The organism is Janthinobacterium sp. PSPC3-1 (genome assembly GCF_049896105.1).
Taxonomy (GTDB): Bacteria; Pseudomonadota; Gammaproteobacteria; order Burkholderiales; family Burkholderiaceae_D; genus Janthinobacterium.
The window spans coordinates 1-46,916 of sequence record NZ_JAFCTQ010000038.1 but is presented as its reverse complement, the minus strand read 5'-3'; the positions used below and the strand labels follow the sequence as shown (position 1 = coordinate 46,916).

At 60.5% G+C, this 46,916-nt stretch carries 50 protein-coding genes and 2 pseudogenes; 32 read left to right on the top strand and 20 right to left on the bottom strand.

All coding sequences use genetic code 11. The annotated features are described in order from the left end of the window. Positions 1–59: 59 nt before the first annotated feature. Positions 60–239, bottom strand: a complete 180-nt coding sequence (locus ACP7B7_RS26500) for an ATP-binding protein (RefSeq protein WP_426078683.1) — start codon at positions 237–239, stop codon at positions 60–62. Then, a pseudogene (locus tag ACP7B7_RS26495) lies at positions 232–861 on the bottom strand (Mu transposase domain-containing protein); the annotation flags it as partial. The gene ACP7B7_RS26500 and the pseudogene ACP7B7_RS26495, both read right to left, overlap by 8 nt. Before the next feature lie 31 nt (positions 862–892). Between ACP7B7_RS26495 and ACP7B7_RS26490 the strand changes: the two are divergent. Beyond that, a complete protein-coding gene (locus ACP7B7_RS26490) occupies positions 893–1,159 on the top strand; it encodes a DUF4113 domain-containing protein (protein WP_426078682.1) in 267 nt (88 codons plus the stop codon). 272 nt (positions 1,160–1,431) lie between these two features. On the opposite strand, the gene ACP7B7_RS26485 is transcribed toward ACP7B7_RS26490, so the two are convergent. From ACP7B7_RS26485 to ACP7B7_RS26465, 5 genes are all read right to left on the bottom strand, one after another. After that, complete coding sequence (locus tag ACP7B7_RS26485) at positions 1,432–1,686, bottom strand: hypothetical protein (RefSeq protein ID WP_426078681.1); 255 nt, start codon at positions 1,684–1,686, stop codon at positions 1,432–1,434. Between the two features lie 26 nt (positions 1,687–1,712). After that, complete coding sequence (locus ACP7B7_RS26480) at positions 1,713–1,988, bottom strand: hypothetical protein (RefSeq protein ID WP_426078680.1); 276 nt, start codon at positions 1,986–1,988, stop codon at positions 1,713–1,715. Positions 1,989–2,422: 434 nt separating this feature from the next. Beyond that, positions 2,423–2,677, bottom strand: a complete 255-nt coding sequence (locus ACP7B7_RS26475; RefSeq protein WP_426078679.1) for a hypothetical protein — start codon at positions 2,675–2,677, stop codon at positions 2,423–2,425. Between the two features lie 45 nt (positions 2,678–2,722). After that, positions 2,723–3,001, bottom strand: a complete 279-nt coding sequence (locus ACP7B7_RS26470; protein WP_426078678.1) for a hypothetical protein — start codon at positions 2,999–3,001, stop codon at positions 2,723–2,725. A gap of 11 nt (positions 3,002–3,012) precedes the next feature. Further along, positions 3,013–3,252, bottom strand: a complete 240-nt coding sequence (locus ACP7B7_RS26465; protein ID WP_426078677.1) for a hypothetical protein — start codon at positions 3,250–3,252, stop codon at positions 3,013–3,015. On the opposite strand from ACP7B7_RS26465, the gene ACP7B7_RS26460 reads away from it, so the two are divergent. Beyond that, positions 3,247–3,645: a hypothetical protein gene (locus tag ACP7B7_RS26460; RefSeq protein WP_426078676.1), complete on the top strand. Its 399-nt coding sequence runs from the start codon at positions 3,247–3,249 to the stop codon at positions 3,643–3,645. The genes ACP7B7_RS26465 and ACP7B7_RS26460 overlap by 6 nt on opposite strands. Before the next feature lie 172 nt (positions 3,646–3,817). Here the strand turns inward: ACP7B7_RS26460 and ACP7B7_RS26455 are convergent, their stop codons facing one another. Both ACP7B7_RS26455 and ACP7B7_RS26450 read right to left on the bottom strand, forming a co-directional pair. Next, positions 3,818–4,324, bottom strand: coding sequence for a TIGR02391 family protein (locus tag ACP7B7_RS26455; RefSeq protein ID WP_426078675.1), 507 nt, complete (start codon positions 4,322–4,324; stop codon positions 3,818–3,820). 250 nt (positions 4,325–4,574) lie between these two features. Continuing rightward, a complete protein-coding gene (locus ACP7B7_RS26450; protein ID WP_426078674.1) occupies positions 4,575–5,378 on the bottom strand; it encodes a hypothetical protein in 804 nt (267 codons plus the stop codon). Between the two features lie 203 nt (positions 5,379–5,581). Here ACP7B7_RS26450 and ACP7B7_RS26445 point away from each other — a divergent pair, with 203 nt between their 5' ends. The 10 genes from ACP7B7_RS26445 (at position 5,582) to ACP7B7_RS26400 (ending at position 20,355) form a co-directional block, all read left to right on the top strand. Then, the gene (locus ACP7B7_RS26445) at positions 5,582–6,361 is read left to right on the top strand and encodes a hypothetical protein (RefSeq protein WP_426078673.1); all 780 of its coding nucleotides are present in this window, start codon (positions 5,582–5,584) and stop codon (positions 6,359–6,361) included. Positions 6,362–6,835: 474 nt separating this feature from the next. Then, a complete protein-coding gene (locus ACP7B7_RS26440; RefSeq protein ID WP_426078672.1) occupies positions 6,836–7,216 on the top strand; it encodes a hypothetical protein in 381 nt (126 codons plus the stop codon). Then, entirely contained in the window at positions 7,213–9,708 is a 2,496-nt protein-coding gene (locus ACP7B7_RS26435; RefSeq protein ID WP_426078671.1) for an Hsp70 family protein, read from the top strand. Before ACP7B7_RS26440 ends, ACP7B7_RS26435 begins: the two co-directional genes overlap by 4 nt. A 3-nt stretch (positions 9,709–9,711) precedes the next feature. After that, complete coding sequence (locus ACP7B7_RS26430) at positions 9,712–11,133, top strand: ATP-binding protein (RefSeq protein ID WP_426078670.1); 1,422 nt, start codon at positions 9,712–9,714, stop codon at positions 11,131–11,133. Positions 11,134–11,145: 12 nt separating this feature from the next. Then, entirely contained in the window at positions 11,146–12,456 is a 1,311-nt protein-coding gene (locus tag ACP7B7_RS26425; protein WP_426078669.1) for a hypothetical protein, read from the top strand. After that, entirely contained in the window at positions 12,449–14,092 is a 1,644-nt protein-coding gene (locus ACP7B7_RS26420) for a hypothetical protein (protein ID WP_426078668.1), read from the top strand. The genes ACP7B7_RS26425 and ACP7B7_RS26420 overlap by 8 nt, the downstream gene beginning before the upstream one ends. 170 nt (positions 14,093–14,262) lie before the next feature. Continuing rightward, a complete protein-coding gene (locus tag ACP7B7_RS26415) occupies positions 14,263–14,586 on the top strand; it encodes an RES domain-containing protein (protein ID WP_426078684.1) in 324 nt (107 codons plus the stop codon). A gap of 213 nt (positions 14,587–14,799) precedes the next feature. Continuing rightward, positions 14,800–16,215: a hypothetical protein gene (locus ACP7B7_RS26410; RefSeq protein ID WP_426078667.1), complete on the top strand. Its 1,416-nt coding sequence runs from the start codon at positions 14,800–14,802 to the stop codon at positions 16,213–16,215. A gap of 324 nt (positions 16,216–16,539) precedes the next feature. Continuing rightward, positions 16,540–17,835 carry a metallophosphoesterase family protein gene (locus tag ACP7B7_RS26405; RefSeq protein ID WP_426078666.1) on the top strand — a complete coding sequence of 432 codons (1,296 nt, stop codon included), beginning with the start codon at positions 16,540–16,542 and terminating at the stop codon, positions 17,833–17,835. An 87-nt stretch (positions 17,836–17,922) separates the two neighbouring features. Further along, complete coding sequence (locus ACP7B7_RS26400) at positions 17,923–20,355, top strand: DNA repair protein (RefSeq protein WP_426078665.1); 2,433 nt, start codon at positions 17,923–17,925, stop codon at positions 20,353–20,355. 691 nt (positions 20,356–21,046) lie between these two features. Here the strand turns inward: ACP7B7_RS26400 and ACP7B7_RS26395 are convergent. After that, positions 21,047–21,265, bottom strand: coding sequence for a hypothetical protein (locus ACP7B7_RS26395; RefSeq protein WP_426078664.1), 219 nt, complete (start codon positions 21,263–21,265; stop codon positions 21,047–21,049). A gap of 175 nt (positions 21,266–21,440) precedes the next feature. Here ACP7B7_RS26395 and ACP7B7_RS26390 point away from each other — a divergent pair, with 175 nt between their 5' ends. After that, positions 21,441–22,085, top strand: coding sequence for a hypothetical protein (locus ACP7B7_RS26390; RefSeq protein WP_426078663.1), 645 nt, complete (start codon positions 21,441–21,443; stop codon positions 22,083–22,085). 502 nt (positions 22,086–22,587) lie between these two features. Here the strand turns inward: ACP7B7_RS26390 and ACP7B7_RS26385 are convergent. The 3 genes from ACP7B7_RS26385 to ACP7B7_RS26375 form a co-directional block, all read right to left on the bottom strand. Next, the gene (locus ACP7B7_RS26385; RefSeq protein WP_426078662.1) at positions 22,588–23,106 is read right to left on the bottom strand and encodes a hypothetical protein; all 519 of its coding nucleotides are present in this window, start codon (positions 23,104–23,106) and stop codon (positions 22,588–22,590) included. Continuing rightward, positions 23,093–23,386 (bottom strand): hypothetical protein, encoded by a 294-nt coding sequence (locus ACP7B7_RS26380; RefSeq protein ID WP_426078661.1) that lies wholly within the window; start codon positions 23,384–23,386, stop codon positions 23,093–23,095. Before ACP7B7_RS26380 ends, ACP7B7_RS26385 begins: the two co-directional genes overlap by 14 nt. 112 nt (positions 23,387–23,498) lie before the next feature. After that, entirely contained in the window at positions 23,499–24,080 is a 582-nt protein-coding gene (locus ACP7B7_RS26375; RefSeq protein ID WP_426078660.1) for a JAB domain-containing protein, read from the bottom strand. A 510-nt stretch (positions 24,081–24,590) separates the two neighbouring features. Here ACP7B7_RS26375 and ACP7B7_RS26370 point away from each other — a divergent pair. The 6 genes from ACP7B7_RS26370 to ACP7B7_RS26345 are packed head-to-tail and all read left to right on the top strand — an operon-like array spanning position 24,591 to position 28,814. After that, entirely contained in the window at positions 24,591–25,082 is a 492-nt protein-coding gene (locus tag ACP7B7_RS26370) for a PRTRC system protein E (RefSeq protein WP_426078659.1), read from the top strand. 14 nt (positions 25,083–25,096) lie between these two features. Continuing rightward, a complete protein-coding gene (locus ACP7B7_RS26365) occupies positions 25,097–25,513 on the top strand; it encodes a PRTRC system protein C (protein WP_426078658.1) in 417 nt (138 codons plus the stop codon). Continuing rightward, positions 25,510–26,526 carry a PRTRC system protein F gene (locus tag ACP7B7_RS26360; RefSeq protein WP_426078657.1) on the top strand — a complete coding sequence of 339 codons (1,017 nt, stop codon included), beginning with the start codon at positions 25,510–25,512 and terminating at the stop codon, positions 26,524–26,526. The genes ACP7B7_RS26365 and ACP7B7_RS26360 overlap by 4 nt, the downstream gene beginning before the upstream one ends. Positions 26,527–26,557: 31 nt before the next feature. Beyond that, positions 26,558–27,301 (top strand): PRTRC system protein B, encoded by a 744-nt coding sequence (locus ACP7B7_RS26355; RefSeq protein WP_426078656.1) that lies wholly within the window; start codon positions 26,558–26,560, stop codon positions 27,299–27,301. Then, entirely contained in the window at positions 27,288–27,938 is a 651-nt protein-coding gene (locus ACP7B7_RS26350) for a PRTRC system protein A (protein WP_426078655.1), read from the top strand. Before ACP7B7_RS26355 ends, ACP7B7_RS26350 begins: the two co-directional genes overlap by 14 nt. 24 nt (positions 27,939–27,962) lie before the next feature. Further along, positions 27,963–28,814, top strand: a complete 852-nt coding sequence (locus tag ACP7B7_RS26345; RefSeq protein WP_426078654.1) for a PRTRC system ThiF family protein — start codon at positions 27,963–27,965, stop codon at positions 28,812–28,814. A gap of 218 nt (positions 28,815–29,032) precedes the next feature. On the opposite strand, the gene ACP7B7_RS26340 is transcribed toward ACP7B7_RS26345, so the two are convergent. Then, entirely contained in the window at positions 29,033–29,293 is a 261-nt protein-coding gene (locus ACP7B7_RS26340; protein WP_426078653.1) for a hypothetical protein, read from the bottom strand. A 225-nt stretch (positions 29,294–29,518) separates the two neighbouring features. Here ACP7B7_RS26340 and ACP7B7_RS26335 point away from each other — a divergent pair, with 225 nt between their 5' ends. Continuing rightward, positions 29,519–29,734, top strand: coding sequence for a hypothetical protein (locus ACP7B7_RS26335; protein ID WP_426078652.1), 216 nt, complete (start codon positions 29,519–29,521; stop codon positions 29,732–29,734). 72 nt (positions 29,735–29,806) lie between these two features. On the opposite strand, the gene ACP7B7_RS26330 is transcribed toward ACP7B7_RS26335, so the two are convergent. Continuing rightward, a complete protein-coding gene (locus tag ACP7B7_RS26330) occupies positions 29,807–30,355 on the bottom strand; it encodes a hypothetical protein (protein WP_426078651.1) in 549 nt (182 codons plus the stop codon). A 1,114-nt stretch (positions 30,356–31,469) separates the two neighbouring features. Here ACP7B7_RS26330 and ACP7B7_RS26325 point away from each other — a divergent pair. Next, complete coding sequence (locus ACP7B7_RS26325) at positions 31,470–32,252, top strand: FxDxF family PEP-CTERM protein (protein WP_426078650.1); 783 nt, start codon at positions 31,470–31,472, stop codon at positions 32,250–32,252. Between the two features lie 33 nt (positions 32,253–32,285). Here the strand turns inward: ACP7B7_RS26325 and ACP7B7_RS26320 are convergent, their stop codons facing one another. Next, on the bottom strand, positions 32,286–32,657 hold the full coding sequence (locus ACP7B7_RS26320) for a hypothetical protein (protein WP_426078649.1): 372 nt from the start codon (positions 32,655–32,657) through the stop codon (positions 32,286–32,288). Positions 32,658–32,681: 24 nt separating this feature from the next. Here ACP7B7_RS26320 and ACP7B7_RS26315 point away from each other — a divergent pair. After that, a pseudogene (locus ACP7B7_RS26315) lies at positions 32,682–33,158 on the top strand (ATP-dependent DNA helicase); the annotation flags it as partial. A 130-nt stretch (positions 33,159–33,288) separates the two neighbouring features. Beyond that, complete coding sequence (locus ACP7B7_RS26310) at positions 33,289–33,612, top strand: hypothetical protein (RefSeq protein WP_426078648.1); 324 nt, start codon at positions 33,289–33,291, stop codon at positions 33,610–33,612. A 117-nt stretch (positions 33,613–33,729) separates the two neighbouring features. Here the strand turns inward: ACP7B7_RS26310 and ACP7B7_RS26305 are convergent, their stop codons facing one another. Next, entirely contained in the window at positions 33,730–34,365 is a 636-nt protein-coding gene (locus ACP7B7_RS26305; protein ID WP_426078647.1) for a hypothetical protein, read from the bottom strand. Positions 34,366–34,506: 141 nt separating this feature from the next. Here ACP7B7_RS26305 and ACP7B7_RS26300 point away from each other — a divergent pair, with 141 nt between their 5' ends. From ACP7B7_RS26300 to ACP7B7_RS26290, 3 genes are all read left to right on the top strand, one after another. Then, the gene (locus ACP7B7_RS26300) at positions 34,507–34,767 is read left to right on the top strand and encodes a hypothetical protein (RefSeq protein ID WP_426078646.1); all 261 of its coding nucleotides are present in this window, start codon (positions 34,507–34,509) and stop codon (positions 34,765–34,767) included. 57 nt (positions 34,768–34,824) lie between these two features. Beyond that, the gene (locus ACP7B7_RS26295) at positions 34,825–35,772 is read left to right on the top strand and encodes a hypothetical protein (protein ID WP_426078645.1); all 948 of its coding nucleotides are present in this window, start codon (positions 34,825–34,827) and stop codon (positions 35,770–35,772) included. 524 nt (positions 35,773–36,296) lie between these two features. Beyond that, positions 36,297–37,235 (top strand): hypothetical protein, encoded by a 939-nt coding sequence (locus ACP7B7_RS26290; protein WP_426078644.1) that lies wholly within the window; start codon positions 36,297–36,299, stop codon positions 37,233–37,235. 31 nt (positions 37,236–37,266) lie between these two features. Here ACP7B7_RS26290 and ACP7B7_RS26285 read toward each other — a convergent pair whose 3' ends face one another. Next, positions 37,267–37,830, bottom strand: a complete 564-nt coding sequence (locus ACP7B7_RS26285; RefSeq protein ID WP_426078643.1) for a restriction endonuclease — start codon at positions 37,828–37,830, stop codon at positions 37,267–37,269. Positions 37,831–37,891: 61 nt separating this feature from the next. Then, a complete protein-coding gene (locus tag ACP7B7_RS26280) occupies positions 37,892–38,965 on the bottom strand; it encodes an integrase domain-containing protein (RefSeq protein WP_426078642.1) in 1,074 nt (357 codons plus the stop codon). A gap of 1,261 nt (positions 38,966–40,226) precedes the next feature. Here ACP7B7_RS26280 and ACP7B7_RS26275 point away from each other — a divergent pair. The 3 genes from ACP7B7_RS26275 to ACP7B7_RS26265 all read left to right on the top strand — a co-directional run bounded on the left by ACP7B7_RS26275 (position 40,227) and on the right by ACP7B7_RS26265 (position 42,181). Beyond that, positions 40,227–41,297, top strand: a complete 1,071-nt coding sequence (locus tag ACP7B7_RS26275; RefSeq protein WP_426078641.1) for a PRTRC system protein D — start codon at positions 40,227–40,229, stop codon at positions 41,295–41,297. Next, positions 41,294–41,557 (top strand): hypothetical protein, encoded by a 264-nt coding sequence (locus ACP7B7_RS26270; protein WP_426078640.1) that lies wholly within the window; start codon positions 41,294–41,296, stop codon positions 41,555–41,557. The genes ACP7B7_RS26275 and ACP7B7_RS26270 overlap by 4 nt, the downstream gene beginning before the upstream one ends. A gap of 309 nt (positions 41,558–41,866) precedes the next feature. Then, on the top strand, positions 41,867–42,181 hold the full coding sequence (locus tag ACP7B7_RS26265; protein ID WP_426078639.1) for an H-NS family nucleoid-associated regulatory protein: 315 nt from the start codon (positions 41,867–41,869) through the stop codon (positions 42,179–42,181). A gap of 176 nt (positions 42,182–42,357) precedes the next feature. Here ACP7B7_RS26265 and ACP7B7_RS26260 read toward each other — a convergent pair whose 3' ends face one another. After that, complete coding sequence (locus ACP7B7_RS26260) at positions 42,358–42,573, bottom strand: hypothetical protein (protein ID WP_426078638.1); 216 nt, start codon at positions 42,571–42,573, stop codon at positions 42,358–42,360. 1,177 nt (positions 42,574–43,750) lie between these two features. Here ACP7B7_RS26260 and ACP7B7_RS26255 point away from each other — a divergent pair. From ACP7B7_RS26255 to ACP7B7_RS26245, 3 genes are all read left to right on the top strand, one after another. Then, the gene (locus tag ACP7B7_RS26255) at positions 43,751–44,497 is read left to right on the top strand and encodes an autoinducer binding domain-containing protein (protein WP_426078637.1); all 747 of its coding nucleotides are present in this window, start codon (positions 43,751–43,753) and stop codon (positions 44,495–44,497) included. Positions 44,498–44,511: 14 nt separating this feature from the next. Further along, a complete protein-coding gene (locus ACP7B7_RS26250; protein WP_426078636.1) occupies positions 44,512–45,681 on the top strand; it encodes a fatty acid desaturase in 1,170 nt (389 codons plus the stop codon). Between the two features lie 326 nt (positions 45,682–46,007). After that, positions 46,008–46,502, top strand: a complete 495-nt coding sequence (locus tag ACP7B7_RS26245) for a hypothetical protein (protein ID WP_426078635.1) — start codon at positions 46,008–46,010, stop codon at positions 46,500–46,502. The last annotated feature ends 414 nt before the right edge of the window (positions 46,503–46,916 follow it).

The window sequence follows — 46,916 nt, the reverse complement described above, 5'->3', positions numbered from 1 at the left end:
GTCATCGTAAAATCCATCGCCCCAGGGCAGATTAGAACTCCAATTGTTGGAGGCGACAACTATTTTGACAGAGGGGGCACCGAGCGCATGGCCCGGTTCGTGTTCTCGGCGCGCAGCAGGTGCTCGATCAGCCACTTGGACGACGCCACGCTGTCTTCCCCCTGCGCCATCAACTCGCCCCAGGCGCTGAGCATTCCGAGCAGGCGCAGATCCTTGAGTTCGGCCGCGACGTCACGCATGATCGACCGCCAGCGCGCCGTCGATGCCGCGCAAACTGTCGTAGCGGCTGGTGTTCGCCACCGGCGCCTCCTTCAACTGCAGGCTCGTCTCCACGCACTCCGGGGGCGGGCTGGCATTCAGTCGCGCCACCACGTTCTCGACATGCTCGGCGCTGAGCACGGCGGACTCGATCACCAGTTCCACCGCCACCAGCACGGCCGCCAACCCCGCCGTCGGCACGGCGGCCAGCACCTGCGCCATGATCTTGTCGCCGCCAGCGTGGCGCAGCAGCCCCTGGCGCAAGCGCAACAAGGGCTCCGGCATGTCGGCGAACGGCGCGCCGTTGCGCAGGGCTCCGGGCTTGCGCTGCACCAGCGGGATGTAGTGCTGCCAGTCGTAGCGGACATGCGCGCGCTCGGTCAGGCGCTCGTGGTTGGCCACTAGGGCGTCGCCCGCCACCACGCCGACCCGGTTCGGATAGAGCCGGGTGCTGACCATCTTGCCGGCCCACTCGCACGGCACCGAGTAGCGATTGCGATGTACCGTCACCAGGCAGGTGCTGGAGACGCGCGCCGGCTTTTCCACGTAGCCGTCGAACGGGGTCGGCATGGGCATCATCTGGTCGCGCTCCTGCTCGAGCATACCGGGAGGGCTTCCGCTACAAGAAAGCTGGGTGCTGCTGCTGGATCTGACGCCCAAGGGCATGCTGCAGGGCGTGCTGTTCGATGAAGCGCGGCCGCGCGATGCGGACGTCAAGGAAATGGCTGCTCTGGATGCCCTGAACGCGCGTTTCGGTCGTGATACGGTGACGCTCGCATCGGCCGGCCTGGCGCCGCGCTGGGCCATGCGATCGGAGAATAAAACGCCGTGCTACACGACACGTTGGAGCGAGCTACCAAAGTCTATGCCGCTTAATATTTGCTTTAGTTCTTTACACTGATCAAGGACTGTTCGCATCTGGTTGGCCTGGGTCGGCCCAGCCAAATTCACGGCTACCTATTCCTGTGTACCGAGGGGGGGCTGCGGCGGCATCCAGCTGCCGGCGCCGACTAGGTGCTGCACCTGGTCAATGCCGCCGAGGCGAACGCAGGCGCCGGCCTGGTGCTCGATCCGCTGGCCAGCGCGATCGCCAGCAGCGCCAGGGCGCCTGCAGCTGGAGGCGCCGGCCTGGTCTTAACGCCAATGCCGCCTCCTAGGCGGCATTGGCGCGACTTAAACGGAATAAACGCGCTCGCTATCCGAAACCCGGTCACTTAGTAATTCTGCTAGCAAAAGCGCTCTATCAAATTTTGCCGCAAACGGCATAACAGCATCAATAACCTCATCAGGATTGTTGCACTGAGTTGGGGAAGCGCCGATCCAAACCACTGGCTCTTCTGCCCCTGCCTCGATCACTTGCGCGAAAAATGTTTCCAAGCTCGAATCCCACCCGACGACAACTTCATCACCAGTTTCATCATTGTCCAATACGCATCTGCTCATATGATATTCCTTTACGCTGTTGCAAGTTTTGGCTGATTGAACAGTTCAAGCACGGATTGTTCGCCAGGTGGCGGATTCAGTGGGCGCAAATCACCCATTTCGGCAAGGATCGGCTTTCCAGTACGCTGTCCAATGGTGTCGGTTTTCTGGCCACAGTGCTGCTCGCCGTGAAGTGTTTTAACAACGATACCGCTGGTGACGGTGGTTTCCATCCCATTCAGCCGTTCATACGGTGCGCGCTGGTTCTGCCATACGTACACGCGCCCAACTTCGTAGAGATTCTTCATGCCGTTGTTTTCCGATCATTAGAAACGGGTTGGTGACAGGTCCCGTACTTCCATCCAGTGGGTAGGCTGGAAACCTTTCGCGCGAGCGAATTCCTAAATGCGGATAAATCGTACGCGCAGCATCACAAATCCTGGAGAATCCTTTGTTAGATTGAAGCTCTCGTGCGAATCCCGGCATATGCCACCCGAACCCCAGAGTACCTCCCTCTGGGTACCGAATTCGTCAATCGCGACCGTGCCGCGAAAACGGTCTACGGCATCACCTGGTCGAAAGTATTCCACGACTGCTAGCATGCCGCCTCGTGTCGATGTTTCGAGCGGTGGTTCGATCCTAATTTCTTTCATAATTTCCTCACCGGCCAACACAGTGCCGGCTATCTCGATGCACCAAGCCGCGTCGTGCGCGGACGTGGGTGCTGCTGTGGGGCGATTTCCTAGACGTCTTCACCGGCCTGCGCGCGCCCCAAGAGGGCCTGCATCCGAAGCACGTTCTTGTGGCAGATTGCGGCCTCGTTATCCGCCTCGTCTGCCCTTTTTTGGAGGACATCCACACCATCATTGTCGCGGGCTTCGACGCCAACCGACTTCAGAATAAGCGCACTATCGCGACGTGCTACAGCGTTGTCGCGCATTTCCTCCCATCCTTCGACATATCGTTTCAGGACTTCGATTCGTTCATTGTCTGCCATATCTTCCTCTTTTCTGTTTGCGCCATTGACGGCGCTGGCTTCCGATTAGTTCTTGTAGTATTCCAGTTTCTTCAGTACCCGCATCGTGTGATGATCCATGGCCAGGGACAGGGCTAAACCGATAGTTCCAAACGTGACCGCAGGCCTCAAGAACCGAAGCAATAATGTTTCCAACGTCTCAAACCGCGTATCCGATTCATACTGCCACATTATATAGTTGAGAATGGCGACCAGGAGAATAACAACGGCCACCGCGCAATAGTGGCCTATGCTGGCTTGCCGTGCAAGCTGCTTCATACGGGTTTTATGTTCGATGGTTAGCATGTTGGCTTCCTTTATGTGGCCGACGCTGCCTTGACCTTGCCCGAAAACGCGATCAAGGCAGCGGCGATGTGCTCGATTTCGGCCAGGGTTGGGCTGGCTGGCACCTTGACGCTGATTGAAGGCTCTGTGTCCACCAGGATCGTCGCGTCGGCGAGCTGCTCGCCCTTACCCCGCAATGAAATCGAAGCGACGACCATGCCGCGTGCATTGCCGGAAGGCTTGTCGAACAACGTGATTTCAATGTGATGCATTCGTTTTCCTGGTTAGTTGTTCATCACGTCGTTCCGGTGGCTTACAGCAGCTTCGACCAAGCGCCACCGCCAGTCCTTGCACTTGAAATCGATATTGGCGATGGCGGCAAAGCGTGGCACACCCATGCCGGTGGCGAAGATACGGCGTTTAAAGTCAATAGTGACGAAGCCGCCCCCAATTTATTGAGGGCGCTCGACACACACGCAATTCCCGTCCGGAAGGTATTCGTGCTTCCAGCCTTCTTGCTGCTCATGGGGCTTGAATTCCTGAGCCTTGCTCGATTTCCCCACTTTATCGCCAACTACCGGCCGGTTCTCGGGCGCGTGAGGCGCTTTTCTCTTATGCCGTTTTCCTCGACCTATCGACGTTTCACGATTAGCCAAGTTATATAGGCCGCAACTGTCACTGGAATAGCTACCGTCCAAAACCCAAAAGTCCATTGGTGTACCCAAGATCCTTCGCCTATATCAGGGAACATCATGGTAGCGAGAATGGCGAGACCAGAAATCAATACAATCGGTACAAGTAAGTACTTCATTTTCTCTCCTCCTATCTGTTGTTTTCCTAGATGATGGCCCTGTCGAGCCTGCGATGGATAAGAGATGCCATCGATAGCAAATCTTCGGCGCCATCCTCAGACATATTCCAGTGGATGCATGCTTCATGGGCAGTTGTAGTTCTGAGAATCTCTGCGACTCCTCGCAGGAGGTTTGCGAATCCTTTTTGTTCGCTGCGTTCGCTGTCAGTCGACATGGAATTAATCTGAACCAGAGGACATTCTCCAGATAGAGCCTTATCATTAAGCGCAGCACGATCCTCTTTAAGTCCGCTCTTCGATCGCGCTTTGTCCATAACACTGTTAACGGTCTCCAGAACTGCTTGAAAGTAATTGCTTACCAGGAGCTCCTCTTTGCAGAATCTCAGGGCGTCAGCGAGCACGCCTCGTTGCACCAAATCAGCTCGAAGGTCTTCAGCACGAATTCTAGCCTCCGAAATCGTGCGCGCCTCACTTACTTCATGGAGAGCGCCTCCATGATCAATTTCCAACCCTTGGTTCGTTCCAACGGCCATCAAATTCGCTCATCTGCATTCGATGTTTTTCTTGCTGGGCCGGCACCATGCCATCCTCTCAATGCCCCAGCTTTGCTCGCGGTGGGGCAATGGGCGCGGCTGAGCCGGTTTCTTTTATCTGAACTGATCGGCGCGGCTACAACCTGGCAGCGTCCAGTGCCTTGGCTCGAAACCCATTGCACGGGCAATTTGGCATGGACTGCTAGTCGTCGACGATCACCTCTCAGCATTGCCTTTTCTGCCCAATGCTTTATTCCCGAATCCCGTGATTTGCGCCGTTGAGCTCGCGCGGGGAGAGGCCCAGGCCATCGCTCACCATAGGACCGGCTGTCAAGCCGTCTGACGCTGGGGAAAGCATGGTCGGCAGCGTTGTTGCGCCCATCGAACTGCTTGCGTCTGAGCCACTTTGCGCCGATGGCGCCAGCGTTGATGTGGCGATGTTGCCGGCATTGTTCAGCGCGGCGCTTTTCTTCTGCAGCCCGGTCTTCAGTGAGCGCACCACGCCGGCCACGCTACGGACGGTTTTCTTGTAGGTGGATTTTTTAATGTTTAGTTCGCTTTCCGAGATTAGCTCGTCAATCGCCAGCGTTTCCAGCATTGGCATCAACTGATCGACTTTGCCAATCAACTCCAGCATCCGCCGGCCCATTTTCCCCAATACCCGGGTGTCGAGCAGCAGCGGCTTGACGGCGTAAGTTGCGAGCGAATCGATATGGTGCGCGCGCAGTTGCTGTTCCACCCGCACCATCTCGTTGTCGACCAGCTGCATCTTCTCGATGATCAGATCGAACACGTGCTGCTCCACCGCTTCGACTTCTGGATCCGGAAGGGACAGGCGGGCAATCTTCGACACATAGTGCATATGGAGTTGCGTGATATCGAAAAAGCGCAGAAACAGGCGCTTTCCTTCCGGACTGGACAGGCTCATTTTCACCTCCCGTCCCGCCGACTCGACGGGAGAGAGGGTTGCCGGTGCTTGGCGCTGTAGCAATTTTTGGTTCATCTCGCCGTGATCTTGCTTAATAACACTGATCGTGTCATTTGACGGATTCATGTCTTCCTCCCAGCTTTTTTGCTAACGCCGATGGTTTATCATCGGCTATTTTGACCGACATGATTTGACAAAAAGTCGATTTTTTCGCAGCCTTTTCGCGATTTTGCGCTGCGCATCTCCGATTACCATCAAAAGCGTATATGGACATGCTTGCCATGTGATACTTGCTTGTCTACACTGAGCTTCCTCATCAGGAGCTTGCCATGTCTGCCACTGCCAAAAACAAATCGGCTTCAATCTCGATCACATCGAGCGCCGAGCTGTTTGGCCAGCTTGGCAAAATGTTCGCTGATCCCGATCTCACCTGGCAGACTCAGAAAATCCGCGCGCTCCTCGGCAAGTCGGTACTGCAGATGCGGGATCAAATCAGCGGCGCCGAAATGGAGGTATTGCGCAAAGTGGTGCGGGAGCTGGCCAAGCAGATCGAGCGCCTCGTTCCGGTGCAGGATAGCTCTGTGGCCTCGACACCCGACATTGATGCCGATGCATGGCGGCGCGCGCAGCATGATGATGCCGTGGGGCAGCACGTGCTCGATGCCGCCGCGCGGCGCAAGCCAATGGCGATGTCGACGCGTCAATCCATTCGCGCGGGTGACGGTGCCGTCGCGCAGGCTGAAACAGCGGCGGCTGCCACCACTGCGGCGGCACGCATCGCAAAAGGTGAGCTGATCAGCTCCGGGGAGCTGCAGCGTGCATTGGACGTGAAGCGCCAGGCCATCAGCAACGCCGTTAAGACGAAGCGACTATTCGCCATCGTCGGGCCTTCCGGCGACAACTATTATCCAGCGTACTTTGCGGACGAGAGGCTTGACCGGCGCAAGCTGGAGCAGGTTGCAAAAGCGCTCGGTTCCCTGCCCGCACCGTCGAAACACCATTTCTTCACATCGAAGTCGAGCATGCTGGGTGAGACACCCTTGCAGGCGCTGCGCAAGGGACGCGAAGCGGACGTGCTGGCGGCGGCCGCCGGCTTTGCGGAGCGCTGAGCATGGCGGGGACCGTACCCCTATAGTCGCCGCCCGCCGGTATCGACTGCCGCATGCTGCGGATCGGTAAGCGTGGCCCCAGCCTTGCAATTACCCATAATTTCTGTTGTTAACTTTTTTCATGATGATTCCGATGACGATCAAATGACGAAGCAAAGGGCTCCGAGGGAGCCCAACATGGTACTTGGCGGCATCACACCAAAACAGAAGCTTGCCTTGGCCGCTTAACCTCTACTTTTAGCGCGCTCTAAAAAATGGGAGGATTACCGGACCGCTTGCAAAGTCGCATAGCAAAAACTTTCTTTAATTCCATGCAACTTGCTGGATTTCAAACTCACCATAAGTCATAATGGCCCGTATCATTTATAACAACATGGCTTGGGATTTCGGGACGACGGATAAATCGGCCGTCCGATTCCTTCGCGCATGGCGGGCGTCCGCCATGCGAGCCTTCACCAAAACCTAGGACGCGGAATGCAACACTCGACCAGCGTTTCGGCGATCGGCGCCGAGCGCGCGGCTTTGATCGACCTCTCGATCGAAGGATGGCGCTTCGCGCGCGCATTTGGCCGCATGATCTCCAAGCTCGACGCCGGCGACGCCCCGCGCCACGCCAACCAGGCGCGCTACTTCCTCAAGAAGATCGACGATGGCTTGGAAACCTTCGGACTGCGCATCGTGAGCCTGGAAGGCCAGCCTTACGATCCCGGCATGGCGGTCTCCGCCCTCAACATCGCCGACTTCGGCCCCGACGACGTCCTCATCATCGATCAGACGGTCGAGCCCATAGTGATGGGCCCCGATGGGCTCGTCCGCGGCGGAACCGTCATGCTCGCGAAAGTATCCCAACCATGAAAAATTACATCGGAATCGATCTCGGCACCACCAACAGCGCGGTGAGCGCCTACGATGGCGATGCCGTGCGGCTGTTTAAAAGTCCCGACCAGAACGATGTGACCCCTTCGGCAATCTTCATCGACCGGCGCGGGAACAAATACGTCGGCAAACGCGCTTACGACAACGCCGCCCGGAATCCCGACAACGCGGCGACCCTGTTCAAACGGTTGATGGGGACGAGCACGCCGGTGAGGCTGCCCGCGGTAGACCTCACCATGACTCCGGAGGAGTGCAGCGCAGAGATCCTGCGCGCCCTCTTCGGCTACCTGCCCGAGGAGATTCGCAACGCGCCGGACACAGGCACGGTCATCACCGTTCCGGCCGCGTTCAACCAAATGCAAAAGGACGCCACCATGGCCGCCGCCGAGATGGCTGGGTTGGGCAAGGTCGCGCTGATGCAAGAGCCCGTCGCCGCCGTCATGAGCGTGATGCGCCATCGCAAGGGCGACGGCATGTTCCTGGTGTACGACCTGGGCGGCGGCACGCTCGACATCGCCATCGCCGAGAGCATCAATGGCCGGGTCAGCCTACTGGCCCACGGCGGCATCGCCATGTGCGGGGGCCGCGACTTTGACCGGCTCCTGCTCGACAACGTGGTCAAGCCTTGGCTGATGAAGAACTTCGACCTGCCCGAGGACTTCTCGTCCGACAAGCGCTACGCCACGCTGCGCCACATGGCGACGTGGGCCGCGGAGAAGGCCAAGATCGATTTGTCGTCGAGCGACGAGGCTGTCGTCACGCTCGACGACAGCGAGGTCCGCGTCCAAGACGAGTCCGGGGCGGACATCTACCTCGACATCTCCATCACCCGAGCCGCCTTCGACGAGTTGATCGCCTCGAAGCTCCAGGAGTCGATCGCTTCAGCGCGCGAGACCATGGAGAAGGCCGGCCTAAGTTCCCACGACATCGGCCGAGTCGTCTTCGTCGGCGGACCGACGCAATACAAGCCCCTGCGCGACAAGGTAGCCTTCGAGCTGGGAATCGCCGCCTCGACCGACGTCAATCCCATGACGGCGGTCGCCGAGGGTGCCGCCGTCTTCGCCGAGTCGATCGACTGGTCCAGCCAAAACCGCGGCCGAAAGAGCGGGCGCGGGGCCCTGGCCGCCGGCGGCGCGTTGGACGTCTCATTCAACTACCAGGCGCGCACGCCAGACGCCAAGGCGAAGGTGGTGGCCAAGGTGGGCGGCCAAGTGGCCGACGGCGCGGCCTTCCAGGTCGACAGCTTGGACACCGGCTGGTCCTCGGGCAAGGCGCCGCTCAAAGACGGGGCCGTCGTCGAGGTGGCGCTGTCCAAGCCCGGCGAGAACTTGTTCAAGGTGTTCGTGTTCGACGTTGCCGGCGGCCCGGTCGCGCTCGCCCAGGACAGGATCTCCATCTCCCGCACCGCCGCGCAGATCGACGCCATTCCGGCCTCGCACTCGGTCGGGATCGAGGCGTTGGAGAAGATCGGCGGCCGCTTGGTCATTGACCACCTGGCGCGCGAAGGCGACCAGCTTCCCAAAAAGGGCAAGAAGACGTTCAAGGCCGGCGAGTCGCTGCGCGCCGGCGCACCGGGCTCGCTCAAATTCAAGCTGTGGGAGGGCGGCATCGAGGATCCGGTGTCGGACAACCGCTTCATCGGCATGTTCGAGATCCGCGGCAGCGACATCTCAGAGGGCGCGATCGCCAAGGGCGCCGAACTTATCTGCGAATACGAAGTGCTCGACTCGGGCAACATCGTGCTGGATGTATCCGTCCCGTCGATCGGCGGAAGCTTCAACAGCGGGCGCAACTTCTACTCGCGCCAAGAGGGCCAGATCGACTACACCAAGGCCTCCAAGCGCATCGAGGAGGAGGCCGGCCGCGTCGCCTCCCGCCTCGACGAGATCGAATCCAAAGTCAACGACCCGCGCTTGGGCCAAGCGCGCGAGCGCTTGGAGCGCGCTGCCGCGTCCAATGGGCGCGGCGGAGATCCCGAGGCCGCTAAGCAGTCGATGGACGACGTCCAAGAGGCCAAGAAGCTGCTGGCCCAAGCCCGCAAGGGCAACCTCAAGGCTATCCGCCAGCTCGAGCTCGACCGCTGCGTCGAGTTCTTCGACACGCGCGTCCGCCAATTCGCCAAGCCCGCCGAGGCCTCCGCCTTCGGCAATCTCGCGAAGACCGCGCTGCGCGTGATCGAAAACAAAGGCGGCGACTTCGAGTCCCATCTCGACGAGCTCCGCGGAAAGAATTTCTTGATCCTGTGGCGGCAAGACTGGTTCGTGATCGACCGCTTCAAATGGCTGGCCGACGACTCCTTCCTGTTCGCCGACGCGGCCGAGCACGCCGAGCTTTGCAAGATCGGGCGGCAAGCCCTTGAAGCCAACGACATCGACAAGCTTCGACAGGTCGTCGCGCAAATGGACTCGGTCCGCGTCGGCGCCGCCGGCGAGGACGAGATGGTCGCCGGCTCGAACATCGTGGTGGGTTGAGCCATGGCGACTGAGAACTGGCTTCCCATCGGGTTCGAGCTTCCCGATGGCGCCCATTGCGGCAAGGCGTCGCGCGGCGGCGCGGATTGGCAAATCATCGAGACCGTCGGCGGCGGAAGCGCCTTGCTCGCGCGCGCGCACCTCGCCGGGCGATGGGCCGAATCGGGCTTGCTCGAGGAGCGCGAGCTGTCGCCTTTTTCCTTTGGCGCGGCGGCGTTTTGCGAAGTCTCTTGCGGTCCCGGCCAGATGCTGGCGCCTGCGCTCGACTCCCGCTCGCCCCTGACCGAAAGCGAAGCGCTGGCCTTCGCCCTGGCCTTTCGCGCCACCCGCGCGATCGACGGCCTCAGTCCGCTAAACGACGCCATTTACGTCGAGAAACTCAGCCGCCTGCTGCCCACCTACTCGGCCCAGCCCAGCGTCGACGACGGCGTGGTCTTCGGCACTTGGCTCACGGGCGGCGCGCCGGTGTCGGCCGAGTCGTTCCGCCAGCTGCGCGGCATGCTTTCGTGGATGGGCGCGGAGCAGCTGCGCGGCGTGGTGGCTGCGGCGGGATTTTCAGTCAAGGAGCTGTCGGGCGCGAGCTCCGACGACAGGGCGTCGGCCGCGCGGCCTGGCGCCGCCGCTCGGGACGCGGACGGACTCGACTCGGGGCAGCCATTCAAGCTGCCCGGCCGGCCGGAATTGGAGTCGTTCTTCAACGAGCATGTCGTCGACATCGTGCTCAACAAGCCGCGCTACCAAGCGCTCGGCGTCGAATTTCCCGGCGCCGTGGTGCTGCACGGCCCGCCTGGCTGCGGCAAGACGTTCGCGGTCGAGTGCCTGGTCGACTATCTGGGCTGGCCAAGCTTCCAGATCAACGCGTCAAGCGTCGCCAGCCCCTACATCCACGAGACGAGCAAAAAGGTCGCCGACATGTTCGAGAAGGCGATGCATAACACGCCGTCGGTCCTGGTCATCGACGAGATGGAGGCCTTCTTGGCCGACAGGGGCATGGGCGGCGGTGGAAGCCATCATCGCGTCGAGGAGGTCGCGGAGTTCCTGCGCCGCATCCCCGAGGCGGCCGCCAACGAAGTATTGATCGTCGCGATGACAAACCGCATCGAGATGATCGACTCGGCGATCATGAGGCGCGGGCGCTTCGACCACGTGATGAAAGTGGACTACGCGAGCGCCGAGGAGGTGCTCGCCTTGCTCGGAAAACTGCTGGAGAAGCTTCCCCAAGACGGGACGGTCGACCCGGCCCCGTTGGCCGAGGAGCTCGCCGGCCGCCCGTTGTCGGACGTCGCGTTCATGGTCCGCGAAGGCGCCCGGTTGGCCGCGAAGAGCGGGGCGGACAAGCTGGGGCAAGCCCATCTGCTCGCGGCGATGGACGACGCTCCGTCGAGAACCGGCGACGAGCCGGCTCGCCGCATCGGCTTTGTTTGATCGGAGCTCGCCATGACAGATTCAGAACCGGGCAAAAACAGCGCGAAGGGATTTGCGGGGCTGGCGTCGAGGGTCTCGGATGTCTCCGAGGATTCGGCACCGGCCGCCAAGGCGCCGCAATCCGCGCCGCCGACGCCTCCGTCGACCGACTCGGCCGCTCCGCAGCCCGCCCACGCCGAACAACCAGCAAGGGGATTCGCCGGGTTGTCGTCGAAGGTGTCCGACGTCTCCGAGGACGCCGTCGACGCGCCGCAAGCCGTCCCGCCAGCGCCGCAGGCCACCGCCCCGCGCCCTACGCAATCCACCCAGAAGCCGGCCCGAGTCAAATCGCCCCCCGCTTCAAAGTCCGGCAAAACCGGTTGGGCATGGGTCGTCGCCTGCGTCGCGGTGTTCGTCATCTGGGTGGCTAACTCCGGCTCAGGAAACAACAGCCAACCGCCAGTCCCGAGCGACGCTGCCACGCCCGCCGCGCCCACGATTTCAGCCGGTGCCGGGATGGAGGGCGCCGCTGCGGCGGCATCAGATGAGCGAATGCCTCCCGTGGGGCGCAACAATGTTTTGAGCATCCCTGAGATCCGCTGGTGCAAGCGCGAAAAGATACGGATCGACGCGATCGAAGACGTCATGAACCCCGCCGTCGAATTGGAGGTTGGCGCGTTCAATGCCAAGGTCGACGATTACAACAGTCGATGCGCCGAGTTCAGGTATCGTCGGGGCCAAGTCGAGCAGGTCGACCGTGAGCTGGCGGCCCAACGTGAGTCGATCACGGCCGCGTCGCAAAGCCAATGGTATCAGGCGTGGGCGGGGGCCTCGGACGGTTCTGCCTCGGGTCCGGCCTCCGCTGAGCGAGCAGGTGAGCAGCAGGGCGCCATCGGCAGCGCTTGGGGCGCGACACCTGAGCAAGGCGCCGCGCGAACGGACCTCAGCCAAGACGAGCAAGAGTCCATCGACAGCGCCTGCGGGGGGCAAAAGACCCTTTACGGCCAAGCCGCTTACGACAATTGCGTTTCGAAAAAGATCTCCGCCCTCAAAACCGGCCCACGCCACGTCGATCTGACCGCGCTGAGCGTGGCGGAGCGCGAGTCGATCGAAAGCGCGTGCGGTGGGCAGCGAACTCTCGAAGGCCCCGCCGCATACAACCGATGCCTGTCGACTCAGCTCGTGTCGCTCAAGGCTGGGCCGCGCGACATCGACTTGTCGAGCTTGAGCGAAGTGTGGCGCGAATCGATCGAAAACGCCTGCTCCGGACAAAAACTCTTGGAAGGACCGGCCGCATACAACAGATGCTTGACGCAAAAATTGGGACGACTGAGAAATGAGTAAGACCACTTCGCTCCACGCGAACCCCTTCCACGTGCTCGGAGTCACCACCAGGGACGACCGTCGCAAGATTGTCGACATGGCCGAAGAGCGCGCGCTGATCTTCGATCACGACCTGTGCCAAAAAGCGCGGTCCGATTTGACCAACCCAAGGACCAGGCTTTCCGCCGAGATGTCCTGGATGCCTGGCGTGGCGCCGCGCGTCGCCGAAAAACTGGCGTCCGCTTTGCTGGCGGATTCGACGCCCTTTCGATCCGAGCAGAGCGTTCCCGAGCTTGCCAGGGCTAACCTGATGGCGGCCGCCCTCGAGCTGGGTCGGGACGACGAGACGGCGGACGACATCTCGGAATCCATCCGGGCTTTCGCGTGGGTCGTCGAGGGGATCGACGCCGACGATGTGTTGAGGGACGTCAACGAGGACCGCGCGATCTCCGGATTCCCGGAAATCAACGCGGTCGGCCTGATCGAGGAGGAGCTTGGGGAGCGCCGCAAGGCGTATCGCGCCGTGTTGAGGAACTTGCTCAATTCGATGGATTCCGACAAGCTTGTCGAAACGATGACGGACGTGGTCTCGGTGACGACCAACGATGGCGACGAGCAGGGGCCGGCGCTAGTCGACGACTTGGCGGACGCCTACGAGCTCGAGACGCAGGGTTTCCTCCAGCAAGAGGCCGACAACATCGCCATCTTGATCGACAGCGTCAGGATGGCGGCGCCGCAGGGGCAATCGGCCGTCGCGCCGATCATGGACAGACTCGAGCGGGTCGCGCGCAACTGGGACCGCGTCGCCCAGCCGATCCAATTGAGCGCCAAGTCGCGCGGGCTGCAGCACCGCCAAAGCAGGGACGTGGCCTACGAATTGCGCAGCCTCGGCGTCGACCTCCACAACGACCACGGCATGCTGGATCAAGCCCATCGAATGACTGTTCTGCTGCAGGAACTCTTCGCGGAGCTGCCCGAGGTCGTGGAGAGATTGGAAGGGGACGCGGAGGCCATCGCGGAGCTTCGAAGCCAGGCCCTGGCGGAGGAGAAAAATCAAGCGCAATGGGCTCGCAGCATCGCGTTCCGGGCCGAAGTCGGCGTCATGTTCAAAGACGAGCTCGCGGTCGGCCCCGACGGCATCCGGTGGAAGGGCAATGCTTACGCGCTCGACTCGATCACGAGAGTCCGTTGGGGCGGAGTGCGCAATTCGATCAACGGCATCCCGACCGGGACGAACTACACGGTGGCCTTTGGAGACGCCCATGAGCAGCACGTCGTCGAGCTGCGCAAGGAGGCCACCTACTCGGGATTTATCGACGCGCTCTGGAAAGCGGTTTGCGTGCCGCTCATGGTCAGAATGATTGAGCACCTGGCGTCGGGTCGGAGCTTGAATTTCGGCGACATCGAAGTTGTGGACGACGCCGTGACCCTCACCAAGCGCCGCCTTTTGTCATCGAACGAGCTCGTTCGGCTAAGCTGGAACGACGTCCACGTCTGGAGCGCCGACGGCAGCTTCGTCATTGGCCACAAAGCCGACAAGAAAACGTATGGTTCCGCGTCCTACATAAAAAACTGGAACACGCACTTGCTCGAGCAGATCATCCGGAGCGGATTCAAGCGCGGCGTGGCCCGGCTCAGCGACACCTTGGAGAACTGACATGGATGCGGAGCCAATGGCGAATCTTCTCGTACGTGACAATGGTGCCGCAGCTGGCCATCAGCTCCTCTAAGTCGCGAAAACTCAGCGCAAACCGGAAGTAGAGCCACACGACATGACTGATGATTTCTGCCGGATAGCGGAAGCCGCGATATGGTAGGGATTTTTTCATCACGCTACTTTACAAAAATTTTCCCGCCGCCCGTAAGTTGACAGTACCCATGGCATTGCTGCGGCTGGGCGGCAATGGCTCGCTCAGCGGGACGTCCGATTACACCTTGCCCCAAGCGTCGGCAACGGCGCTGGTCGCGCACCCGGACCAGATCGATGGTGTTCTGTATATGTCCCGCCGTATCAATGACGCGCTGGCGGTAGTGTTGTTTGAGCGAGATCCTGCCGCTAGCCCGCCGATTCGGATGGACAAGTTCGTTCCGCTGGTGCATCACCGAGACTACCTTCCAGCAATTCAGGCGCTCGGTGTCAGCTTGAGCTGATACCGACTGGCGGTGCCGCCAGGGCGCCACGACGATTGGCCGGTCTGGAGATCTTCACCAGGAAGTTCATCCTGCCAGGCGTGTGGCGGTGCGGTTCTGGTATCGGGTGAAGCTCGTTCTCGGGCCGGCTGAGCGGCGGCGGACGACTTGACCCGCGCGGGTCGTGCGCGATCCTAAAACAACGCAGCGAGCGTTTTTTATGAGGAGCAGATCATGAGCGAAAGTCATGTTGCCACACGTGGCCAGATTGCGGTTCCGGTGACGGTCCTGGGCGGGCGGCCCATGCGTATTCCCACGGCAGGCAAGATCCACGCCGGCATCCAAGTCCTTACTGCGGCGGCGGCCAGCAACCCCGAAATTGCCGCCATCTATCAGCAAGGGGTGCGCGACAATATCTCGTTTCAGAAAATCACGCACCTGATTCTGGAACAGTTCCCGCAGGTGAAACGGCCGCTGGTGCCGAAGAACGTACCTTGGTTCACGGTACGGCCGGAAGATTTTCCGAATCGCGAGATCGCCGGCCAGATCATGGCGTTGTATGGCGAGGACCGTGGCGACGGCTTGCATCTGTACCGGTTTCCCGTCATCTTTCCGAGTGATACGTGGCAAATGATCATGCCGCACGAACTGGTGAGCTGGAGCGCGAACGACAAGCGGTACTGGAGCGAATACGCGGCCGATGGCCGCACGCGACATTGCATGACGTTCGCACCTGCCAAAGTCCATGCTGGCAGCCAGCGCGTAGTCCGCACCTTTGGCGGACGCGTGAAGCAGCTGCGCGAGGACAACGGTGGCGTGTGCGATCCAGAATGCTGCCCGCAATTTCAACTGCGCAAATGCAACTTGTCCGGCCGCTTTGTATTCTATCTACCCGGCATTCCATCGCTCGACGCCTTCGAGCTGTCGACCAATAGTTTTTATGCCATGAGCCGAGCAATTGAGCGTTTTCAGGCGATCTCCTTCATGCGTGGTGGAAAAATCGCTGGGTATCTCGACGCCAAGCGCTCGACGTTTTTTATTACCAAGATGCTACGCGACGTATCGCGCATTGACAACGACGGCCGACCCGTGAAAAGTGCGAACTGGATCATTGAACTGGAAGCACCGGTCGACGTGGCGGCCTTACTGGCTGACCAGCACGACGAGCAAATCCTGCGGCAGGCAGATCAGTCGATGCGGGTGCTTGGGGTGCAGCCGCGTGTGGCGGCCGGGGCCCATGCGGGAGACGACTTCACACAATTGGACGCGCCGGTCGGCATGCGCCCGGACAGCGAGGAGCGCTGGTTGGACGGCAGTAACCCTGGCGCGGATCAGGCAAACAATCGCCACGCGTCCGATCCGACTTTAGTATTGCCCGAGGCGCAAGATGATGCCGGCAGCGCTGGCGTGGCAAAGCCCGTCGGTCCACAAACCGATACGTCACCGCCCGATCTGCTGGCGATTTGGCTTCGCGTACAGGAGTGCGGCATCGTTCGCGCCGACTTCGAGCGCTTTGCTACAAAGACCTGGGGGAGTGGCTGGCACCTCAACCCACATGGGCGGCAGCGCGTGGCTGCCGAACTTGTGCGGTTTGCTAATCATCCCGAAGGCCTGCAAGACAAGATCACCGCGGTGCTTCAGCACGGCTAGCAACGAATGGCGCGGCACTTATTTGCTGACCGTGATGCCGGTTGTCGCCACAAGGCTTGCCGCTGTCAGCTTGGCATCAACGCGATCCTGGCCGTTTCGTGCTCCTTGGATCGGCGACATGAACGCGGCAAGTCATTCTCATCCGGTTAGCCAGGCAATGTTACCCAGGTTTGCACCCAACGCGCGCTCTCCCTGCTGTGCCGCAAAAGCTTACAGACAGCGGTAGTCAGCGTCCAGTGCCGGCGTTCCTTGACCGCCTTGTTTGCAAGGGCAATATGGCTTTACTCCCCCCTCCCCAGCCGCATCATCATAAGGAGTCATTCCATGTCCATACGCATCGCCCACGCCTCGGACTTGCATTACGCCGCGCATACGCTGGCGCAAGTCGACCACTGCTTTTCCTTTACCGTTTCCGCCGCCATCGAGCATCAGGTCGCGGCGATGATGATCACGGGAGACGCCACCGATCATGCGCTCGAAGCCCATACGCCGGCGTATGGCGCGCTGGCCGCCAACCTGCGGCGCCTGGCAGATCACTGCCCGGTGCTGCTGTTGCAAGGCACTTTTTCGCATGAACCGCCCGGTACACTCGATGTTTTTCGTTACCTGGGCGGGCGCTATCCCATCCATGTGGCAGACCGCATCGAGCAAGTCGCGCTGACCCGCGATGGCCAATGGATCGCCTCAGTCACGGCGCGCTTCGACGCGCTGCCGCCCAACACCATCTTGCTGTGCTCCTGCGTGCCCAGCGTGAACAAAGGGGCAGTGGCGGCCAGCGTAGGCGCCGCCGGCGCGGGCACGGCAGTCGGTGAGCAGCTGGCGCACCTGCTGGCCGGGTTCGCTCCGATCAACCGCCGCGCGCGCGCCGCTGGCATCCCTACCATCGGTATGTCGCACGGTACGGTGTACGGCTCTCTGACGGAGCACGGCGTGCCGATGGCCGGCTTCGATCACGAATTGACCACCGGAGCGCTGTTTGCCGCCGACGCCAGCGCCTTCCTGCTGGGTCACATCCACAAGCATCAGGCCTGGCTGGCGCAAGAACGCGTGATTGCCTATGCCGGCTCGGTCGCGCGGCTGCACTATGGAGAGCAAGGTGACAAGGGCTTCCTGATGTGGGAAGTGGGCACCAATGGTGCCTGCTGTGAACTGGTGCCGACGCCGGCGCGGCGTACGCTGGAGATCGACTTTCCTGGCCTGCCCGAGATGGCGGCCCTCCAAGCACTGGCCGCGCAGCAGCCGCTGGCCGGCGTCTGGGTGCGGGTGCGCTGGGCCTGTCCGGAAGAAGACCGGCACCAGGTCTGCCGCGCCGAGATGGCACGCCTGTTTGCCGGCGCGGCCGGACTGAAACTGGAGGGGCGCTTGGTTCCCGTGCTGCGCACGCGCGCCAGTGGCATCGCGCAAGCGGCAACGCTGGAGGCGCAGGTTGCTGCCTGGGCGCAGACGGTACAGGCAAGCGTCGCGCCATTGCTCGACACGCTGCATCAGCTGCAGAGCGCCAGTCCTGAAACGCTGGTGGCGCGCATCCTGCAGGACGATGACGCAGCCTGCGGCAAAGCCAGCGCCGACGCCAGCGCGCCCTGCTCGGCCGCAGGCGCGCAAGCGCAGGCGGCCGGTTGACGGGGCGGCGGCCGGCGCGACACTGACAGCGGGCCCGGACCTGGGCCCCTATCAAGGAGGATTTTTATGCAACCCCTCGAACTGACATTGATCGGCTTTCGCGGCGTACGCGACGGCCTTGGTCGTGACGAACTGACCATCGATTTCGACGCCTTCGGCGATGCGCAACTGATCGCCGTGACGGGTGAGAATGGACGCGGCAAGACCACCGTGCTCGATAACGCCCACCCCTATCTCGTCATGCCATCGCACGTGAAAGGTTGCGGCTATGGCGGTTTTTCTTATTATGACCATGTGGTGCTGCCAGAGAGCCAAAAAATCTTCAGCTGGCTACAGGACGGCGTGCGCTATCGCTCGCAGGTGGTGATCCGCAGCAACGGTAAGCGCAAAACCGAAGCGTATTTGCAGGTGTGGCGTGATGGATGCTGGCAGCCGCTGGTCGCGCCGGACGGCAGCGTGTCTGACGGCAAGACCATTACCTACCACCGCTGCCTGGCGCACATTGCCGCCACGCCAGAAACCTTTTTTACCACCGCATTTTCGGCGCAAGGGCGGCGCCACCTGTCGGCCTATGATCACGCCGAGATCAAGACGCTGCTGGCCGATCTGCTGCAGCTCGAGCATATCCGCGCACTGGGAACGCAAGCGAACGAGGTCGTGCGCCTGAGCCGCAGTGGCTTGCTGGCGATTCGGCAGCAACGCGCGACCGCGCAGCACCAACTGGCAGGGATTGAGACCGACATCGGCCGCCTGACGGCAGGCCACGCCAACCTGGCGCGCTTGCAGCTTGTGCGACAACACGATGAGGCGATGCTGGCCCGCGCCCAGGCGGCGCTGGCGGCCATCTGTGCGCAGCGCGATGCGGCGCAGCAGCAGGAAGCGCGACGCACGCAGCTGGCGCAGGAGCGGGGCGACATCATTGCGCGCGGGCGCCGCGTGGTGACCGATCTGGATCAGCAGAAGGTGGCTGAGCAAGCACGCCTGACGGCGATCACGCAGCGCGCGGCGCAGGCCGACGCCGCGCGCGAGCGGCAGCGCGAACGCCTGCTGCTCCAGCAGGCGCAATTGCTGGCGTCGCTGCGCAGCGGTCGCTTTGTCGCGCGTGCGACGCGGCGGGTACCGCGCTTGCAGGCGGTGGTGCAACGGCGTGGCGAGGCGGTGGCACAACTGCGCGTGGGGGCTGAACGCTTGCGCCAACTGCAGACCGAGGCGAGCGCGCTGCGGCAGCAGATTGGCTTGCTGGAGCAGGCGGCGGGTAAAGCGGCATTGCGCGCCGAGGAGCTGGCGCGCCGCTTCGGCTTGACGACGCAGGTCCCCTGCGCCGGCACCGATTTGCAGGCGCGCTGTCAATTGCTCGGCGACGCGCATGCCGCCGCACCCCTGGTGCCGTCGGCACGCGCCGAGCTGGCGCGGCTCGACGGCGAGCGTCAGGCGTGCACCGGGCAGCTTGCCGGATTGGATCGCGCAGCAGCACTGTTGGCGGACGTGCCGGCACGCTTGGCCACAGGTGAATCGCGGCTTGGCATGGCGCGCGCCAAGCTGGCATGGGAGGCGCAGCTGGCGGCGCGCGCGGCGGAAATCGCCAACGCGCGGCAGGCGCTGGCGTCGGTGGCCGAGCAACTGGCGCACTTGGCGGTAACCCAGGAGAGCGACCGTGCGGCGACGGCGGCGGAGCTGGCCAGCGCGGCGCAAGCGCTGGCCCGCGCCACTGACCGCAGAATCGAGGAAGCGCAGGTGCACCGGCGCTCGCTGGATCGGGTGCAGGCGCTGCTCGACGCGCTGCCGTCTGCCTTCGATCCCGGCCGTGTGGCAGCGGCTGAGCAGGACCTCGAACAATGCCGTGCGGCGATGCGCCAGCGCGAACAGCAGTATCTGGCGGCAGTGCGCAGCGAACAGCAGCTGCGCGATGCGCGCACCAGGCACCACGAGACATCTGCCGTGATCGCGGGCCTGGAACAGCGTATCGCACGCATTGAAACGGCCATCGGGGCGTGGTCGTTATTTGCCAAATGCATGAGCAATGATGGCCTGATCGCCCTGGCGATCGACGATGCGGGACCGGCCTTGTCTGTCCTCACGAATGACCTGCTGCTGGCCTGCCACGGCGCGCGCTTTACCGTGTCGATCAGGACGCAGGTGGAGAAAAACGCCAGAGGTGACTTGGGCGAAGGGTTCGCGATCATGGTGCATGACGGGCTGCATGATGACAGCAAGAGTGTCACTTTGATGAGTGGCGGAGAAAAGATCTGGATCAATGAGTGCCTGACGCGGGCGATGGCGCTGTACCTGGCGCAGCGGTCCGATGCGTTGGCAGGCGCGGGGCGCAGCGACACGCTGTTTTCGGACGAGGCCGATGGCGCGTTCGATCCCAGTCATAAGCGCGCGTTCATGGCGATGAAGCGGGCCGTGCTGCGCCTGGGCGGCTATCGCCGCGAGTTCTTCATCTCGCACACGCCGGAACTGGTGAGCATGGCCGACGCCGTGCTCGACCTGGACCAACTGACGGCCAGTGGCCATTGACCAGCCACGCTTGCCGATAGCGGCGATGAGGGCGGGTACGCCTAAGGCAAGGCCTGCCCGATCCGCCACCGCCGTCGCAAGTCAGGTCGTCCGGGCCAAGGATGACACCGGCTCGGCGGGAGAAATTCGCTGCTGTATACAAGTCGCAGGCACGCCGAACGCGCGTGGCGTGGGCGTCGTCCGCATGGCGCTTTTCTCCTGTCGTGCGACGCATGGCACATCGGGAAAAGCGCTTCGTCACGTTGTAGGCGCCGCCCCAGCCAGTCAATGCGCACGTGCTTTTTTACCAAGCCGATTTGCCGGATCTTTCGCTGATCGCTTATCCTTTGCTTCAACCTCCTTCGAGGTGCTCCCACTGTGTATGGCGCGTGGTACACACTGTCCGCGTACCCGGGTAACCAGCGCGTCAGATCCTGGGTGCCGAGTCTGAGCCGGAACGCTGTTGGCGTGGCGAAGCGCGAGGTGGCTTGGCAGCCACTGTTTTATGCAGCGGACATCGACCTGGACCGCGAATCGATGCCGGACACGGCGACACGTTTGCCGTGCCGGCCTTCTGCTCGCAGCTACCCGGACCCCACGCCAGCTCGGCGATGCCATCCTATGGTCATTGGTCTGAGAAAGGGATGACGATGCGTGAACCGGCCATCGTCGGCCTGACCTGGATGGCGGCACAGCCACCGACTAGTTAGCGTCATGGGGGCGTACTTAGGGGATGCACCAGATGCGGGCAAGAAACGCATCCCTGGTTGATATTGTCGAAAACCTGGGTCTTCATTGCAAAACGCGTGATCACGGCCTGGATGAACAGCTGGTAGTTGTTCACGTTGCTCCCCGCCACCACGCTGTCGTTGGCCTGGCGCTGCATGGGCGCACCAGTTTTATTTGGATAGCAAAAAATGATGGCGTGCATCTGTTGGTTTGATAGAACTTATGGCACAATCATTCCAACGCAAGAAATTGCTCAGGCACCCGGCCTAAGTTTTGAGTGGCTTGAACGGGACTTTCTCAGATCAACACATGCAACGTCGCATGGTGCTTTTCGTGACGGACGCTAAACACTCAACGTCCGCCGGAGAACGTACACCATGACTCGATTCAATCGCTGGGGCGGCATCGTCCACGCCAGTCTCTCAGCCGCCTACCCTCGATTTAAACTCAGCCAGGCCAAAGAGCTTCTTGCTGCGGGGCTTGGCCACAATACTTACGCATCGTTACGACAGAGCGATCTCGCCACGCTGGACTCTGCCAGATATGTCGTTCTGGATCTTGAACGGTTGCTACGGCGCGCTGCCAGCATCGGCATGCCACTGACGCTTGAACAGTGGTGGAAAGCACACCGCGAGTTGACGCCGAGTGGGGTTACCGGAGGATGCTATCTTGGGGAAGCCCAAGTGATGGAGAGCGCGGCACGTCATGTATTTGAGGATAGTGAACATCCATGTTTTGATGACATTGCCGGCAGGACTGGCGTCAAGGACGGTCATTGGGCATACAGCGCGGCTCGGTGGGAGGATCCGGACGTTCCGCTTGATGGACTTGCAATGCGGGTCCACGGCTGTGTTCAAGCCTTTAACGATCGCATTGCTCTGGCCACACCGGTGATGGCTGAAATTCGCTTTCCACGGATCGGACGGCAGCTCTTTGGTGAGGGCCGCCTCGTTCATGCCGCACAGCATGGCGAGCCGAGCCCCTATGACCCCATTGATGAGGCCGAGATCTACGGTCCATGACGCGTACGCCACGTCATGAGACAAGCTGAAGGCCACCCGGTTGATGGTTTCCTCGGTGCGCCAGCACTGATGGTCGAGTTCGCCAAACAACGCGCCAGGAAATTTGTCAGCGTCCAGTGAATCGATCAGCAGCACACGCATTTTGGCGGGCCGTGCTGGGCGTCGTACTTTGTTATTGTCTCCTCGTGCTTGATCGCAATGCAAAAAAATGGGACCCGCCGTAGCGAGCCCCAAGGAGCGGACAATACTCCCCAAACCGCAGGTGCTGGCGCGCCGGACGATGCATCGCACGCCAGCGGCGTGTTGCGGTATCGCTGGCGGCCAGGAGCCGTGCGACGTCCGGGCGCTAGCCGTGCTCGCTATACGGCGGACTGGCATGCGGGGTCAGGATGAGATCGAGCGCTACCTTGAGCTCCGCCTCGTTCAGTCCCTCGATGGCAATACTGCCGCCAGCGCGACGCGCAGGATCAGATCATGGCGTGGTCCGTCCTGCTTGTTCGTCCTACCTGGCCGGATCGCCGGTCGGGCCAGTGCCGGACGCCGCAAGCGGGGCGGAATCTGCTCGATCCGCGTCGCTGGATGTTGGCTGCATGGCGGGAGACCGGTTGGTGGCCAGCAGCGATGCGCCCCAGTGATTGACAAATTGCTCCAGCGCGGCAAACGCAACATGGTAATTAGCAGGACCATACTGACATTGGTCGACCAGCGTCGCGAGTGCCAAGGTATTGATGTGTGGCGCTGCGTGGTTGGCATCCTGCCGGTATGCCGCCCCAATGGCGGGACAGGCGGCGAACTGAGGCGATAGCGCCGCGACGAGTTGCTCGGCGCACTCCTGGGCATGGGCTTGTTCGGACTGCCGCAGCGAGTAGCCCCATCCATGCACCAGATCGATGAGCCAGTCGTGCGTCGACGCTTGTTCCTGCACGCAGGCGCGCAGCAAGGTGCGGATCGCGGGCATTTCCACCGGTGTCGAATGCAGCGGAAAGCGTGAGGCCATGAGGCCCTCTTCATGTACGTCCATGGGAATCTCCTTGTAAGGGGAAAAGTAATGTACTGGCGTTATCGTGTCCGCAGTCGCGCAGGCATTGCGCGACATGCTGGCCGTTGCGCCAGGCTTGGCGTAGCGCGGGTTCGCCGCGCAACAGGAACGGCGGCGTATGGCGGCCGCGTACAGCGTCGACCATGCCGTCTGCTTCGGCATGCATGGTGGCGATCAACATGGCGTGCCGGGCGGCTCGCACATGGCAAAACAGGCCGGACTTGGCCAGGAAAAAACGGATACGGGTAGGTAAACTGCGCATGATCATCTCCTAGTATCAGTGAAAAGCGGGATAGGTCGATACTGCCCGGGGCCGCCGGTTGGCCGCCTCAGGTGGCGTTAGTCGATGCCGGTGTGGTGCCGACCAGGGGCATTTAGAGCAAGCCGCGCTCGGCGAAGGAATAGATCTGATCGCAGCCGATCACAAAATGGTCGCGCAGGCAGATGTCCACCAGGGCCAGAGCCTGTGCCAGGACGCGGGTCAGCAGCTGGTCGGCTGGGCTTGGTACACAGTCGCCGGATGGATGGTTGTGCGCCACGATTACACTGGCGGCGTTATGCGACAGCGCCTGCTTGACCACTTCGCGCGGATACACGCTGGTATGGGTCAGGGTGCCGGCAAACAGATCTTCGGCGCGGATCAGGCGCAGTTTGACGTCCAGATACAGCACGGTAAAGATTTCTTGCTCGGCTTGGCAATAGCGCAGCATGAGCCATTCCCGCACGGCAACAGGCGACTGGAGCAGATTGCGGCGTTGGAGCGGTGCGGCCAGGTCACGCAGGAGAATTTCGCGCGCGAGCGCCAATTTGCGCTGCAGGCAACGCTGCTCGGTCGTGAGCGTGCCCAGATGGCCGGCGTGGAGCGGCGCGGTGCCGGGTACGGTGATCTCCGGTGCGGGCGTGGCCAGCAGTTCATCAGCCAATTGCTCGCGCGACAGGTAAGAAAGGGGTTGCATACGGTTCTCCCAAAGAAGAGCAGGAAATGGGAAAGCCGCGACCCGGTCGGGAACAGTTTTCCCGATGGGGTTTAGTCAGATGGCCACAAGCCGAGGTGCAGATATGCAGCCTGGGAGCGGTGCATGCTGGCCGAGCACGTGGTCAGACAGCACGGTTGGCCGCGGTCAATGTGGTGAGCAGGACGAAAGAGGAAACAGCTTCGCCCTTGAACGGGGCAAACAGGTCGGCGTGCCGGGAGCGGCGCGCATACAGGGCAGGTAACGACTGCGACGCCTGACGATCAGGAACTCCCGCAGGAGCGCGGTCCGCAGACCAAGAACGTGTTCATTATGACCAAGCTGCGTGGCCAATTCAAGCGGCACACTGCACTGGACGCGCGACAGGTTGCACGACCGGGTGCTTTTGGTAGTGCGGCGCCGCTCGGCGCGGCCGGGACCAGCGGATCACTCGACATGGCGCTGGTCGGGGCTACCCTAGTGTGATCATCTGATCGACATAAGGAGTTCGCCATGCACCTGTTTCAAGAACTGTTTGAACTGAGCAAGGACGCGACGCTGTCCATGCTGATTACATCGGATCAGGCGAGCGGCACATTGACCATCAGTGTCTTGCCCCGACCGCGCGCCACGCTGGACCAGCCGGCGCTGTCGAAGGACCTGACGCTCACCGGATCGCCCGATGAATTTGCCGCCGACTTCGTGGCGCTGCTGACCGACTATCGCAGCACGCGCACGACGCTGCGCCAGCAAGCCGAAACCACCCGCACCGCGCTGCAGGCGGCGCAAGCCGATACGCTCAAGCCAGCGGCGAACAGCGCCACCGGGGCGGGCAAGCCCGTGACAGGGCACGCCAAATCGACAACCGCGACGACAACGGCCGCACCAGCAACACCAGCGGTCGTGGGCGCTGTGCCTGCCGCAACGCGTAGCACGCCGCCGACCGTCGACACGGCCGAGCCGGATCTGTCGTGGTGCAAGAATCGCCAACCGCAACTGTTTTGATTCAGGAGACTAGCATGGCAATCATTGTCAAAGAACTGCAGCGCCACTACTGGTACAGCGGGATTGCGCTGCCGGCACCACCGGGCATGAGCGATCTGCAGGTACGCGATCTGCACAGTCTGTTGTATCCGGAACTGATCACGGCCGATATCTGCGTCGCGGCAGCCGGGCCGGATGGCGTGGTCGATGTCACGTTTCGTAAAGCGGTGGGCACCAAGGGCGGCGATCTGCGCCGTTTCCGGCAGTCGCTGGATACGCTGCCGGGGCCGGACGCGCGGCGCGCCGGTGCCTGCCGCCTGACCACGCCGCAAGCAGCTGCATGCGCCACAGTGTTGTTGGCGTTCGTCGACCATTGCAGCCCGTGCCAAGGCGATGACCGGCGTGACGCGCGTGTGCTGCTGCCGTCGCCATGGCTGGCGCCGGTGCCATGAAGCGGGTCTTGCCGTTGCCGCAGCTGCATGCTGCGGTGCCGCTGCGCTTGCTGCCGGACAGCGGCCGGGCCGAACGGTGTGCGATCAACGCATTGCTGGTGGACGCCGGCGTGATCGACGCGGCGGCGTTGCCGGCCAGCTGGCAGCCGCACGCAGACGACGAGATCGAGATTGCGCACGTGGCCCTGGAGCGCTGGCTACGGCGCAGCGTGCCGCAGTGGTCGTGCCTGCATCCGTGTTTCACCATCGAATCACTGGCGCCAGAGGCTTTGCCGACGCAGGGCAATGCGGCCGAGGTCGACGTGGCCGCCATCCGTATCCGCTGGTCGGAGCCGTATGTGGCGCAGTGGACGGTGGGCGCGGCGCTCGATCGCCTGGAAGCGGCAGTGCCGAGGCTGGGTGCCACCCTGCTCCACCTGTTGGATCAGCAGCGCGTGTATCCGTTATTTACCCCGGTGGTGGCGCTCGAACAGGCGTCCGAGCTGTACTGGTATGGTGAAGCGGATGAAACCGTGATGCTGGAAGAGTATGCCGGCCAGTGCGACGCGCAGGAGGTCGCGGCGGTGCGCGCCGATATCGTCACCAAGGCGGACATTGATGCGGCCTTCCCCGCATGGGCCACTGACTGGGGCCGCAAGCGGCTCGGCCAACGTACGCTGGCCAGGCTTGCAACAAGCCATCCGGCGCGCGAGATTCGCACCATCGCCGACATGGCGCAGCGGCTGTCTCGCCTGCCGCGCGACAACCCCTTCCAGCCGCCGTGCGAAGGCACCTATCTCGGTTTTGGCGCGGTGCTGTGCTGGCGCGAAGGCGATATCGCGGTGCGCCTGTCGGACGCGATGGCGCAGTTTGCCTGGGAGGGCGATGCGGACTCCCGCAGCGACATCGGCGAACTGACGCTACCGATTGGCGACGTGGCCGGCATGCGGCGCTGGCTACGCGCCATGGCGCGCCAGCTGCAGGTGATGCGGCTGATCGACCGCTTGCTCGACGCGCTGGCGGCGCGAGAATAGGTCATGCGGACTGAGATACGGAAAGGAGGACATGATGGACCGGGACCATTTTGCGTTTGTGCTGCAGCACAGCGGTCAGGCCAAGCTGGCGCAGGCGATTCTGATCTATCGCGGTAACGGTGGCGCGCCGGCGCCATCGTATGCCACGGTGCACGAGATTGACGCCAGTGGTGCGGTGCCTGTGATTCTGCCGGGCCGCGCAGCGACGCGTGCCGGGCTGGCGCGCCTGTCGCAGTCATTGTCGCGCGCGGCGCGCCATCTCGGCCTGATACCGGCCAACGCCCTGTATGCCGACGGCCATACCCTGCTCTGGTGGGTACCGCCAGCGCAGCGCCATATCACGTTCCACTGCACCCAGTGGCCGCTTGCAGACCGTGCGGCGGTGCTGCCGCATCCGGGACTGGTATTTTTGTGCGACAAGCACCGCTGGCAGGTCTGGGCGGTCAAGGGCCGCCGCCGGCCCAGTGGCAAGACGGTGCTGTACCGGGCACCCTACTTCAACGTGTACGACAGCGGCCAGATCTGCCATGGCAATGTGGTGCTGCCGCAGGACAATGGCTTCGAGCACATTGGACAGTGGAACGCTGCCTTCTTTGATTCCCGCTTCACCCATGTCAATGCGGTTGCGCCACTGGTGCGGCATCCCGGGGGCGCCAATGCGTTCTGGCAGATGCTGCTCGATGATCCGCCCGCGCGTTTTCCGAGTGGGGCGCTGGTACGGCTGCCCCTGCGACTGAACGATCTGATTGCAAGAAAGGAGCATGACCATGCTTGATCCCCGTGATACCGCACTTCAAGCGGCCTGTATGCTGATTGCCGCCCCGCGCTTCGGTCCCCTGCCCGCCATGCCGAGCGGCCAGCGGATGGTACTGGCGGCCAATGGCCTGTTTCTGCAGGTCCGCCTGAGCTGGCTAAAATGCCTGCTGCGCGTTGGCGTCACCCACCCGCAGCTGTCAGTCCCATACGGCACCCTGGAAGAGGCGGTGCAGTTCCGCTTCGGCCCACTGCCAGCGGGACCAATCAATGCCTTTGTCCGCGCGGGCCGCCAATGCTTGCCGAATGAGCTGGCAGGTGGACTGGTGTATTGCGCTGGCACGCGCTCCTTGCGTCTGCAGCTGTTCGAGACACGGTTTGCCAATGCCGAACGGGTCGACTACCGTCTGCCCACGCTGGCCGCCGACGAAGTGCTGGCGGTCGATCTGCACACCCATGGCACCGCACCGGCCTTTTTTTCTTCCGACGATGATCGTGACGATAATGGCGTCAAAATCGCTGGCGTGTTCGGCAACCTTGACCAATCGCATCCCAGCGCGCGCTTTCGGCTGGTCATCGGCGGTCTGCATGTGCCACTGCCCAATCCGTGGGAGCCGCTGGCCGGCAGTTGCGGTGGCCTTTACGTGGGTGCGCCCTGAAACGCCAATGGCAAGGAGAACATCATGGACCAACAGCGACACCAAATTGACCCGACCCTGCTGCACAAACGGGTGCGGGTCCATCTCGCGGGGGTGGGTGGCAACGGCGCGCAGATGGCCTCCTGTCTGGCGCGGCTGGATCGCGCCATGCTGGGCCTCGGCCATCCCTTTGGCCTGACGCTGGCTGCGATGGACGGTGCGCGGGTGACAGCGGCGAATGTCGGACGTCAGTTGTTCAGCGAGGCCGATATCGGGCTGCACAAGGCGGTGGTGACGATTCATCGCCTGAACCAGTTCTGGGGCCTGGACTGGTCAGCTTATCCCTGCAGCATTGGCGAATACTGGCAGCGTTACGGCAACCAGCAGGCCGCGCGCGGGGATATTCTGATCAGCTGCGTGGACACCCGCAGTGCGCGCCGCGAGATCCACGCCTATCTGTTTGAGCGCGGACGCTATGCGTATTGGCTCGATCTGGGCAACCGGGAAGCGGAGGCGCAGGCGATCCTCGGCGAACCGGCACTGCGCCTGCGCGCCGGCGCCGACCGGGGGCCGCGCCTGCCGTGCGTGACCGAGTTGTTCCCGGAACTGCTCGATCCGCTGGCGGCGGATGACAACCAGCCATCGTGTTCGGTGCGCATGTCGCTCGCCACGCAAGGCCTGTTCACCAATGATATCGTGGTCCGGTTCGCCGCTCAGCTGCTGTATGAGCTGTTCTCGCAGGGCGCCATCGAACACCACGGGGTGGTGTGCAATCTCCGCAGCAAGCGCACGGCGCCGATCTTTGTGGACTCGGCGACATGGGAGCGGTTTGGTCACCGGTCAGGCTCCGCGTTGGCCGTGGAGGCGTCGTCGGGGCAAGAGAAAGGGATTGCGTGACCTGCTGGACGCGCGCGATCCATGGTGGCAGCTGGCGGCGGCCACAGTGAACCGGCGCGGCAGCCAGTTGTCGATGGTATCGCGATGGTGCACGGAGCCCTGCGGTGGCATCGCTCTGCGTCCCGTACGCCGGCACCCGCAGGGGGGATCCATACCACCCGATCGCGGCTTTCCGCTATGGGAACGCTGCGGCGTGTGTGTCGGCGGTATAGCGCGCATCACGCCTGCATACCGGCAGCGCCGCCAAAACGGTACACCACATCCTTCGCGGAATACAACTGACCGCTGGTGATGTCACAAAAGCAGATACACGCGTTGGTCGTGCGGACCAGCATTTTGTGATCGGCCGTGCAAATGTGTGCGCCGGCTGGCAGATCTTCGAGGCGCTCGATATCGCGCGTCGCGCCAGCGTCAGGGATTGCATGGCATCGCATCGCGAACTGCGCGTCGCTGCCATGCATGGTGGGCTGGGTATGCATCGTTCCTCCTGTTGTTTCGTGTTCCGGTAGTGCGCTGCCAGCGACTGCCGATAGCGCGTCGGCTTCCCCCTGTTCCCAGTGGAGCGACAGCGCGTCACGGCTGGGCTGGCTTGCATTGTGCTGGCGTCATGGCTATCCTGAACAACGCATGCCGGTGTTTCGGTATCCTGGCAGACACGCGCTCCACCCCCACCTCCTCTTCCTGTCTCCACACTGGATCTGATCATGCTGCGACTGGGAAACGCCATTCGACTGACGCCGAGGGAAATCGATCACCTGACACACCTGACCGAGTTCAAACCGGAAGGGGTGAAAAGCCTCGCTGACCTCGACGTCTACATCGAACGCTGCAAACAATACTACTGGGGCAAGTCACGCGAATCGAAGCAGTTTCATCAGCTTCTCGACGACGTGGTTGCCGACATGCGCGGGGCAGACTGAACTCTGTCATTTCCGCCTTGGCCGACCTGGCCATCATCATCCTGGCGCGCGCCATGTGCCACTGCAAGACTGTCAGTCGGGGCCGAAATCGGTGGTGCCGACTGACGTAGACGGTTTGCGCAAATCTCGCAAACGCCGCTCTCCCGGCTCAGCAGCATGCTCTGGCATGCATGCGAGCAGGACATTGCCCATGAACTGCAGCGCGCGCCACACCAGCTTCGCCGGTACCGTGACCGGTAACACAAACACCGCGCGCCCGAGCAACCGCAGGGCGCCGGCAATGCGCGCAGCCTGCAGCTGACGCTGCTTGTGCAAACGCAGCGAGCGCTTCGCCTGGAGATACAGGCCAAGGCGCTCCGCTCTGATCTCCCCGATGTCGTCGAGAATGCGGATCACTTCGGCCGCCACCAGCGGATCGCCGATGTGGCGATAAAAGCTGGCCCAGGCACGCTGCTCCGATTGGTCCCGCGACGCGGTTTTCCTCGGCGCAGGACGTGCTGGATGGTGCGCGAACTGGCGTGGGCCGGACGCTGCCGGATCATTGCGTGGCAAGGACCAGGTATCGCTTTCCGGCATCTCTGGCTCGCGTTCAGACGGAGCCTGTTTGGCACGATTGCTCATGATGTTCCCCTTCCATAAAAAAAGGGAACGGCAGCTCCCGGGACGGGAACCACAACGTTCCCGCACACCGATTGTTGCTTCAGGCTGTACAGCACAGCGACCACGCACACTGCCAACTACCGCACCCGCCAGACGTGAAAGTGCTGGTTCAGTTGCAGGGTGGCGAGCGGCAACAGGGACACCGTTGGCACCGCGCTGTCAGTCGCATTGGTGTCAGGTGGCGCTGCCAACAACCGGCACAGTGACACACGCCGCACATGCACTTTGGCTGCGCCATTGCCCCCCAACAGATGACACAGCGGGGACGCCGAGAAGATACACAGAGATGCAGACATGATGCCTCCGAAGAAAAATGGAGACGCCATCGCCCTGTCGGGTTATGGATGTCCCCGACTGCGCATGAAAAAATACGCCTGGCGCGAAGCCGAAGCGCGAACAAAGAAAGGCCCGGAACTCGAAAGTCGGGCCTGATCTGGCAACGGCGCGATGCCGTGGCTGTCGTTTGCTGGTGGGCAAGACGCAAAGCGCGCGGTGACGTGTGCCGGAAGTGCTGCCGGACATATCACTGCACGTCATCGGGAAACCCCGATCTGTATGATGGCGGGTAACGACCGCTACGCCTGCAAAAAATGCCATTTCTGCAGGATCTCATTTCGCCCACGATAGGCGGAAACAAGAGCAATGTGAGAGCGATTCCCACAAAAAGCCTCTGTAGTGTAAACCGAAGCGCGGGAAGTTCAAGCCGTGTTCGGTATCTTGGCGACATTACGTCACCGACGGCAGGCGCTTTTGGTAGTGCAAACCGTCATGGCGCTGGCCGTTGGTCTGTCCTGCTCGGCTTCGGTGGCGGGCCGGCCGTTGCTGATACACCTGCCGCGTCAATGTGAACCGGGCGGCGGGAATCGAACCCGCATGTGAAGCTTGGCAGACGTCCGCTCGACCATTGAGAGACGCCCGCGAAAACACAAATGTCGCGTTTTTTGACACTTGCGCGCTCAAAATCCGCGACCTTGAGCGATTTTCATTAAAATTCAGCAGCTTATAAAAACGGCATGTTTCCTGCTCTGTTTTGCCCGGGCATTCGCTCGATCAAATATATTTCACAGGGAATACCATGAACCGAAAATTTTACTGGGCCACACTGGCGCTCTCGCTTGCCACAAGTGCTGTGCACGCCGACAGTTTCGACAATGGGGGCTTTGAAGGCGGCAACGCGAATGGCTGGGTTACCGGTGCTGGCTATCGGGGCAATACGCTCAATGCATCGCTCAGTGCAGAACAATTCCTCCCGGGTGGGAGCCTTTACGCCGGGCCCTCCACCCGGTCAAGTGTCATCTCGGCTGGCACGATTGACCCGATCATCGGCGCCAATCTCGGCTCTACGGTCTATGCAGGGAATTATTCTTATCGCGTCGAGGATACGCGCACGGGCGGCTACGGATCGGTGGTAAGTCAGTCGGTCAAGAATTACACCGATTCCGACATTTTCTTTACCTGGAAGGCCGTATTGGAAAACGGCGGCCATGCTGATAACGAATCGGCAGCGCTGTTCATCACGCTGCGCGATGACACCACGGGAATACAACTCGTGAATCGCCTGTACAACGCTGGCGATGGCGGCGGCGGGGTTGATGCCCGCTTCGATAGTTTAGGAAATTACTTCTACACACCCTTGTGGCAGGCTGAGCAATTGAGGATCGACGCCAACTTGGCCGGCCATGACTTCACACTTTCTGTGGCGGCAGCGGACTGCTATTTTACCGGGCACACGGGCTATGCGTACGTTGATGGCTTCGGCGGTGTGGCGCCAATTCCAGAGCCAACAACCTACGGCATGATGCTCGCCGGCCTGGGCCTGCTGGGCTTCATGGCGCGCCGGCGCAACAAACAGGCGTAGAAACAGGAAAGCCACCCTCACCCTTGAGGTGGCTTATTTTTCACTCCCACGACGATAGCGCGTGGTGAGCGGCAAATTCAAGGCACGGCAAAGCATCAATGGTCTTGGCTTCAGGTTGGCCACTGTCCTGCGTCGCGCGGTAGCGCTTGTCGCATTGAGCGCTTCAAGCATGTCCTCGATCAGGTGCAGCGTCTTGTGCGGGGCCTGGACGGCGCGCGTGCCGCTGCCGGCGCATGCACGGCAGGCGATGTCCGACATCACCGTGGTCTGGCCGCGCACCGACTCGTAGGCGCGGCCGGTGCAGGCCGGGCACACATCGTTCAGCCAATGATCCCGGGGCCGCCGCGCGACCTTGGACGGGCTCACGTCGACCGGCCATGTCCTGTGCCCCGCCTTGCTCTTCACGATCTCGCGCCAGGCATCGAGCAGCGCCGGTTAGCTGAACGCCTGGCCGCGACGTTCCAGCAGCGCAAACTGCCATTTCCGCTGTTCGTCCAGGGTGACGGCGGGCGCAGCGAACTGCTGCGGCGTTTTCGAGCCACCGTCAATGGCGTATTGATCGGCAGCCAGAGCTTCTGGGAAGGGGGGGACATGGGCGGCGACGCGCTGGCATTGGTCATCATCGATAAACTGCCGTTCGCGCCACCGGACGACCCGGTGCTGGCGGCGCGCATGGAGCGAATGGAACGCCAAGGGCACAACAGTTTCATCGAGCACTGCTTGTCAGAAGCAATCATCAATCTCAAACAAGGCGCCGGCCGCCTGTTCCACGACGAAAGCAACCAAGGCGTGCTGATGATCTTTGATGCGCGCATGATCGTCAAACCGTACGGCAGGCGGATCTGGCAAAGCCTGCCGTCATTTCGGCGCACGCATGTACCGGCGGAGGTGGTCGCTTTCCTGCAACGGATTGCACACCGCCCGCCCGCGTCGCCATGGCGCACCATCATAAGATGGCACCCTGGCCTCGCGATGCAAGCAGCGACGGCATTGGTGCGACTCGTTTATCTTGGTGCGGCGCGGGGAGAACACGACCATGTCACAACATAGCTATCCGGCGATGTCTGCCGGCCGTCCGGTGCGGATCGTGATGGGGTATGACCGGGCCCTGCGCGGCTTTTACCTGTTGGTGGAGCGCGCCGACGACGCCGATGGCGGCTTTTTGTATTGTAATCTTGATGATCCGGCGTTGGCCGATTGTCTGGGATTGCCCGCAACGCTGGGGTATTTTGTCGGCAAATTGCGGGCGCTCGGTCTGCCAATATGGCAGAGTGTGCTTGATGCAGTCCAGGCGGATCGCCGCAACCAGGTGGGCAACCGCGACGTGCGATACGACGCGAACGGTCAGGTGCTGGGATAGCGAGCGCGAGTGCCATGCCTTAGGCGAGTCTCGATCGTCGGCGGTCCGTTCTGTTCGCCCGCCGCGCGCGCCGGCCATTGGATGTCCGGATGCGCATCGTCCAATGGATCGGCCGTGCTATGCGAGTCCGCGCCCGACCGCGCTGGCGTAATCCTCGCCAGCGAGCAAGCGTTGATTGATCATTTGCTCCAGTCGATCAATCTCCGGCTGGAGATGTCGCCAGCGCACGCCCTCCTGATCCATCTCGCTGAACGAGATGGTGGTAATGGCGCACCCGAGCGGTGCGAGCATATGTCGGGCCGCCGCCCAGAACATGTGCGACTTACCGAGTTCATGGATGGTGGTCAGTGGCAGCTGATAATGGGAAACCAGATACCGGATGATGGCCAGCCCATAGCGTTGTCGCCTGAACGCTTCATCAATTTCTATTTTAAATAGATACAGCCGATCAAACAGGGGCGACACCGCGTAAGAGACGTAACCTACCCGACCGCCGTCGTGGCCCAAGACGGTCGCGTTGCGATTGGGATTGGGCGAGGTCATGCACTGCGTGTGGTTGAACGCCACTTGCAGTGTAAACGAGGGCAGGCCGAGTGCATCACTGTTCCTGTAGCACAGAGGATCGGGCATGTTCGCTGCATCGCTCAGGCGCACTGGATCGCATACCTGCGGATCGCCACCGTCGTGACGTGCGAAGCGGGAGACGGTGTGCGTGACGTAACGGGCCAAGGCCCCCAGGTTCAAAGTCTTCATTGGTTCCTCAACGCGCCGGAGGAACTCGGGCGCGGCAATCGGGTGCGGTAAAGGGGCGCGGTCACGCGTCCATCGTCCACGACATCGTGCCAATGCCGCGACGTCCAATCGGCCTGGAAACGAAGCGGCCTGCGTGAGATTGTGTTCGATGATGACGCGCGTGGCAAGCAGGATGGCGCGCCAGTGATTCCTGCTGGCAGACCATCCCCTCCCTCAATATTGGCGCGGGTTGCCGGTGGCGCCTGGCTGGTGCGCTGCGACCAGCAGGCGATCTTGTCGAACCTGCAGGCCATGCTGCTGTCGAACAGCCTGAGGGCGTGCGCCGCCCCCATCTTCAACAGCGACTATCACGCCCACTGTCGCGATTCCAACGCATCCACCGACGCAGTCACCGCCACTTGAGAACACTCGCGCGCCTTTTAGACTGTTCTCCACACCTATTCTCTCATGGAGGCGAACATGTCGGACAATGCTATTTCTTTTCTTGATGGCTTACTGGCGCCGCCGCCGCGGATCGCGCGCACCGGGTTGCATGGACGGGCCACGCGTTCGCTGGCCGGCCAGCCCGAGCGGCTGCTGCTGGAAGCGTCTACGCTGCGCCAAGCGCTCGCCGCGATGGCGGCCTTGGCAACCGCCAGTGAGGTCGAGGCGCCGTCGCGGCTTGGCGCCGCGCGCGATATCCTGATCCGGCATGCGCTGCGTACCCACCAGATGGTGACGGTGCCGGCCACGGTGGTTGGCGACGCGCTGGTACCAGCGTTTCGGGTCGGTCAGTTCCTGTGTGGACGCGGACTGTACGACACGATTCAGATCGATTCACAGAGCGTGCCGTGGACGTCGATTCCCTACGCCGAGGCGCGGCGCGTGAGCCACGAATGTGGCCTGGCGCTGCTGACGGAGCGGCAGGCGCTGGCCATCGCGCAAGATATCTTGCGCCAGCCGGTCAACTGGACCGGTGGCGCGGTCGGCGTCGGACGGCTGTACCAGGGACTGCACCAGGGCGTCGTGAGTCGGCCACAGGCGGCCACTTATCTGCCGCGACACCAGATCGAGCGGCGTTGGCACGTGTTATCCAATGGCGACGTCATTTTCGACATGGCGGGCAATGCCTACTCCTGGATCTTCGACGATGTGCAGGGTGATGCGCGCGGCGTGGTGGCGAGAAAATTCTTGCCGAACTCGCCGACCACGGCGCGCTCGGAAGAGTGGCCGCACGATATCGGCGCCGGTGATGGGCCGCTGCCGGGAACCGACTATCGTGGCGAAGCGTTGATCCGGGGTGGCCATGCGGGTTCCGGCGCCATAGCAGGGATATTCCATTTACGCACCCATGCCATCGAGCGTGGCGAATACGAGATCGGGTTTCGCGTCACCGCCCCGGTCGAGATGGAAGCCGCCGGCGCCTGACACGGGTAATGCGGTACTAGATCTGCTGGCGCGATCATCCAGCAAGCGTTCCAGGCTCGCACGCGTAGTGGTGCGCCATCCTGGCGCCTGCCTGGCATGGGCCGCTCCTTAAGCGTGATGGCATTTCCCAACCGGCTTACTACGATGTCAGTTGCAAAGACCCTTCATGACAGGAGTAAGATCATGACAATGACGACAAAAGAAACGCTTTAGTCTCCCGGGTTCCCCCGGCGACTGCCGCGATCTACCACCGTGCATGGTGGTAGATCGCGCCCGCCAGCTGTTGTGCCCCGCTTGCTGGTGTTCCCTTCCTTCGATCCTGCATTGTGCTGGCCGGCAAAGCCTGCCCGGCCAGCACGCGTTACCGATGCATCTGTCTGCGCTTCCACCAGCATGCTGCTGCAGTGAGCGTCTTGTCAGATGGGGGGCATGCGATGGGAACGAGGATGATTGCCCCATCTTGAGACACGAGTTCTTCCTCGTACACTGGTTCACGTACCCACTGTTTTCCAATGGAGGCATGTATGTCGAACCATCTTATTCCCCATATCGACCAGCGTATTGCACCCCATGGCAGCGGCGCAGGCGCCGTAGCTGACGCGCTGATGGCGCTGCCCGCTGGCTCGATGCATCACGATTTGATGGCGCGGTTGCTGGTCGCTGCACGGACCGACCGGCATGCACTGGCGGCGTTAGCGGCCTACGCGATCTCCTGTGCGGACGAGGCGCCGGATCGCGCACATGCGCTGCGCGAGGCGGTGATCGCGCGCATCCTCGAACGCCAGCACCTGGTGACGGTGCCGGCCACGGTGGTGGGTGGCGAGCTGGTGCCATCGTTTCGTGTCGGCCAGTATCTGTGTGGCATGGGGGTGTTTGGCACCATCCAGATCGATCCGTGGAGCGCGCCCTGGACCGCCATCTGCTATCGGGCGGCACAACGGGCGTGTGCCGCCTGCGGTCTGGCACTGCTGACGGAGCGCCAGGCGCTGGCAATCGCCTGCAATATCCTGCGACAACCCGTAAACTGGACGGGCGGAAAAATTGGCCACGGCCATCTGTATCGCGGCCTGCACCGGGGCTTGGGCGAAGGGCCCCGGCCCGGCAACCGTCGCTCGACCTGCCCTGCCGAGCGGCGCTGGCATTTGCTGTCGAACGGCCAGATGATTTTCGATATGGCCGGCAACGCGTATTCATGGATCTTTGACGATGTACAGGGTGACGCCAATGGGGTCGTGGCGGCCGCGTTTGCCGCTGAATCGCCTTCGATTCATCGTGGTGACGAATCGGCGGTCACGCAGGATGCTGGTCCGGCGCCGGGCGCGGACGACGACTATCGCGGCGAGGCACTGATACGCGGCGGCCACTGGTGTTCTGGAGAGACGGCCGGTGTGTTCCATCTGCGCAGCGAAGACGTGGATCATGCCGATCTGGACATCGGCTTTCGCGCGGCCATGCCGCAGTAAATCAGAGGCGACGGTCCGTCGTCTTCAACTCTCACCGGTTGTCTGCCCTGCCGCTGTCGACTGACTTCCAGAGCTTTCCCAGACGGCGATGCAGCAGCAATTGCAATAGCCGGTTGCCGCTAATGAGGGTCAGGCGGCTGTTGCCCAAATGGCTGTACAGGGCGCCGCCACTGCGTCCGGAATGGACAAACAGGCCAACTGGATAATGGCGGCGCGCCACCAGCTCGGCGAACTCGCGCACGTGGTCCGCGCAGACGTACTGGCAATAGCGTTTGACCTGGACTGCGCACCAGCCGTGGTGCGGATGCCAGGCCTTGCCATCCAGGCCGCCATCACCGGTGTAGCGCAGGTTGCGCCAGATGAACATGCCACAGTCTTCCAACGCGGTCAGGACGATTTCCTCGAACAGCAGCGGATCAACCTTGCGCAGGAACGCAAAGCAGCGTGCTTCGAGGTGTGCTCCTTCCCAGGAGCGCAGCTGCGACAACACCTGGTACGACTGGCACACATTGTGGCGATGGCGCGGACGGCGCCGCAAGCGCCACCGGTTGACCCAGCGGGAAGCGCAGCGGCAGGCGTGTGAAAAGAGATCCATGGGGTTCCCTTCGAATCCGGGCGTGACAGTCACTTTTCAGAGCGACTGGGGCGGGTGTGGGTTATGCGATCTGGTGGCAATCCGCTCCCGGCGCTGGGGTTCGTGCAACGGGTGAGCCCAGGTACGCGTTGCTGATTTGCGGCCGGTTATGGCCCAGTTGCTGCGCCACTTCGAGATACAGCGCGCGCATGGTCGCCGGGTCCAGGCAAGGGAAGCCGGCCCGTACGGGCGCCTGGCACGCGGCGATGTCGAAAAACAGGTCACCCGCGAATTCGTGGCGTAGTCCGTGCGGCGTGGCGCCCAGTTGCGCCCTGGACAGGCCCGCTTTGCGCACCACGTTGGAGAACAGATCGAGTGCCTGCTTCAGGCTCAAATCAGGATGGCCGAGGTGGGAATGCTGAAAGCGCGCCAGGCGATACGCGGCAGCGAGCGCGGCCCGTTGTTCGTCGTTGCGCACGGCCGTGAACCGCAAGCGACCGCCTTTGGTGCCGCGCTTGATGCGCAAAAAGCTGATGTAACGCGCGCTGCCCGACTGGGGATTGTGGACCGGCAGTGCGTAGGCGGGCACTTCGGCGGCGTGCGGGCAGAACATCACAGCTTCCTTGCGGCGCAGCCCGAAAGCCAGCAGCATGCGCAACTGCGCGCCTACCCGTTCATCGATGGCGCTGACCTTTGCCAGGACCTGCTCGATATCGAGGCCCTGGCCGCTCCAGCTCTTGTCGCGCTGCGCCGTGTAGTGGCGCGTGACCAGTTGCAGGTCGTCGACATAGTGGTATGGCGGCAAAACCAATCCCGGTTTGCCGATCCAGCGCGAAAACACCCGCAGGAAGCTCAGTTGCTGCTGGATATAGGCGGCGCTGTATGGGCGCCGCCCGTCGTTCGCGGGCGGTGACGGCATGGTGTTGACCGGGTGCGCGGTCCAGTAGTCCATCAGCGCGCGAACATGCCTGGCACTGAGGTTGTGGGGCGTCGGCTTGTAGCCCAGGGTGCGTAACGTCATGAAGGCACGTTCAAGGCCGAGCTTGCGCGCCGCCATGGTGCTATGCGACACGACCTTGTTGCGCACGGCATGCAGGCCATTGTGCTCCAGCAAAATGGCGTCCAGTTGGGCTTTCCAGTGATTGTTGTTCGACATCCTCGATCTCCTTTGCCGCACGAGGGCGGAGCGCCACATCACGCTGTGCATGCCGGCGCGCGGCACGACGCTTCGCCAGCGGCCAGCCACCTGGGTGCGCGCGTACGACGTTGCCTGTCGACGCGCTGCTGCCAGGCGCGCGCCGGGACCTTGGCCTGAGTGGAAGCATGGTGCGGCGCGGCCAACCGGCGCTGGTCATGCGGGCGGGTGATGCAGGCAATGCGCAGGCCCCAGGCGCAGTGCGGTGTTGGATAGGGTTGATCGCGCGAGCGAATGGTGTCGTAAAAATGCGCATGCCGAAGCTGGGTGGATTTCGCCTGCCCAACTACCCCCGCCTCAAGGACGGACAGTGCCACGCTGGTGCGTCGCAAAGGCAACCTGGTTGACGGCCAGGCCAAACTGTTTGGATGTCAATGGTGTCTGCTTTCCACGCCGATATCCCAGGTCCTACCACCGGACCCTCAGGCGCTACGTGCTCACCGACAGGGCCGAAGCCTCACGGGCAACGGTTACTTGTCGTCATTGTTGGATGGTCGCACGACGGAAAACGTTAACAGGGAATTGCTGTGATGCCGCTCATGTCGGCACGCCCCAGATCTTGTCTGGTGGCTGTCAACGTGCATCGCGCTCCAGCCGGCGATGACGTCTCTGTCCGCTCACGGCGGGGCAGAAGTGACTGGTAAGTTTCATCGATCTCGCGGATCGGATAGGGGGATCGGTTGGCCGTGGCAACACGGTGCCGATGATGCAGGACTGGTCAGCCAGTCGCCAATGGCAGGTAACGTCTGCGGCGGTGCTGGCGCGCACGGGCGCTGCATTGAGACCGCGATGGTCATGGAAGCAGGTCCAGACAGCCAAGCCAGAATAGGCAGATTCAAAACTGAAGTCAAGGACGTTTTGCGAGGCCAGAAAATTGTAATTGAAGGGCAATTTAATTTGTCGAGATAATTGCTGCGGCTCGGCCACTCGACAAAGATAAAAAGGGTGATACCTCTGATTGTAAATGGTATTGATAGGAGATGCCTCGAACGGGCCGGGCCGCCGATGGAAAACCAATGGGTAACGATTCGAACGCGCGTCGGCAGCGACGGCAAGTCGGTTCAATGACCAGGTGCTGGGTTTGCAGCGAGTCGAATGGTGCTGCAAACGCGATGCACCCGTCGCTGTCCAAGAAAGATGCGAGAAAAGGCCAGCTTTTCGTCACAGCACCAGGCCCAGTTGGCACTATGCTGAAGATGGGATAATTAGCGGGAGAGAAAATATGGGCGCCGTTGTACGTGCAGTGGACGTTGGCCGCGGCAACACGAAATATATCGCCGGCATCAAGACCGATGGTACGTTGCTCTGTGAAATGTTTCTCTCCCAGGCGCAGCCATCGGAGTTACCCCGGGAACAGGATGCGTGGGGAACCCGGCGCAGAACCATTGCGATCCCGGTCGACGGCCTATATTACGAAGTCGGCCCGGACGTGCACCTGGCAGCGGATGTGTTCACGGCCAACATGCTGCAGAATGATCGTTATTGCAATACGCCCGAGTACATGGCGTTGGTACTGGGTGCAGTCCATCACATGCAACTGGCGCATATTGATTTGCTCGTGATTGGTTTGCCAGTGGCCACCTTCAAGTTGCGTCGGCTGGTCACCGCAGTGGAACAAAAGATCAAAGGAACGCATTCATTGGGCAAGGGCAGGACCGTGACGATCGACAATGTCAAAGCCGTTGCGCAACCGACCGGCGCCCTCATGCACTACGGACTGACGCACAATCGGCTAGCAGAGGTGCGGAAGGAGCGCAGCCTGATCATGGACGCGGGACGGCGGTCATTCGATTGGATCGTCACCTATGGCATGCAGCAGCTCGAGAAGCGCAGCCATTCCGTCGATCGCGGCATGTTCGACGTATTACAGGTCATCGCTGATGGTATCAGCCGCACGACATCGTCGCAGTACCGTGACTATGATGTCATTGACCGTGCACTACGCGATGGCAAGAAGCCAGTTATCTTTCAGGCAGAGTATGACATGGCTCCCCATCTGTTGATGGCAACCAAAATACCGGAACAGGCGGTGGCGGAAATGTTGCGCTATGTCGGCGATGCGGCCGACATCAACAATATTATCCTGGTGGGCGGCGCGGCCTTTTTCTACAGGAAAGCGCTACGGGCTGCCTTTGCCCGTCATAAAATAGTGGAATTGAAAAATCCGATATACGCCAATGTGACAGGTTTTCAGGAGGCGGGCACCGCCTTTTTGAATGCCCCTGCCGCGAGAACCTGCGCGGACGAAGCCAGTAGCCCATCCGTGCAGTTGTTGTCGGGAGCCAGGCAATGAAAACAGAAATCAGGATGAGTTTCGTGCTGATGCGTGAGGATATCCCGCCGCTGTTTGACGAACTGCAACGTTTTCCCAAAGGTCCACGACGCATCAACCGGTTAAGAATTTTGGCGTACGCCGGGCTGGCCGCCATGCAGCCAGCGAACACGGCGGACGGAGAACCTCGCCGGCCATCAATTGACGCAGGGACTACTATCGCAACCAGCTCGCCGTTAGATGCCGCCTCGCTGGAATTCTTTGGGCCACCGCTGAAGTAGACAAGCACTGATCTCGCTGAGTTTGCACCTGCTCGGCGGGTGGCCGAAAAGTGTTTGCGATTTGAGTTGGGCGAGGATCGGCCATTCCAGGCATGTTGCATCTCTCTGCCATTCGTTGGCTGGTATGCGATTCCTCTGCCAAGCGGACATACCATTGATCGCGACGTGCGATGGAGCGGCCAATCTCGCCGACGCCGTCGTGAAATGATCGCGCGGCATTACCTGTTTTTTTATTGGGTTAATTTACGTGTCCGAGGCGCACAATCTGTGGTAGTTTCTATATTTTTTGAACACCATAAAGGCTGATCTATGAATCTGGAAAATTTGACAATTGCACAGTTGCGTGAATTACAACGTGACCTGGAAAAGCAGCTGAAAGTCCGGCAGCAACATGACCTGGACGATGCTCGGGCAAAAGTATTAAAAATTGCCCAGGAGTTGGGCGTGCCAGTAAAGGAGCTGATTGTGGAAGGTAATAAGATCAAAAGCAAATCTCAACCAGTCGCCGTCAAATATCGTCATCCCGATGATGCTACCCTGCAATGGACTGGGCGTGGTCGTCAACCAAAATGGGTCAAGGAGTGGACGGAGTCCGGCAAGTCACTTGCCGCAGTAGCGATATAAACTATCTGACGTCGACCTGATCGTGGCTGGGTTCGCTGTTGTTGTCGACCAAGCCCGACCGACTTGGCTAAACAAGAGGCGTTGTGGTTCTTGACCGTGCATTAATTGGCAATGCCGAACGCGTCCTTGCAAAGCCGCAATTGGTTCCCTGTGCGGTCACCCTATGCGGTGAGCGATCATACGCTGATTTGTCGAATAGCCAAACCAATTCCGGTGCTGCGAAGATCGGCGCTGATGCACAGGGAAGCTATCTCAATTGTAAATGTGCAGATGTCTGGCATTGACATATCTTGCTCAACTAAATCGGGCGTATCAAGTTCCTCAAAGAAATTTTCTTTTGGAGGGAAATGTCTTTGAGGAACGTATAGCGAAAATAAATAGGGGTGGTCCACGTCTTCTCTTTCAAGCACTGTCAAAGTTTTTTCCCTAATCTCCTGATTCCGAGTCACTTTCCGAATAATCAGTAAATCATCCCAGTTTAATCTTGAACAGTAATACATCCGTGATTGTTCTTGGGAATGCACACCACACATTCATCCGCAAAACGGACAGCAGTCCTCGAGCACAAGATCGCCCCACCCCCCCCCATGCGCCAAGAAACTCGGGAATAACATCCTGATCATAGCCGACGATCTGAAAGGCATTGCAACAAATCCGTCTACTCCTTCTGCCTTGAGGATCGGTACATATCAGCCGGCACGATACCGATAAATTCGACGCGCACCCTGGACGCACAGAGGTAATTATGAAGCATTAGTTCATTTTGAAAAACAACCTGTGAATTAGTTCATCCAAGGAGCTGGAGGGTGAGTGGATTACCAGTTTGAAGGTTATTTTTGCGGAGAGACGATATCTCGCTTGGCCCCTATTAATAGGTGAGAAAAAAATTTCCTCTTTTTCAATAAAATATACAGGCATTTTAGCTTTCTAATTTGTAAGAAATATCTAATTAGATTTCTTTCGTTGGTATACATGTGGAATAAAACGCAACATGCATCTTGATATCAATGCAGCCCGTGAATTACGCACAATATAGATGAATATCAAATGAGATTCCTCACATTGACGTAACCTTGAATATTCTCAGCTTCGATAGTTCTTTGCCGAAATTTACGATTTTTTCTTGAGGCGTGATTGTGGCATGCCCATTTCTAGTGCTGCCATGGTCTCTACTTGGAGCCAGCACTGGAGACTAGGCAATGAATGTTCACCAAGTCGTTCCTGCGGTCACTCCGGGCATGTTCTTCTCGTGCCCTCATTGTGGCCACCAATATAACGATGATTTGGAATTGCTCGACAACGACGTCCAACATGATGTCATCTGCGAAAATTGCGGTCGGAACTTTGTCTTATTCGTAACAGAGTGTCAGAGATGCCTACTCGAAACCTCATTCAGATGGCGGGAGAAGCCCACATCGACTGAATTCGCCTCTCTACGGTGCGCTAGCTGCAATACGTCATTGATCGAAAACAGCAATGCGGCCGACGACGATGAGGTCTATTTCGGGGATGCGTAGGGATGGAAGGAGCAGCTGTAGTTACCTGATACTGTTGTATTGAAAGACGTAAATGACAATCTCACACAGCTCGGCGGAAGTGCTCGATGTTATCTGTCAGCTGGCCGAGTGCACAACCGAAGCCGGCGCAAACGAATTGGTGATGCAGGTTGTCAAGATGCTCGGTGCAGAGTCTTTTGTGTACTGCTTGCTATTGCCGTCAGTGGATACGCGGTGCAATGGCAGCATGCGCTATTCGATTGGTTGCAGCCCTGAACTTTGCGCTCTATATAGCAAACGCATGTGGATGCTGACCGACCCGTTTTTGGAGTATGCACGTACTAACAGCGCCCCGCTGGTGGGATCGAAAGTCAAAGTGCAGACACCGGGACAAGCGGAGCTGATTCGGCTGAGCGCCCAGCATGGTTTTCGTAGCGGCCTGGTCGTACCAACCCACACCAGCACTGAGGCGAGTAAGCGGATGGGTTTGCTATATATCGGATCGGAACTGCCAGCCGACGTCGGCGAGCCTCTGCTAATGTCCAAGCGCATCCAGTTCGGTGCCTTGGGTGGCGAACTATTGTTGTGGTGGAACCTTCGGCTTAGACAGCAAGCAATGCGCCAATATAGCCTGGTCGACGAGGAGATCGAAACTTTGCAGCTGTCAAAGGATGGAAAAGTGGCCACGGAAATTGCGGCGATCTTTGATATCAAGCTGGCAGCGGCATATAAGCGTTTGAACGAAATCAAGGAAAAGCTCGACGTTGAGAAAATGAAACTGGCAGTCTTGAAGGCAGACGCGCTCGGGTTACTTGGGTAGGACTCACGGCTCTCATGCCAAGCATTGTCGAATGGATAGCGCGACGATGTGTCTGCGAAAGGGAGGACTCGACTGTGGCGACGCATAGTGCGGCATTGAAAAATGCGGGCTATCTGCTCTGCTTGCTTCCGCAGGGTCTGCTGGTACTCGGCACCTGGCTGCAGTTTTCTTGGCTGTCGGTGCTGTTCTTTTTTGTGGCGTTGCCATTGCTGCGCTACCTGATTGGTAACGATTCCTCCCCACCGGTTCAAGTGCGCTCTCGCTGGCTTGCCTATTATCTTGACGGTGTGCCGCGTCTGTATTGCCTGATCTGGGCGCTTGTGTTGCCTTGGGTAATCTGGACGCTGGCGACCCAATCGATGACGTGCATTACCTACCTCGGCTTTGCTCTGTCGCTATGGATTGTATGTTCGCTCAATACTGCCATAGCGCACGAGCTCATACATGCGTCGAGAGCATTTGACCGGAAGTTGGGTGGCTTGCTTGATGCGTCGATTGGCTACATCCACTTTACCGAGGAACATTTGAGCCACCATGTGCGCACTGGCCATCATCGCGGCGGCGATGCGGCCACCCCAGGCGTTTCCATCTATCGCTATGCTGTCGGGCGTTACCGGAATTCACTGCGCACGGCCTGGGAGGTGGAAACTGGTCGGCTTCGGCGCGCGGGATTGCCGTGGCATGCGAATCGGCTGTTGTGCAAATTGCCAATACCGATCAGCATTGCCATGGCATTTTATGTTTTTGCGGGAGGCTACGGACTTGCCGTTTACCTGTTTCAGGTAGTTGGCACCGCATTCACTATCCAGGCTATTACCTATCTGCAGCACTGGGGGCTTACGCAGAGGTGCACACCACAGCAGGCCGATTTTGGCTTCGCGTGGGAAGACGGCTGTTGGATGCAGGCCTGCGTGACGCTGAACCACGCCTATCATGGCATTCACCACCTAGACCCGCGCCGACGCTATTACCAGCTGGCGTGGCGCGGAGATCGGCTGTCCCTGCCCGGATCTTACCCGGTCATGTTCGTCGTCGCGCTCTTCCCACCCTGGTTTTCCCGGCTCATGCATAACCGACTGTCTGCCTGGCTCACAGACGCCGATCAGCGAGAAGCGTACGGACATCGCAAGAATTGTATTAGCCTATCCAAAATAGTGTCAGGTCGTCAAGGCCGTTCGCACTGAATATGTGTCGCCTCGATAATATTTCTTTATTCCTCCAAAATATTTCTCATATTCATTATTAAAAACTGCTAATCCAGGTAACTGGATAGGAATAGCGCAGTGGCGAATAAAATATTTCCTACGGCAATTAAAATTAAATTTGTTGAAACCTTCCATGATAATGCATGAGCTGGCGAATTACCTAATATTTTAGGCCATTGTGCTTATGACGCTTGCGCCTTGAAAATAGCGTCATAGACTTTCGATGCCATAAAAATGATGTCATATTTAAAATATGGTGCCGTCAAACAGCTTTTACCTTATCAAATGTCACAAGGGAAAACAAAATGCGTATTATTGATTATCCAGCTGATCCACTATCCAGCAATGGCTTTTTTGAAACCATTGCTGACTACGCGAGCCGCCATCCGCAATTTGGGTCATCACTGAATCAGTTTGGCAATACGACTCGTATGATGCACCTTGAAAACTGGTTGCATGTCGGTTATGCCGTATCCGATATTCGCTGTGCCCTTTTTTTTCCCTTGATCTGTCTGATCACAAAACAGGTGCTTGGTAATGACTGGGACCAGTTTTGCGTGCGGATAGTAGCTGATGGGCAGCGCTACGCGGCAGCTGTAGAGAACAACGGACAGGTAAAAAATGCACAGTACGGTGGCCGTTATATTTGGAACATTGGTCATGGTGTCGTCGGTGCGATAGCAGAATTGCTCGTTGGAGATGTCCTTCGGGAGCGTGGAATGCCCCCCATGTTTCTTCCGTTATTTGGTCAAGCAGGTATGGACGAGCAACTATCGCAAATACGTGCACGATTTCATTGAAGCACCGGTGAACTCGATATGTCCATTAGAAACACGCAGCGGCCGCTCGCTTTGTGGTGACAGTTCAGCTGTGGTTTTTTGAACTAACGGTAGTGTGTTAAAAGGCGGAGATACAGATTGATGCCCTGGCCTGTTGCCGATTGTCTCCAGCCGCTTGGCAAGTTAATCCGGCAAAGGCATGTCGTAGAACGCGTTCCAGGTGTGGCTTTCTGAAATAGACGCGACTCGAGGTGCTGCGGTGCTGGGCTACGCCCGCCTTATTGTACTAATACCTGCGACGATTTTTCGCCAAATAGCTGGGACTGACCCATAAGGATATCGAAATAGCTGCGACCAACCGTAAGCGCTCCATAAACCACAGCCTTGTGGCGTAATCCCGATTTCCGCATGCTTGCCGTTTCAATTTGAACGGGA

Bases quoted from the DNA above. Each gene is read 5' to 3' on its own strand.
- ACP7B7_RS26440 (WP_426078672.1), top strand. From the start codon at position 6,836: ATGCAACACTCGACCAGCGTTTCGGCGATCGGCGCCGAGCGCGCGGCT.
- ACP7B7_RS26350 (WP_426078655.1), top strand. From the start codon at position 27,288: ATGACCATGCTTGATCCCCGTGATACCGCACTTCAAGCGGCCTGTATG.
- ACP7B7_RS26500 (WP_426078683.1), bottom strand. From the start codon at position 239: ATGCGTGACGTCGCGGCCGAACTCAAGGATCTGCGCCTGCTCGGAATG.
- ACP7B7_RS26420 (WP_426078668.1), top strand. From the start codon at position 12,449: ATGAGTAAGACCACTTCGCTCCACGCGAACCCCTTCCACGTGCTCGGA.
- ACP7B7_RS26255 (WP_426078637.1), top strand. From the start codon at position 43,751: ATGACAATCTCACACAGCTCGGCGGAAGTGCTCGATGTTATCTGTCAG.
- ACP7B7_RS26290 (WP_426078644.1), top strand. From the start codon at position 36,297: ATGTCGAACCATCTTATTCCCCATATCGACCAGCGTATTGCACCCCAT.
- ACP7B7_RS26310 (WP_426078648.1), top strand. From the start codon at position 33,289: ATGTCACAACATAGCTATCCGGCGATGTCTGCCGGCCGTCCGGTGCGG.
- ACP7B7_RS26325 (WP_426078650.1), top strand. From the start codon at position 31,470: ATGAACCGAAAATTTTACTGGGCCACACTGGCGCTCTCGCTTGCCACA.
- ACP7B7_RS26460 (WP_426078676.1), top strand. From the start codon at position 3,247: ATGCATTCGTTTTCCTGGTTAGTTGTTCATCACGTCGTTCCGGTGGCT.
- ACP7B7_RS26345 (WP_426078654.1), top strand. From the start codon at position 27,963: ATGGACCAACAGCGACACCAAATTGACCCGACCCTGCTGCACAAACGG.
- ACP7B7_RS26375 (WP_426078660.1), bottom strand. From the start codon at position 24,080: ATGCAACCCCTTTCTTACCTGTCGCGCGAGCAATTGGCTGATGAACTG.
- ACP7B7_RS26270 (WP_426078640.1), top strand. From the start codon at position 41,294: ATGAAAACAGAAATCAGGATGAGTTTCGTGCTGATGCGTGAGGATATC.
- ACP7B7_RS26275 (WP_426078641.1), top strand. From the start codon at position 40,227: ATGGGCGCCGTTGTACGTGCAGTGGACGTTGGCCGCGGCAACACGAAA.
- ACP7B7_RS26370 (WP_426078659.1), top strand. From the start codon at position 24,591: ATGCACCTGTTTCAAGAACTGTTTGAACTGAGCAAGGACGCGACGCTG.
- ACP7B7_RS26280 (WP_426078642.1), bottom strand. From the start codon at position 38,965: ATGTCGAACAACAATCACTGGAAAGCCCAACTGGACGCCATTTTGCTG.
- ACP7B7_RS26470 (WP_426078678.1), bottom strand. From the start codon at position 3,001: ATGCTAACCATCGAACATAAAACCCGTATGAAGCAGCTTGCACGGCAA.
- ACP7B7_RS26425 (WP_426078669.1), top strand. From the start codon at position 11,146: ATGACAGATTCAGAACCGGGCAAAAACAGCGCGAAGGGATTTGCGGGG.
- ACP7B7_RS26340 (WP_426078653.1), bottom strand. From the start codon at position 29,293: ATGCATACCCAGCCCACCATGCATGGCAGCGACGCGCAGTTCGCGATG.
- ACP7B7_RS26455 (WP_426078675.1), bottom strand. From the start codon at position 4,324: ATGGCCGTTGGAACGAACCAAGGGTTGGAAATTGATCATGGAGGCGCT.
- ACP7B7_RS26305 (WP_426078647.1), bottom strand. From the start codon at position 34,365: ATGAAGACTTTGAACCTGGGGGCCTTGGCCCGTTACGTCACGCACACC.
- ACP7B7_RS26385 (WP_426078662.1), bottom strand. From the start codon at position 23,106: ATGGACGTACATGAAGAGGGCCTCATGGCCTCACGCTTTCCGCTGCAT.
- ACP7B7_RS26295 (WP_426078645.1), top strand. From the start codon at position 34,825: ATGTCGGACAATGCTATTTCTTTTCTTGATGGCTTACTGGCGCCGCCG.
- ACP7B7_RS26390 (WP_426078663.1), top strand. From the start codon at position 21,441: ATGACTCGATTCAATCGCTGGGGCGGCATCGTCCACGCCAGTCTCTCA.
- ACP7B7_RS26365 (WP_426078658.1), top strand. From the start codon at position 25,097: ATGGCAATCATTGTCAAAGAACTGCAGCGCCACTACTGGTACAGCGGG.
- ACP7B7_RS26410 (WP_426078667.1), top strand. From the start codon at position 14,800: ATGAGCGAAAGTCATGTTGCCACACGTGGCCAGATTGCGGTTCCGGTG.
- ACP7B7_RS26360 (WP_426078657.1), top strand. From the start codon at position 25,510: ATGAAGCGGGTCTTGCCGTTGCCGCAGCTGCATGCTGCGGTGCCGCTG.
- ACP7B7_RS26435 (WP_426078671.1), top strand. From the start codon at position 7,213: ATGAAAAATTACATCGGAATCGATCTCGGCACCACCAACAGCGCGGTG.
- ACP7B7_RS26285 (WP_426078643.1), bottom strand. From the start codon at position 37,830: ATGGATCTCTTTTCACACGCCTGCCGCTGCGCTTCCCGCTGGGTCAAC.
- ACP7B7_RS26430 (WP_426078670.1), top strand. From the start codon at position 9,712: ATGGCGACTGAGAACTGGCTTCCCATCGGGTTCGAGCTTCCCGATGGC.
- ACP7B7_RS26265 (WP_426078639.1), top strand. From the start codon at position 41,867: ATGAATCTGGAAAATTTGACAATTGCACAGTTGCGTGAATTACAACGT.
- ACP7B7_RS26405 (WP_426078666.1), top strand. From the start codon at position 16,540: ATGTCCATACGCATCGCCCACGCCTCGGACTTGCATTACGCCGCGCAT.
- ACP7B7_RS26465 (WP_426078677.1), bottom strand. From the start codon at position 3,252: ATGCATCACATTGAAATCACGTTGTTCGACAAGCCTTCCGGCAATGCA.
- ACP7B7_RS26480 (WP_426078680.1), bottom strand. From the start codon at position 1,988: ATGAAGAATCTCTACGAAGTTGGGCGCGTGTACGTATGGCAGAACCAG.
- ACP7B7_RS26245 (WP_426078635.1), top strand. From the start codon at position 46,008: ATGCGTATTATTGATTATCCAGCTGATCCACTATCCAGCAATGGCTTT.
- ACP7B7_RS26250 (WP_426078636.1), top strand. From the start codon at position 44,512: ATGCCAAGCATTGTCGAATGGATAGCGCGACGATGTGTCTGCGAAAGG.
- ACP7B7_RS26445 (WP_426078673.1), top strand. From the start codon at position 5,582: ATGTCTGCCACTGCCAAAAACAAATCGGCTTCAATCTCGATCACATCG.
- ACP7B7_RS26450 (WP_426078674.1), bottom strand. From the start codon at position 5,378: ATGAATCCGTCAAATGACACGATCAGTGTTATTAAGCAAGATCACGGC.
- ACP7B7_RS26475 (WP_426078679.1), bottom strand. From the start codon at position 2,677: ATGGCAGACAATGAACGAATCGAAGTCCTGAAACGATATGTCGAAGGA.
- ACP7B7_RS26330 (WP_426078651.1), bottom strand. From the start codon at position 30,355: ATGAGCAATCGTGCCAAACAGGCTCCGTCTGAACGCGAGCCAGAGATG.
- ACP7B7_RS26380 (WP_426078661.1), bottom strand. From the start codon at position 23,386: ATGCGCAGTTTACCTACCCGTATCCGTTTTTTCCTGGCCAAGTCCGGC.
- ACP7B7_RS26395 (WP_426078664.1), bottom strand. From the start codon at position 21,265: ATGCACGCCATCATTTTTTGCTATCCAAATAAAACTGGTGCGCCCATG.
- ACP7B7_RS26335 (WP_426078652.1), top strand. From the start codon at position 29,519: ATGCTGCGACTGGGAAACGCCATTCGACTGACGCCGAGGGAAATCGAT.
- ACP7B7_RS26355 (WP_426078656.1), top strand. From the start codon at position 26,558: ATGATGGACCGGGACCATTTTGCGTTTGTGCTGCAGCACAGCGGTCAG.